Raw genomic sequence first — 56,387 nt, 5'->3', positions numbered from 1 at the left:
GGTTGTGGCAGGTGCATTCGGCACCGGTTTGCCTTCGAGGTCGGTGCCCGGTCCGTAGTCGGCGGTGTAGGTGCCCAAGAATTCGCCACCGCTGGGTGATGCGGACGGCGCGCCGGCATCAGGCTTGTCGCCCTGAGTGAATTCGACGATGGCGATTACACCGGCTACAACGATCAGGGTGGTGATGAACACCAGCGCACCGACCAGAAGCCCACGGTTTCGTCCCCGACGCTTCGGTGGCGCCGCTGTCGGCACCTGCATGTGGGGTGTGCTGACGGGCGGGTACGAAAACATCGGTGCGCTGTGGGGTGGTGGTTGCGCCCAGGGCTGCTGGGCAGGCATTGGTGCGCTTGAGGGTGCGCTGTGGCTCAAGGTGGGAGATGCGGTAGGCGCGGGCACCTGCGGAGGCTTCGGCCGGGTGATGACTTCCCTTGCGGCAGAGGCCATATCGACGGCGCTGGCATAGCGCTCCGAGGGCTGCTTGGCCAGGCCGGTGGCGATGACGACATCCAAAGCGGTCGGGATGGTTCGACTGACCTCGGACGGTCTGGGCGGTGGGGTGAAGATGTGGCCGCTGGCGACCTTCTCAAAGGTGTTGCCGGGGAACGGCTGTTGGCCGGTGAGGCACTCGTACAGGACGCAGGCCAACGCATAGATGTCGGAGCTGGGGTTGATCTGGTCGGCGCTGAAGCGCTCCGGTGCCATGTATGCCCACGTGCCGATCGCGGCACCGGTCTGCGTCACCCCGTCCTCGGCGGTGCGGGCGATCCCGAAATCGATGAGATACGCGAAGTCGTTCTCGTCGATCAGGATGTTCGACGGTTTCACGTCGCGGTGAACGAGGCCTGTCTGGTGTGCGGCATGAAGCGCAGCGGCGATCTGCTCGATGATCGCCACCGCACGTGGCGGTTCGAGCGGCCCGTCATCGAGCAGGCTGTGTAGGTCGGTGCCGGGAATCAGCCGCATCGTCACGAACAGCCGACCGTCGATTTCACCGAAGTCGTAGATCGGTACGACGTGGCGGTCGTCCAACCGGGCGGCGGCACGAACCTCGCGGCGGAATCGCTGCTCGAACTCGGGGTCGTCGCTCAGATTGGGGAGCAGCATCTTGAGAGCTACGACGCGATCGATCTGGCTGTCGTACGCGCGCCAGACCTCGCCCATCCCGCCGCGACCCAGCAACTCGATCAGCCGGTAACGACCGAATGGCGTGCCTTCCACCGGCATACGATAACGGCCACTCGCCTGGATCGTGGCGCATAGGAGGGGAAGCCGATGTCCGACAAGACCGACCACCGCCCTCCGCGGCCCGCCGAAGGGGAGAAGGCGACCTTGGTGGAGTTCCTCAACTACCTGCGCCGCGCGATGATTTCCAACCTGGAGGGAGCGCCGGAGCCGCAGGTGCGCACAGCCGGGGTCCCATCGGGGACAAGCGTGCTGGGCCTGGTGAAACACGTGAGCTTTGTCGAGCGGTTCTACTTTCTCGGGGAGGACGTCAGCGACTGGAGTACGACGTTTGCGCCGACGCCCGAGGACACCGTCGAGAGCGTGCTGAACTCGTACCGGGACGCGGTGTCCCGCGCGAACGAGGTGATCGATGCGTGCGAGGACCTGAAAATGCCGGCGCCACGCTCAGCACGACCGCAGTCGGCACCGACGATGCGATGGATCCTGGTGCACATGATCGAGGAGACGGGCAGGCACGCCGGTCACGCCGACATCCTGCGTGAGCAGATAGACGGCGCTACCGGGCGCTGACTCGTGTCTAGCCTGCGGCGTCGAGGATCTTGATCGCGAAGACGAGCGTGTCGCCCGGCAGGATCCCGGCGGAGGGCTGACCGTCGGCGTAGCCGTCGGCTGACGTCATCGCGACGGCCACCGTGGATCCGACTTTCTGTCCCGCGATGGCCTTCTGGAAGCCAGGGACGACGCCGGTGAGCGGGAACTGCTCGGGCGCGCCGCGCTGGTAGCTGCTGTCGAATACCGACCCGTCACGCCCGTTGACGCCCATGTAGCAGACCGAAACCGTCGCCGTGGGTGAGACCACGGGCCCGTCACCTGCCTGCAACGTCTGCACCTGGGTCTCGGTCACGCTGAACGGCGTGCCCACCTTCACCTCTGGAGCCGTCGTGTCCGTGGAACCGGTGACCGCGACATTGCCGGTAGCACCGTTCACCGTCCATTCGGGAGTGCCGCCGGTGGGGGCCACGGTCGGGCACGTGGTGGCTGCTGCCGAGGGTGCCGGTTGAGCCGGCATGTTGGATTCGACCGAGTACAGGTCCGCGGGGTCAGCGGCAGACGACGTCGCAGATGAAGCTTCGGGTTCGGAGTCCGAGCCGCACGCAGCGAGGGTGGTCACGAGCGCGGCGGCAATGCCTGCGAACGCGAGGGTGGAAGACAGACGAGTGGAATTCACGGTCGTCACGGTACAGAGGTGACGCTCGGCGACGGTCGATTGGGCATTGTGCTGCGTGTTTCAGCAGAACTGGTACTCGACGGACCAGTTTTCGCCGCTCCACGTGGCTTGGAAGTGGCCGCCGAGGTCCGGGTTGGCGTCATGAATCATGCCGGTGCCGCCCTCTGGTGTGAATCCGGGCGAATCCCAGGCGACGGATTCGAAGACAGGGGAGAGGTCGGGAGTGCAGACCGCCTGCATGGTGATGTAACCGTCGGCGATCGCGAACTCCGCGCTGTCCTGGGTCTGAGCCGGGGTGTAGGGGTCCGCGCCCGCTGCGGGCGCATAAGCCGTCAGCGCGACAGCCGCAGCGGACAGCATGGCGACGGCCCCGCAGTGGAATGGCTTGCGCATCACGGCCCCCTGATCTTGAACTTCTGAGAAGTATCCACGGCAATTGTCGTCGACGATGAGTTTGGCCAAACTCGGCGGTCTGCATTCAGGAGATCGACACGGGACGGAAGGTCGAACGATGGGAACGAAGCCGGCACGCGGTGGACAGCTACCGATTAACGGGCTGGATCTCTATTACGAGGTATACGGCGAGCTCGTCGGCTCGAAGCCGCCCCTGTTGTTGATCCCCGGTGCGTTCATGGGCGCCGATTCGATGCCCGCATGGGTTGAGGCGTTCGCGAGGGATCGCACAGTGATCGTGTTCGACCAACAGGGACACGGCCGGACACCGGATACGCCACGTGAGATGTCGTACGAGCAGTTCGCCGATGACGCCGCGGAGTTGTTGCGCGCCTTAGGAGTCCAGCGCGCGGACGTGATGGGTTATTCACAGGGCGGCGGAGTGGCGCTGCAACTGGCGATCCGCCACCCCTCGATCGTGAACAAGTTGGTGTCGCTGTCGGCGACCTTCCGCAAGGAAGGTTGGTATCCGGCGGTGTCCGAATCCATTGCGGAACTGACTGCTGGCGACTTCGCGGGTACACCCGTCGAGACGGCGTTCAAGGCGCACACGCCGGATGCCAAGGCGTTCGAGACCTACCTCGAGAAGATGAAGGTCCTGAACATTGACGACCAGCAGATCACCGAAGACGAGATGCGCGCGATCTCGGCCAAGACGATGGTCATCGTCGGCGACGCGGATGGCGTGATGCTCGAACACGCTCTGGCCATGTTCAAGCTGCGCGGTGGAGGCGACGAGGAGGCCGCGGCAACAGGCGTGTTGCAGAAGGCCCCTGACGCGCGGCTGGTGGTCCTGCCTGCGATGTCGCACATCGGTGTGTCGGGTGAGGCGGAGGTGTTGGTACCCATGATCAGCGCATTTCTCGACGACGTCCCACCGAAGACGCCGGATCTCTTTTAGCGCAAGCCGGGCCGGTTACCGTGATTCGTCATGCACGTGTTGGTGGCTGTCGCGGGTATCGGGCAGTCGGACTGTGAGCGCGTCGCGGACCACGCGTTGGCCCAACCTGTTCTCGCAGTTTCCAGCCTCGCTTACGTAGCGACGGGGGTGGTGGTGCTGTGCTGGGCGATGCGGGGCAGGGGAGCGCTGGCCTCAGCGGCGGGAGTAGTTATCATTGCGGTCGGCCTGGGCAGCTTCGTCTATCACGGGCCGCAGCCGACATGGGCAGGTCCTGCGCACGACTGGCCGATCATCGCCTTCGGAGTGGTGTGCGTTGCGGGTCTCGTGCGAAGCGTCCGCAGTCAGTGGCGACTGTGGATGGTTGCGGCCGGGATTCTCGCGGTCGCCCTGATTGCCTACGCGGCAGGCCGTTCCGGGTCCCCGCTGTGCCGGCCCGAGAGCCTGTGGCAGTTCCACGGCGCCTGGCACGTCCTCACCGCGGCGGCCGCCGGATGTGCCGCCGTTGCGATGGGGCGCCGACGTGAGGACGCTTCGGCGACTCACGTCGGCGCTGGTCCAACGATTGGTCAGTAGTCCCAGGAGGAGGGAACGCAGCGGAAGACGTCGCCGTGGGTCGCCACATGGCAGACGGAAGGGAATGGCGGGTGGGTGGCCACCATCGCCTCTCCCGTCGCGGCCAGCTCCCGCAACAGCTCGATACGGACGCGGGCGGACTCCTCCGGATCGTGTTCGAACCCGTTGTGCCACTGGAGATTATGAACCCCGGCGCGAACACCGAGTCACCGGCGAACGTGAGTGCGTCACCACCGGACGCGAGGCGCACGATGCCGTGTCCTGGAGTGTGACCGCCGTTGCGGGTGACGAGCACTCCCGGCGCCAGTTCGTACTCCGCCTGTATTCATCCATCCGCGGCATAACCGACTAGCAGACGCCTGTGCTTGCCTGGCGGTATCGCACGTTGCCGTCCATCCGGGGATTGCGGACCGATACGCTGTCATCATCCAGTCCGACCGCCTTCCACGATCAACCGTGCTCGTAGCGCCGATATCGATCGCCGCCCGGGTAGCAAGCCATCGCTGGGGGTCGACTTTGGTCGGGGGTGAGCGATGGCCCGATCGGCTGGGCAATGGTTGAAGCAACCGGATCAGTACGACTGGCTCAGCGCTTACCTGAATGAACGCGGGCTTCAGATGCTCTGGCGCCGCGCGACGTTTGGCTTCACCGTGACGACGGCTGCGCTTCCGATCGTGATGATCTGGAGTCCATTCGGTCCGGACAATCCCGTGAGGGTCGCGCTTGCCATCGCTGCGGCTGTGGTCGCCGTGGCCGGTGGTTTCCTCTGGTTGCTTCGTTGGCCCACACGCCGGCAGTCCGTCATCTTTTCGGCGATGGCCACGGTGGCAATCGCGGCAACGTGCTTTGCCTTCTCAAACCCGTACTCGGGGTTGGGAGCGTGTGCGACCTTCGCCGTCATCGGTGGTTTCGCCGCCTACTTCCACACGACTGGCTTCGTGGTCGCGAACCTCGGTGTGGCCACCCTGTGCGCGGCGATCATGGCATCCCGGCTGATCGCCACCACCGGTGACGTCGCGCTGACAATCGCAACGCTGGTCACGTTGGCATCGCTGAATATCGGTGTACCGTTCGGAATCCTGTCGTTGGTGCACACATTGCGAACAGACTTGCAGGGTTCTGACCGTGATTCGCTCACCGGGCTGCTGAATCGGCGCTCGTTCCAGAACTCGGTGTACCAACTCATGATGCTCCACAAGGGCCCCGCTGCCATCTACGTGGTGATGGCGATGCTCGATCTCGATAACTTCAAACAACTCAACGACACCCTCGGTCACGCCGCAGGCGATCAGGCATTGGTCGACGTCAGCACGGCGCTTCGTGAGAACTGCCGCCCCACCGCGGTGATCGGCAGGGTAGGTGGAGAAGAGTTCGTGGTCGCCGACATCGACACCGCTCCGAATCCAGCCAAGATGGCCGAGCGACTACGCCAGGCCATCGACGGAACTCCGTTACCGGTGACGGCGAGTATCGGTACAGCGGGCGCCCCGCTCGAGACCGACTCAGCGAGAGACAATCTCCAGCTCATCAACGATCTGATCCGCACCTCGGACATGGCGATGTACGAGGCGAAGCGCGCGGGCGGCAATCGGGTGTCCCACTATCCGACGCTGCTACCTCCGGCAGGCATGGAGCCCGGCGCCACGGACATTGAGCAGTAGCGAATCGGGGTGATCGCAACGTGTGGGATCGGGCAGTTTTGGGCAGTGTGAAGGTATGAGCAACAACAAGAAGGTCACCGTGGAACGAACCATCGAGGCGCCAGTCGATGCGATCTTCGACGTACTCTCCAATCCGGAGCGGCACCAGGTGCTCGATGGCTCTGGGTTCATCCGCAGTGTGGACCATGCCGATCGGATCAAACAGGTCGGCGAAGTCTTCACGATGAACATGCAGGGTGACCATATGGGTGGCGAGTACAAAACTGATAACCACGTGTCCGGCTACGTGAAAGACAAGCTGCTGGCCTGGAAGACCGCGCCCGCGGGCACCGAGCCTCCCGGGTGGGAGTGGCTGTGGGAGCTGGAACCGCAAGGTCCTAATGAGACGCTGGTTCGCCATACTTACGACTGGTCCAAGGTCACCGACAAAAAGCTGCTCGAGAAGGTGAAGTTCCCGCTCGTGACCGAGGATCAGCTGACCGACACGCTCGGTCGACTCGCCGCCGAGATTTCGTCCTGATCAAATACCGCGTTGGTGTTCGAACGCGAGCCGATGGACAGCGGCACGCCATGAACAATCCGTGCGCCCTCCGACAGGGCCGCCCGTAACCGGGTGACCCGTGATCCATGCCGCGGCGCGGCGGCTCGATCGGAATATGGCCCCGGCGAGACAAGCGCGAGACTTCGCCAGAACTTTGTACAGAGGCGAGTCACCGTGCCGGCGGGTCAATTGGGGTGACCGTCACCAATCGGTCGGGGAGTCGCGCCGCGTATGGGTGGCAAGCCACCTCCTACGAAAGCCCGACCAGCCGCACATTGCGTAGCCGCAAGCCGTCAACAAATGTGTCGATGCAGCTCGCAGAATCAGCGGGGCGCAACATCGCCTCCTACTGGATGCCTTCACCGGGCTCACCCAGAATGTCCATCGCGTAAACGGTGAAATCGTTTGGCAGGCCGGGGACTTGGTCCCGGGCTCAATGCGCGCGCCTGGGTCAACGCGACAATCCGCCGCCGAGGTCACGGTAGGGAAGGAGTCCGCGGCCGGTCAATTGATTCCCAGCGCTCCTTACCGGCCGGATAGGTAAACCTTTCCTTTTGGGCGTGGACTCTGGCTTCGCGGCGATTACAAAAGCACGCCGCCCGTCAGACACTTGCGTCCATCACCTAGAAGCGGCTTCCGCCGGACGCCGCGACACAACCCAAGGAGTCATCACCATGAAACACCCCATCACAGTTTCCTCGCCTTCGCGTTGGATCATGCGTGCCGCCATGTCCGCAGGTGTGCTTGCCCTCGCGGCCGCCCCATTCGGGGCTCTCGCCGTCGCGAATGCCGACTACAAAGAATCCGACTTCGCATCATGTCTGGAGCGGGACATGCCGACGGACTACTGCTGCGAGCACGCCGGCGGCGTCATGCGCAACGGCGCCTGCATCAATCCCGACGACCTCAGGCTGCCAAGCGGAGGAGCCGTTCTGGAGGTTCAGCCGGATCCGCCCGGAAACGTTCCGCCGTACGTAGTTGGAGATCTGTCCTCGGGATCCGTTCTGGAGGTTCAACCGGCGCCGCCGACGAGGGTTCCGCCCCGCGTGGTCGCCGATGCGCCGGTGTTGATCGGCACTCGCTGAATTCTCGCCCCTCGAGGCGTTTCGATGCATCCACGGTTCACCGCTGAGGCGCGGGGCAGGGGCAGAACACGAAAATTCAGCGGATCAACACAGCGTCAGTAAGTTGACATAATGTGGCTTATCGGCACTTTGTCGACCAGGCGATAGTCCCGGTGCGCGTCGCGACGGGGTCGATCGATGTCCGTGTCCGATCCGGAACTAGTTGGGAGTAATCCGGGAAAACCTGGTAGCTGTCCGAATTTTCGCGCCCTCGGCGACGAGATGCGGATGCTGGTCAGTGCGGGCCCGCCTGTCGATTCTTCGGCGGCCCACCCTCCGTCAGTCGGCCGCCCCATCAAAGCGTCACAGTGACGAATTGATATGTCCCGCTGGGTCATTGACCATTCAGTGTGCGACGTTACGAGTGGCACCCACATGGTTAGATCGGCTGTCAGGCGGAGGCGACGATGGCTGCTGAGGAGCTTCCCGGCTTCGTCCCTCGCCTCTGCGTGCCGATGACATTTCTCTTCTCCGCACGTCCCCCGTTCCGGTAAATACAGCGCGCTGACCGTCCGCTGGGCCAAGGGCACGAAGGGGTCGGGGCCACGCCGAAGGACAGTCCTGACATCACCCGGATTTCCCTGGGTGATAGACCTTTTAAGGTACTGATGCTCCGAATACACCGACTGTGGCTGAGCTGTCGCTGGACGTGGCCGAGCGTTGCGTCTGATGACGGATTTGGCGTGACCGGGGGGCACACCACCGCTTTGGCGCTTGTCTGCGCAATCGTCCAGGAAAGGCCGTCCACTGCTGCGGCTCCGCTGAGCCGCAGCAGTGGCCTTACCCCTGTTGAGCCTTTCGCGCCGCCGCCAGCGATTGCCGCAGCGCTTCAGCGAGGCGGTCGACGTCGTTATCCGCTGTCGTCCAGTTGGAGAAGGACACGCGTATCGCCGCTCGACCGTGCCATTCGGTTCCCGCGACCCACGCCTCTCCGCTGCGTCGCACGAGTTCTGCTACAAGCCAAGTGCGCTCGTCGCTGTCGTCAGCACGGATCAGGACCTGGTTGAGCACGACGTCGTTGCACACCACAAAGCCGTGCGTGCCCTGGATCATCTGGGCCAGACGGTCGGCATGGTCGCAGCAGCGTTCGATCAGTTGTCGCAGCCCCTCCCTGCCTAGCGAGGCGAGCGCTGCGTAGACAGGCACCGCCCGTGCACGCCGGGACATCTCGGGCACCAGGACACCGGGTTCGCGCTCGCTACTCGTGGGCAGATAGCTGGTGTTGGCTCCCAGCGCCGAGCGGGCAGCTTGGGGATCGGCAACGATGGCCAGGCCGCAGTCGTAGGGAACGTTGAGCCACTTGTGCGCGTCTGTCGACCATGAATCGGCCAGCTCGACACCTTGAACCAGTGTCGACAGTCGCGGCGATGCGCACGCCCATAGTCCGAACGCACCGTCAACGTGAACCCAGCCGCCGTGCTCATGGGTCGCCGCGACGATCTCTGACATCGGATCGCACGCTCCGGAGTTCACGTTGCCGACTTGTGCGCACACGATGGCAGGGTCGGAGTCAGCGGCGAGCGCGGCGGCGAGCGCGTCCGCTCTCATGGCTCCTTGTGCGTCGACTGCTACGCGCTCGACGCGGCGCGCTCCCAAACCGATCATCTGCAACGCCTGCAGTACCGAGGGATGGACCTCGTCGCCCACCAGCACGCGAACACGGGGTGCCTGCGCGAGCCCATCGGCCTCGACGTCCCAACCTTGCCGCGCTAACAGCACGTGCCGTGCGGAAAGCAACCCGACGACGTTTCCCGCCGTGGCTCCGGTCACGAAACCCACGGATGCGTCCGTGGGCAGCCCAAGAGCGTCAAGAACCCAGCGCTCGGCGACGGCATCGATCGCAGCACCCGCCGGCGACGACATCCGGCTGTACGCCGTCTGGTCCCAGGTCGATACCAGCCAGTCGGCAGCCAACGCCGCGGGTAGCGTTCCCCCGACGACGAGTCCAAAGTAGCGGGGACCGGCGCACGCAATCGTTGCCGGACCGAGAGTGGCGGCTAACTTCTCGACCACCGAGACCGCATTCGTGCCTTGGTCGGGCAGCGGCCCGCTCAGGGCATCGACTACTTCGTCGTAGCTGGTACTCGCCGCGACCGGCCGGTGTGAGAGACCCGTCAGGTATTCCGTCGCCAGTTCCATCGCCCTTGGCAGAGCCGCGTGCATGTCGGTTCGAACCGGGGCAGAATTCTGATCCATTGAAACTATCCTTTTGTCCGGCACTATCGTGTCGTTCTGGATTCTGTCCGACACTCTCTGTTGGTTCTGGACAGACGGCCACGATTCCGTCCAGAACTACTTGAGAGTGCACAGGTATGCGCATTCCCCCTCTCAATTAGTTCCGGATCGGACAATCGACGCCCGGGTGTCACCCAACTCCGCCAGCCGGCCGAGCCTCCTGATCCAGCGATCTGGTGCCGAGTGTCGGCATCTGGCGGGTCGGTCTGCCGAACGAGTATCCATGTCGGTCGTCGGCGCGACTGGTCCACGGGCGCGTCCCGAGTCCGTATTCGCGGCGACGTCGCCCTGGCTCTCCTCTCCCGTTTCGTGCGACCAATACGTCACTGTGACGAAATATTCATGGGGAGCTCGGCCCGAGACTCTCGCGATAATCCAGACCCTGGAGCGCGATATGCGAATCGCATCACCGCCGGATCGCAAAGTTGGAACGTCAAGAGCGGCAACGGCCTTGGTGAGCATCACAACTAGCTCTTGAGGTCGGCGACGCCGATCCTGGGCCGTGCACCGACCGAGATGGTCATCGCTTCTCCGCCCCACCAACCCGCGATCCTGCTAACCAAACGTCACTGTGACGTAATGTCCACTCCCCGGCGTGAGGGTCTGAAGTCCTCTGCAATGATGTCCGGACGCCCTACCGCTGGTTCGGTGGCGACCACGACGATTGGCGCCATGACGATAGCCGATGCCGACCGTCTTCTGATCGAGTCGGCCATGCCGCGCTTCGACACGACGATCGCCGAGCACGTCGTGGTCTGCGCTTCCCCGGCGACCACCTACCGCGTCGCGCGAAGCCTCGACTTCCTCTCGGTTCGTACGCCGGTGCTGACGGCGTCCATGTGGATCCGCGGACTTCCGTCGCGCCTGCTGGGAAAGCCCGCCACGCCGCCGCCGGCTTTGGTCTTCACCGAGGACTCCGCGCCGCTGCCTGGCTGGCTGCTCCTGGGTGACCGACCCGATTGCGAGATCGCCTTCGGTGCCGTCGGAAAATTCTGGCAACCGGCCATCGAGTGGCGCGATGTGCCCCGCGCAGAGTTCCGCGACTTCAAGGATCCCGGGTGGGGAAAGATCGCGGCGAACTTCTCCGTCAGACCGTACGGCCAAAGTACGCTGCTGAGCTACGAATGCCGCACCGTCACCACCGATACCGACTCTCGGCGGAAGTTCCTGCGGTACTGGTGGCTGGTCCGCCCGTTCGTCGGCCACATCATGAGGGCGACATTGGCGAAGATCAAAACCGATGCCGAGGTGGCGGCCGTGACCTAGCGTGCCCCCCGGCGAAATACGTCACTGTGATGAATTACGCTTGGGCGCAAGGCTATTGAGCTACAGACTACGGTCCGCCTCGCGGTCCATCGTCAGCCGGTTGAGCGGGACTGCGGGGTGCCTCGTCATTGGACACTTGGTCGGCCAGCTCCAAACCCGCGCCGGCATAGACATTGAAGGCGATGTCGACGCCGTGCTCTTTGGCCCACTGGACTTCATCGTCGTACCGGGCGACCGCGGCGACCCTGCCGTCGAAACCGGACTCGCGCAGACATGCCAGCGCGGTGACGTTGGCGCCGTGACGCGGCATTGCGAGCACCGCAATGCGCACCGACTCCGAGTGTCGGAGCTGGTGCCAGAAATCAAGATCGGTCGCGTCACCTTCGATGACGTTCAGGCCGTCCTCTGCGAGTCGCTGGACTCGGGGACCGTCGTAATCAACCCGATCACTCGCAACCCGTAATGCTCGGTCATTCGTTGATAGGCCGCGAACCCGACCCGGCCCATGCCGATCACCACCACCTCGGCGTCGCCGGCGTCGGCCGGGCGCTCCTCCGGGACAAGGGTGCTTTCGTCCTGGGCGGGTAGCCGTGCCGCGATTTTCTCCACCATCAGGTGTCCGCGACCATTGACCAGCGCCGCGAGGACGAAGCTCAGTGCTACGGCGATCGACATCTCCACGAGCCAGGCCTCCGCCAGCAGCCCTGCGGAAACACCGACCGATACGACTATCAAACCGAATTCCGAGTAGTTCATCAGCCCGAGCCCGGCGAGCAGCGCAGTGCGATACCGCAACTTCATGCGTGCCAACAGCAGCACGTACCAGCCGGCCTTGAACGGCAGAAGCAGCACCATCAGCAATGCGACGCCGATGGTCGGCAGATCCGGCAGACCGGTCAGGCCAATCGAGACGAAGAACCCGACCAGCAACAGCTCCTTGATGTGGAACAGCGAACGCGACAGCTCGGAGGACGCCGAGTGCGAAGCCAGGAGCACGCCGATGATCAAGGCGCCGAGATCACCCTTGAGGCCCACTGCGGAGAACAGAGCGTACCCGGGCACCAGCGCCATCACGATCCCGAACAGTGACTGCATTTCGCCGTGGCCGAGTCTGCTCCAGATCTTGCGTGCGAATCGGGTCAGTGGCCACAGCAGCACCAATGTGAGCGCCCAGGGGCTGGGCAGATGACCGCTGGTGGCGGTCAGAAACACGACAGCGACGATGTCCTGCATGACCAGGATGCCGATGGCGACGCGGCCGTAGAGCGCGTGCGATTCACCGCGCTCCTCGAGAACCTTGACCACGAACACCGTGCTGGAGAAGGATAGCGCGAAGGCCAACAGGGCGATCGTCTGCACGCTCTGCCCGGACAGCATCACCACCCCGGCGACGGCGCCCAGCCACATGGCGACACCTCCGAACACAACGCTGAACAGCATGTGCACGGACGTGGTCAACCACACCTCGCGGCGCAGCAGAATGCGAACGTCGAGCTTGAGGCCGATCGCGAAAAGCAGCAGCGTGACGCCCAAATCCGCCAGCACATCCAGCTGCGGCACGTCCTCCACATTGAGGGCATTGATGGCGAACCCCGCTGCGAGGAACCCGACCAGGGGCGGCAGACGCACCGCCATCGCCAGACCGCCGAGACCGAACGTGATGACCAGATAGATGGCGACTACTGTCACGCGCGGCCCCTTGTCCTAGGTGTCAAGTTCTCCAAGTATCCCGGCAATCGCCGGATTCCTCTTTGGACGTGCCGCTGACCGCCCCAATTGCGTGGGCTCGAGGCGAGGAACCCTCCGGGTCGTCTCCCCTATTCGCATTGTGCCGCAGGTCAATACGTCACAGTGACGGCATCGGGCCCATCGCAGTGCGGTCACGGGTCCACGGACTCACCCAGAGATATCGGCCGTGTCGATCGACGAAATGACAGACAGTCCCATGAACGTGCGGCACAGTTGACAGATGGCGAGCAAAGTCCCGGGCCCGAAAGACATCTTGGCGGCCGCGCAGGCGGCGGCGGACAATGCGCAGGCCGCCGCGCGGGAGGCCGCGGAGACGGCGCAGTCGGCCGCCGGCGCCGCGCTACGCATCCCGCCCGCGTCGATCCAGCTCGCGGCTCAGTTGCCGGATCTGATCGAGAACTTGGCGGTGGCAACGGAACGGCTCAATCAGGCGATCGACCGTGCCGAACGCTATCTGGCGCTGGCCGACCCGATGATCCGAACGATGGACGCGGTGCTGCCGCAACTGGAAGCCCTCGTCGCCACGGGCAACGAGGTCTATGGCGCCGTATCGTCCCTACCGGGTGTGTCGCACCTGGGACGGCTGGCCAATCGCGGCTCAGCGCCTGCCGCCAAGCAGCCCAGGGGGCGTACGCCTCCGAAGAAACCCGGACGCTGACAGCCCGAGCCTAGGCGTCGGTGTGGTGCTGCCAATCTCGTGACCGTATGCGCCACGTCGCCTTCGCATAGTCCAATTCCGAGTGCGGCCACTGTGTCACGATCCGTCCGGTGGGCGATCGGTAGTAGCTGTCGCACTGCGTCCAGATCGTCTGTTCCAGGTCGGCCGAAATCTGCTCGTTGTACCGCTGTTCGACGTCCGGACGCACGTCGAGATAGCCGCCGCGCCCGGCCAACCGGCAGATCGCGCTGGCCACCAAGCGCCCGCCGGCCTCCAGGACATAGATGATCGAGTTCGCGCCCTGGTTGGTGTTTGGTCCGTACAGCATGAAGAAATTGGGAAAGCCGCTCACGGCGACGCCGAGATACGCCTGGGGATCCAAACCCCAACGGTCATGCAGGCTTTCGCCGCCCAGCCCGACGACCTCGATGCCCGAGAGATAGCTGCTTGTCTCGAAGCCCGTCGCAAAGATGATGGCGTCGACCTCGACGACGCGGCCGGTCTCGGTGACGACGGCTGACTCGGTGACTCGCCGGATCGGATCTGTCACGAGGGCGACATGCGGGTGTTGTAGTGCCAGATAATACTTCTCACCGAGCAGGACACGTTTGCACCGAAACGGATACCGCGGGGTCAGAGCGTCACGCATCGCATCGTCTTCGACGTGGCGGCGCAGAAAGTTCTCCGACAACTCCTGAACCACGGCCATTCGTGGATGATCGGGTGTCAACGCCGTGTTGTCGTGCTGCAGCTTCCACAGTCGCCACCTCTCACGTAGAGCGGCCCACGGGATCCGGCGGAAGCGGGTGAGCTCGTCAGGGTTGTAGGGCCGATCCTCTTTCGGCACCATCCACGGTGGCGTCCGCTGGAAGACCGTCAACTGCTCTGCGATGGCGGCGACTTCCGGGATGACCTGCACGCCGCTGGCGCCGGTGCCGACGACCGCGACCCGCTTTCCGGTCAGGTCGACACCCGCGTCCCATTGCGAGGTGTGCATCAGCTCGCCGCTGAACTCGGCGATGCCCTCGATATCGGGATAGCGTGCGGCCCCGAACAACCCCACCGCGCTGACGACGGCGTCTGCGACGAGGCTCCGGCCGTCGGCGAGCTCAATGTCCCAGTGCTTCTGCCGCTCACTCCAGACCAGCTTCTGCACGCCGGTCCCGAGCATCAGGTGGCGACGCAGGTCAAAGCGATCGGCCACCGACTCGAGGTACGAGAGGATCTCGGGCTGATAGGCGTAGGTGCGGGTCCAGCGGCGATTCGGCGCGAACGAGAACGAGTACAGATGGCTCTGGATGTCGCACGCCGCACCTGGGTAGGTGTTCTGCCGCCACGTGCCCCCGACGCCGTCGGACCGTTCGATGATCACAATGTCGTCGATACCCTTGCGTCGTAACGCAACCGCCGCGGCGATTCCGCCGAATCCGGCCCCGATGATCGCCACCCGGGGAGATCTGCCGCGGCGGGTCAACGCTCGGAGATGACCGATGAGGTATCGCCTCCTCATCGATGGACACTCGTGCGGATCTCGAATCCTTGCGGTGCGCCGTTCACGCGCGACGCGTCGAGGATGTCGGCGTATTCGGTTGGCGTGCCGAAGAAGAAGCTGCCCTGTCGCGTCTTCGCGTTCGCCTGTCCTTCCCGGTTGTAGTAGCCCGGTGTGCAGGATTTCGCGCGGTCGGCGCTCGCCCCCGAACGTGCGACCACGGTGTCCACCCATGCGGATACGGCGTCGGCCGTCGCCTCCAACTCCGCTGCGTCATTGCTCAACGCCCACGAGATGACCTCTGCGGTGTGGCGCGCTTGCACATCAAGGAGGTACGGGAAGTTGACGGTGAACCCGGATTGCGCGATCGACAGGATGAAGCAGTTTGGGAATCCGTTAACGGCGAGGCCGTGCAGTGTCTGCACACCGTCGTGCCATTTGTCGGTGATCGTGACCCCGCCCCGGCCGACGATCTCGAAGCCGGTCCGCCGCGAGTAGTCCGTGCCGACCTCGAAACCCGTTGCGAAGATCAGACAGTCGATGCTGTGCTCCGTGCCGTCGACCACCACACCGTCGCTGGTGATGCGCTCGACGCCCTTACCTTTTGTGTCGACAAGCGTCACGTTGTCCCGGTTGAACGACTGCAGGTAGTCGTCGTGAAAGCAGGGCCGTTTGCAGAAGTAGCCGTACCAGGGTTTGAGCGCCTCTGCTGTCGCGGGATCCGCCACGATCGAATCGACGCGGGCCCGGATCTCTTCCATCTTGGCGAAGTCGGCCAATTCAACTGCGCGTAAACGGTCTTCGTCGGACATTCCCTCGACACGGGTCTGCCGCATGACGAACAGTTTCTTGACGATGCTCGTCCATGCGTCGTCGACGAGATCCTCGTCGGCTTCGCCGCCCGCGGTGAGCAGCTGGAAGTTCTCGATGCGACGGCGCTGCCATCCGTCTTGCAGAGACCCCGACCAGTCCGGATCGGTTGGACGATTGCCGCGCACGTCGACAGTGGAAGGCGTGCGCTGGAAGACGAGCAGTTCCTTGGCGGCCTTGGCGAGGTGCGGTACACACTGGATGGCCGTTGCGCCGGTCCCGATGATCCCGACTTTCTTGTCCGCCAGATTCGCCAGGTCGGCCCCGGTGTAGTCGTAGTCCCACCGGCTGGTGTGGAACGTATGCCCAGCGAAATCAGAGATTCCTTCGATGCCAGGCAATTTCGGCTTCTGCAGATATCCGTTGGCCATCGCGACGAAGCGGGCGCGGATGCTGTCGCCGTGATTGGTCGCGATGATCCAACGCTGCAGGTCGGCGTCCCAGCGGATCTGCTGCACCTCGGTCTGCAGGCAGATGTCGCGGTACAGGTCATAGTGCTCGGCGATGCTGCGGCAGTGCGCGAAGATCTCGGGGCCCTTCGCATACTTTTCGGTCGGAACGTAGCCGAGCTCCTCGAGCAGCGGCATGTACACGTACGACTCGACGTCGCAGGCGATTCCGGGGTACCGGTTCCAGTACCACGTACCTCCGACGTCGGCGGCCTTGTCGATCAACCGGATGCTGTGTACACCGAGTTCGCGCAGGCGGGCCCCGGTGAGCAGCCCGCCGAACCCGGCGCCGATGATCGCGACATCGACCTCATCGGACAGCGGGTCGCGGGTGAAGTCCCGATCGCTCCAAGGATCAGTCGCGAAGTCGGCAAACACGCCTGAGATCTCGACGTACTGCTCGATGCCGTCGGGACGCAGTCGGCGGTCCCGCTCCTGGGCGTATTTCTGCCGCAGCGCCTCTACGTCGAACTCCACGCCCGGCATCTTGCCGCGAATCTCCGTCAGGCGTCGACGTAATCCGCGAGATGTTTGCCGGTCAGCGTGGACCGCGCGGCGACGAGGTCAGCCGGCGTTCCCTCGAAGACGACCGTGCCACCGTCGTGACCGGCGCCGGGACCGAGATCGATGATCCAGTCGGCGTGAGCCATGACCGCCTGGTGGTGCTCGATCACGAGCACGGACCGACCGGCATCGACAAGGCGGTCCAGCAGCCCCAGCAGCTGTTCGATGTCGGCGAGATGCAGGCCCGAGGTCGGTTCATCGAGGACATAGATGTCGCCCTTGTCCCCCATCTGCGACGCGAGCTTGAGCCGCTGCCGCTCACCACCGGACAGCGTGGTCAGGGGCTGGCCGAGCGAGAGGTAGCCCAGGCCGACGTCGGTGAGGCGATCCAGGATCTTGTGCGCGGCCGGGTTGGCGGCATCGCCGTCACCGAAGAACGCGAGCGCGTCGGCCACCGACATCGCCAGCACCTCGGCGATATTGCGACCGCCGAACGTGTACTCCAGCACCGACGCGTGAAACCTCTTGCCCTCACACTCCTCGCACCGTGACTCGACGGTGGCCATGACGCCCAACTCGGTGAAGATCACCCCGGCGCCGTTACAGGTCGGGCATGCGCCCTCGGAGTTGGCGCTGAACAGCGCCGGTTTGACGTCGTTGGCTTTGGCGAACGCCTTGCGGATCGGGTCCAGCAAGCCGGTGTAGGTCGCGGGATTGCTCCGTCGCGACCCTCGGATCGGCGTCTGGTCGATCACCACAACGCCGTCACGGCCCGCGATCGAGCCGCTGATCAGAGAGCTCTTGCCGGAGCCGGCGACGCCGGTGACCACACACAGCACGCCGAGCGGGATGTCGACATCCACCTTCTGCAGATTGTGGGTCGACGCGCCGCGAACCTCCATTGCGCCCGACGACGCGCGCACCGAGTCCTTGAGCGATGCGCGGTCGTTGAGATGACGTCCGGTAACGGTCTTGCTCTTGCGCAGTCCGTCGAGCGTGCCCTCGTAGACGACCTGGCCGCCGTCGCCACCAGCGCCGGGACCGAGGTCGACGATGTGATCGGCAATCGCGATCACCTCGGGTTTGTGCTCCACCACCAGGACGGTGTTGCCTTTGTCGCGCAACTGCAGCAGTAGCTCGTTCATGCGCGCGATGTCGTGTGGATGCAGCCCCACCGTCGGTTCGTCGAAGACGTAGGTGACGTCGGTCAAGGCCGACCCGAGATGGCGAATCATCTTGACACGCTGGGCTTCACCGCCGGAAAGGGTCCCCGCCGGCCGACCGAGCGAAAGATACCCCAGCCCGATCTCGACGAAGGAGTCGATGGTGTGCTGCAACGACTTCACCAGCGGGGCCACCGACTTGTCGGTGATGCCGCCGATCCATTCGGCCAGATCGCTGATCTGCATCTCGTAGACGTCGGCGATGCTGCGGCCCTTGATCTTCGACGACCGCGCGGTGTCGGATAGCCGGGTGCCGCCGCAGTCCGGACACGTCGTGAACGTCACCGCCCGTTCTACGAAGGTGCGAATATGCGGCTGCATCGCCTCGACATCCTTGGCGAGGAAGGATTTCTTGATCTGCGGAATCAGCCCGAGATATGTGAGGTTGACGCCGTCGATCTTGAGCTTGGTCGCCTCCTTGTGCAGCAGGGCGTCCAGTTCCTTCTTGGTGAACTTGTTGATCGGCTTGTTGGGGTCGAAGAAGCCGCAGCCGTTGAAGATTCGACCGTACCAGCCCTCCATGGAGAAGCCAGGGATGGTGAGTGCGCCCTCGTTGAGCGACTTGGTGTCGTCGTAAAGCGCGGTCAGGTCGATGTCGTTGAGTGAACCGCGACCCTCGCAGCGAGGGCACATACCGCCGACGACGCTGAACTCGCGGCGCTCCTTCACGGTCCGACCACCCTTGTCCATTGTGACGGCGCCGGCGCCGCTGATCGAGGCGACGTTGAACGAAAAGGCTTGTGGTGAACCGATGTGTGGCTTACCCAGACGGCTGAACAGAATTCGCAACATCGCGCCCGTATCGGTGGCGGTGCCTACGGTGGAGCGCGGGTCGGCGCCCATCCGTTGCTGATCGACGATGATCGCCGTCGTGAGACCCTCGAGCACGTCGACCTCGGGCCGTGCCAGCGTCGGCATGAAGCCTTGGACGAAGGCGCTGTAGGTCTCGTTGATCAGTCGCTGCGACTCCGCGGCGATCGTGTCGAAGACCAGGGAGCTCTTTCCCGACCCCGAGACACCGGTGAACACGGTGAGCCTGCGCTTGGGAAGTTCGACGTGAACATTCTTGAGGTTGTTCTCTCGGGCGCCGTGCACGCGGATCAGGTCGTGGCTGTCGGCGGCCTCTTGTTTCGGCTTTGACTTCGTCGGAGCCATAGGTCAGGACTGCTCCTGCACACGGACGGTGTTGCCCGCGGGATCGCGGAACGCGCAGTCACGGGCGCCCCAGGGTTGGTCGGTTGGTTCCTGCATGACGTCGGCGCCGCTGGCCTGTACCCGCTCGAACAGCGCGTCGAGGTCGTTGGTGGCCAGCATGATGCTGGCGTAGGTGCCCTTGGCCATCATCTCGGCGATGGTGCGGCGCTCGTCTTCGGTGACGCCGGGATCGGCGGCGGGCGGCGTGAGGACGATGTTCATGTCGGGCCTGCCGGCCGGGCCGATGGTGATCCAGCGCATGTCCTCGTATCCGACGTCCTTGCGGACCTCGAAGCCGAGTGCGTCGCGATAGAAAGCCAAGGACTGCTCTGGGTCGGTGTGCGGGAGGAAGCTCGCGTTGATCGTGATGTCCATGACGGTCACGCTAGCTGCGGCGCGGAATGCGGCGCTTCTCGATTCCTGATCGGTCTGGTCACCTGCTTGGCGACGCACGACGGAATTCCGGCAGCCTCGTCGGCGGCGTCGCGCCGGTAGGTGCTGGGCGGAACGCCGACCAATTCGGTGAACCGGGTGCTGAAGGTGCCTAGCGACGAACAGCCGACGGCGAAGCAGACCTCGGTGACGGACATGTCGCCGCGTCGCAACAGGGCCATCGCCCGCTCGATGCGCCTGGTCATCAGGTAGGAGTATGGCGATTCGCCGTATGCGCTCTTGAACTGGCGCGACAGGTGCCCGGCCGACATGTTCACCCCACGGGCGAGCGCCTCGACGTCCAGCGGCTGGGCGTATTCGCGGTCCATGCGGTCGCGGACTGTGCGCAGCAGTCTGAGGTCGCGCAGACGCTGTTCGTCGACCGGCCCGCTGCTCATGCACGGTATGTTACGTGGCACCCGACGCCGTCACGCGGATTGTCCGGCGTGCTCATTTGAATGTCGTTGTTGTAAACAGGTTTTCAGCCTGCCCGGCCCGATTTCGGCTGACCGCAGCTGGACGGTAAAGTCGCAGGATGGCCGAGCGTATCGCCCTGTGGGGAAGGGATATCGACGACGATTCGTCGCCCGACCCCGACAGCGGGTTCGCAGGCTACGGTCATCACGACCCGATCACCGAGCCCATTCCGGTGGTCGAGGACGAATCTTGCGGTTACGGCAACGGCTACACCGATTCCAACGCTTACACCGCCGCCGAGCCTCAATACGTCGATGACCTGACGGAGAACGCCGACACCCAAGAGACCGCCGGGGCCTTCTCCTATGCCAAGCCGTTCCTCGACCGTCGCCCGGGCTCCCCTGCAGACTCGCTGACGTTCAAGCCCGCCCGCACGCCGTGGTATCGCACCAGACGCGGCCCGATCGTGCTGCTGGCCGTCGTCGCCGTTGTGGTGCTGTTGGCACTCATCCCCCTGCTGCTACGCAGCCCGGGCCCGCAGGCGCCGACGAACACACCGTCGACGGAACCGACGCCCAGCAGCGTGCAACCGACGTCCACCAGCGATGCACCCGAATTGACCAGTCAGCCCGCCCCGCCACCGCCGCCGCCTCCCCCGCCGCCACCGGCACCGGACGCGCCGGTGTACCGGCCCCAATACCCGTCCTCGGGTGGCGGCTCGGGGTCGCAAGCGCCGAAACCGGAAATCGGCGTCACCCGGGCACCGATCAGCGTCGCGCCCAAACCCGTAACACCGCCGACCTCAGCGGAAGTCGGTAAGCACGGCAGCACCAGCCGCTGGTAGCCACTCGCAGTTGCTACTCGTAGTTGATGCCGGTCGGCGGAAAGGGCTTGTTTGCGAAGTCGATCTGCGCCGCCGGGTTCGCGACGGCGGTGGTCATCCCCGATCCGAACGCACCCTCGTGGTCGAACAGCGTGGCTGTTCCAACGGCGACCCCGTCTGACGCACAGTGCGAATCACCCCTGATGCAGATCCAGTCGTCGACCGGCAGCCGGGACAACGCGACGGTCAGATCGCCGTTTATGTAGCCGACACCCTTCGTGCCCAAGTTGGTCACGAGGCTGGTCGACTCGGCGACAATTGAGGCCCGTACGAACGGCGAGAGCGGCTCCCCCGCAACGGCATTGATGCCTCCGTAGAAGAAGCTCTTGCGTGAGTCGTTCTGATGCGCCGCCGGGCTGCGCGTCCAGCCGGCATCGCTGCCGATGAAGGGCGACATCTGATCATCGGGAGGTGGTGGCGACGGAGGAGCGATCGGCGCGGTCCACAAAACACCGGGTGGCGCCGTCGAGCGTCGGTACTGGATCAACGTCGCGCGCGCGACCGCCCGACCGTCCTGGACCACATCGCATTCCGCACTGCGCACCCGGCGCCCGTCACGCACCACCCGCACGTCCACCTTCGTCAACACTGAGCCGGCCGCCCGGAAGAGGTCGACCGTGAGGCGAGCGGGCGTGAAGTCCGGCGATCCGCAGCGGCTTTCGAGCACCTGCGCCGACAGCCCCACAACTGCGGGCCCGTTCAGATGGTCATCGCCCCAGTGGCTCAGCGCAAAGCGGGTCGGCATGAACCCGCCATCCTCGGTTTGCGTGAAATGCGCCGGTTCCGTTGCCATTCGCGAATCCTCGCACAGGCACTTCGCGGCCCCTCAGCCAGAAGCGGCCTTTTCCTCGTCGCGCGCATCATCTTCGGCCGGGTCGCTGTTGTCACGTCGACGCTCACGCAACACGAAGGCAGCCACCGCCAATACCAGTACCGCGACACCGAGCACCGCGACCTCGACGATCGCACGCGAGAACTGTGGCCCATCCTTCAGTAGCGTTGCCGCCTCCACGGACAGCACCACGATCTCCTTGATACAGGCCAGAATTCCGACGATGATGAACGGCTCCGCGACGATTTCACGGGACCGGAGACATGAGCGGACCGCGTACAACAGTTCGACGAAGATGAAGATCAGCAGCAGGCCGTCGAGCACCTCGAGCATGACTGTTTTGGCCGGTGCGCTTCGCAAGCTCAGCATCGTGTTGAACTGTGCCACGAGTAGGGCGACGGACCCGATGATGAGCACGACAGCGATCGCCCAGTACACGACGTCTTCCAGGAACCCGAGCGCGCGATCGGCGAACCGCTGACGTTCTTCCTCGTCGCCGTCGCCGCTCTTCGCCTTGGCCATGCGCACCTCCGAAAGGGCCCCGGATTTACCTGATCGTCAGTTACTACCCCGAGGTGGTCTTGCCCAATCTCTCATGGCCGGACGGCGATCACGGTCCAAACGCTGCGACGGCCATGCCCGTGTTGGCCGACCGTCACGTCGGTGAAGCCCGATGTGCGGCACTGGGCGGCAAATGATTCCGCTTGCTGTTCTGTCCATCCGTGGCTTGCCAGACCTGTGGCACCACGCTGCACCCGGCGTTCGACGGCGAGCAGACGGCCCTTCGGCGCCAGTAGCCGTCGTGCCTCACCGAGGCCCATGCCGACGTTTTGCCAGTGATGCACGGTCGCCAACGACCACAGGACCGTCGCCGAACCGTCCGGCAGCGGCACGCTCTCTGCGGTGCCCTCGGCCCACGCGATACTCGCGTCCCGGGTGAAGGTACGGGCCAACCGCAACATGACTGGAGCGGGATCGACACCGGTCGCCCTCGCACCGCGGCGTGCGGCCTCCCGCACCGCACCACCGGGACCGCACCCGATGTCGACGACACGGTCACCGGCCGACACTCCGGTGACCTCGACGGCCAGTCGCGCGTTGGCCCGTCCCATCCACAGCAGCATCAGCCCGACAATCGCCCCGGTCACACCAGAAAAGCCCGGGTGATCGGCGTGATGGTTGACCGGGAGTGTTTCTGGAGTGGTCATCCCACGAGCTTGCAGGTTCAAGTCGGCTTGAAGTCAAATGAGAAGCGATGGACCTCGTTCCGATCGGCGAGGCGGCGGCCCGGCTGGGGTTGTCGACCTCCGCGCTGCGCTATTACGACGAACGCGGGTTGGTCCGTCCGCAGCAGCGACGGGCGGGCCGGCGCATGTACGGTGCCGATGACCTTCGCCGCCTCGCGTTCATCAAGATCTTTCATCAGCTCGGTGTCTCGCTCGACACGGCCGCAGCCGTCCTCGATGCGCCCGCTCCCCAATGGCGAGAAGTCGTCCGCGAACAGATCGATCAACTCGACGAGGTGATCAGGCAGGCGCAGGGTGCGCAACAGTTCCTGACGCATGCCCTGCAGTGTCCGACGGAGCACCCCGCCCGCGAATGCCCCACGATGACGAGCGCGCTGGACAAGCTCGTCGACGGTATGACTGTGGCTCAAGTCGCCGAGGAGCACTCCGAGGGATCGGCCTGACTTCGCCGCCGCCGTTCCCACGGCCACGTCATTGCCGCCCAGATCGCCGCTACGAGCACGGCTCCAACCAGCACATACCAGGGCCACGGCCCCATCACATCGAGCAATGACGCGGTGCTGGGCTTCGCGTTGAGGAAGCCGTAGTTGCTGCCCGCGATGCTGTTGAACGTCATCGTGACCGCGAGCCACGTCAACGTCACCGCCACCACGAACCGATAGCTGCGCCATCCGGGCCGCATACCCCTGCCCCAGGTGAGATAGATCGCCGCCCAGACGACCAGCAGATGAATCGCCCAGAACCCCAGGAACTGGTAGTGCGGAAAGTCGGGACCGGTCAGCACCGGCGAGATCAACGCCTGCACGCTGAGTACCAGGCCCCAGTAATAGGTCAACGTGTAGGCCCACTGCCGCTGCGACCACATGGCGTAGGCGGTCACCATCGTCGCCAGATCGGTGAGATGCAGGGGCACCGACCACCGCACGTCGGGTGGGGACAATGCGTGGACGAACGCGGCGGCATAGATCGCCGCGGTGAGCGCACCGACGATCCGGCCGAACACCCGCGCCTGGCGCTCGGTCTGCCTGCGGCCGAGCCACACGACGGCGACTGCCCCCGCGACGAAGACCGCCAGCGCGGCCCAATGTGACGGGCCGTACACCGAGAACTCGCCGTGTGCGTTGATCTCACAATTCTGACCCAGCTTCACCTGCCCCGCTTTCGGGTAGATAGTGGCGGGACGTCAGAAGGGGCCATTTCGAATGAGTGAGATGAAGTTTCTCGAGCTGCATGGCGATCGCGTGGCGTACCAGGATGAGGGCACTGGCCCCGAAACGTTGGTCCTGATTCACGGAATGGCCGGCAGTTGCGGGACATGGCGCGCGGTGATCCCCCAGTTGTCCCGGAGATATCGCGTCGTCGCGCCCGACCTGCTGGGGCACGGGCAATCCGCGAAGCCGCGGGGCGACTACTCGCTGGGCGCGTTCGCTGTGTGGCTGCGGGACCTGCTCGACGAGTTGGAGGTCAAGCGGGCGACGATCATCGGCCAGTCGTTGGGCGGCGGCGTGGCCATGCAGTTCGTCTACCAGCATCCCGACTTCTGCGAGCGGCTCATCCTCATCAGCAGCGGCGGCCTCGGACCCGATGTCGGCTGGACGCTGCGCATGCTGTCCGCGCCGGGAGCCGAGCTGATACTGCCGGTCATCGCGCCGCGCCCGGTGCTGACGGTAGGCAACAAACTGCGCTCGTTGTTGTCGACAGCCGGGATTCAGTCTCCCCGCGGCGCCGAGATGTGGAGCGCCTACTCATCGCTATCGGATGGCGAGACGCGGCAGGCCTTCCTGCGGACGCTGCGCTCGGTGGTGGACCACCGGGGCCAGGCGGTCAGCGCATTGAACCGGCTGCATGTGACCGCCGATCTGCCCACGATGGTGATCTGGGGCGACCACGACCGCATCATCCCCGTCGAACATGGCTATGCCCTCCACGAAGCGCGCCCGGGAAGCCGGCTGGAGGTGCTCGACGGCGTCGGACACTTCCCCCATGTCGAACGGCCCAGCGAGGTGGTGGACCTGATCGACGACTTCATCAACACCACTGGTCAGCCCGATTCGCCGCGCCTGCGCACCAAGCGGTAGCCACCGTAAAGGACAGCAGCGACCAACAGATTGACGTAGTAGGCGATGTCGGCGCCGTGCCACGCGACCGCGACGGGCCCTTTGAGCAACGACGTGTTCATGAACGGGATGGCCGCCGCATACGCCACGACGAACACCACCAACGCGACCGCGGCATCGCGTCTGTCCGTCGGCTCCTGGGCCGGGTTGAGGCTTGCCCTGCCGCGGATCCGCAGCGTCCAGTCGATCACGACGACGGCGACGAACGCCGGGACCCAGTAACTGACGAGCAGCAGGATGTCCAGAAAACGTGTCGCGGTGTCGGCGGCGTTCAGCCAGAGGATCAGCGCGAACGCCAAGGCAGTGACGATCACCGCAGACACCGGCCTGCGCACTCTGACCCCGATGGTCTGCAATGCGAGTGATCCGCTGTAGTCGTTCATGACACCTGACCCGATCGATGCGACCGCAATGATCACCAGTGCCAGTGCTCCCAGCAGGCCACCACCCATCACCGCGCGCATGCCTTCTGCGGTGTGCTCGCCGATCACATCGGCAGCAGCGATCCCGATGCCCTGAATGAACGTGTAGGACAACACGAGTCCGGCGACCGTGAAGCCGAAGACTTTGATGCGCGACGATTCCACCGGCAGGTAACGGCTGAAATCCGCGGCATAGCTCGCCCACGAGACGGCGAGGCTGAAAGCGATGGTCACCTCGAGGACGAAGGCGCCGGCAAGGTCAGCTCCTGATACCGCGGGCGGAGTGATGATCTGGTGTCCGCCGACGAGTTTCACTGCAAAGACCACGAACGTCACGAACAGCACGACGCTGAGCACCGCCTGTACGCGGTGTATCAGTTCGTAGCCGAAAAAGCCGACGACGCCCTGGACCCCGAGCACAATCAGCACCGCCGTCCAGAACGGGATGCCCAGCAGCGCTTGTAGCGCCTCCCCGCCGAAGAGTCCGACCAGTCCCGTCCATGCGATCGACGAGAGCCATTGCAGGACACCGGGAATCACGACCGCCCCGCCGAACGCCATTCGGGCGTTCGGTAGCTGCCCCGTTCCCGTGCGCGGCCCCCACGTGGACAGGTAGCCCACGATCATCGAGCCGAGGACGGTCCCGATCACCATCGCCAGCAGTCCCAGCCAGAAGCCGAGCCCGAGCACGATCGCGAGCGTGCCGCTGAACAAGCTCGCCACGTTCACCTGCGGGGCGAACCACACCGTGAACAGCCGTCCCGGCGTTCCGTATCGCTGATCCTCGCCGATCGGCGCGATCCCGTGTGTCTCGACCGACAGATCCCCTGCCTTTGCGGGGCGGTGACCGCTGAACGTCGATTCGGTCAGCGCGCTCCTGGCGCCCTCGTCCGGCATGAGGTCATTCGATCATGACGGGCGGTCATGAGCCGGCAGAGGTCGAGGAACATAATCGAAAGCGAAACCGAAGATCAGCTAACGATCGGAGCGCCACGTGGTCGAGGCCGACGCGAACCGGTCGACCACGTCCGGCGACAACAGCACGCGGTCGAGGCTGTTGGTCGCGGGCTTGAGCGTCGTGGTGCTGACGGTCGCGGTGCTGCAGACCGCCGTGGTCCCGGTGCTCGGAATCATTGCCGACCAACTCCGCGCCTCCGACGTGGGTGTCAGCTGGGCGGTGACCGCCAATCTCCTGGCCGCCATCGCCGCAACGCCATTGATCGGCCGCGTCGCGGATCTGCACTGCAAGAAAACCGTCCTGCTGAGCGTCCTCGGGGTCGTACTCGTCGGATCCCTGCTGGCGGCCACGACGACGTCGCTGCCCCTGCTGATCGTCGGCCGCGTACTGCAGGCCGCCTCGTATGCGCTCTATCCGATCGGCATCGCGATCCTGCGCGAGGAATTGCCCGAGGGCCGGCTGATGTCGGCGATGGCGGTGCTGTCGGGCACGCTGGGCTTCGGCGGCGGCAGCGGTCTCGTCGTCGTTGGCCTGTTGATGAGCGGAGACGCGGGTTATCACCGGGTGTTCTGGCTGACCACCGGATTCACCGCCGTCGTCATGCTGATCGCGATGTTCGTCGTCCCCCGGCGGCCGCGCAGCGTCACCGGGACGATCGACTGGATCGGCGCGCTCGGTCTGGCGGCTGGTCTGTCGGCCGTCCTGCTGGCGCTGACGCAGGGCCAGTCATGGGGCTGGGCGTCGCCGGCGACGCTCGCGTGCGCCGTCGGCGGTGTCCTCGTGCTCGTCGGCTGGTGGAAGTGGGAGCGGCGAGCCAAACAACCCCTCGTCTCGACCGAGATGTTGAAGCGGCGTCCGATCTTGTTGACCAACCTCGCCACCGTCTTCGTGGGAGTGGGGCTGTACTTCGCGTTTCTCGGCTTGACGCAGTTCGTCCAAATACCCAGGGAGGCGGCGGGTTACGGCTTCGGAGCGACGGTTTTGGAGGCCAGCGTGGTCTTCTTGTTGCCCGGGGTGTTCGTGGGGTTCCTCATCGCCTTGTTCAGCGGCAGGTTCATCGACCGATACGGCGCCCGCCCGGTGCTCGTGGTGGCGGCGGTCGCGGGGATCGTTGGTTTCGTGTTCATCGCGTTCGCTCATTCGCAGACGTGGCAGGTCATCGTCGCGGGCATCCTCACCAACGCCTACATCAGCCTCGGCTACGGCGCGCTGCCGGCGTTGGTCGTCAGCGAGGTCGACGCCAACGAGACCGGCGTCGCGACGAGCATGAACGCGATCGCACGCACCATCGGGAGTTCCACGGCGGCGGCGCTGGTCGCGGTGCTGCTCAGCAGGGTGGCCGCCGGCACGGATGTGCCACTGGAGAGCAGCTTCTTCGTCATCTTCATCGGCGGTGCCGTGACGGCCGGACTGGCCATGGTGCTCATCGCCGTTTCGCGGGCGGGAGCCCCTGAACCGGAATCCGTCGAGGCGCGCTACGAATCCCGTGCCATGAACCACGAATGGGGCTGAGAACTACCTCAGTGCCGCGAGGTTCGTCACGGATCTGCGAACGTCGGACTCGAGAACCTTGGCGACCAGATTGCCGATCTTGGTGTTGAGCAGACCGCCGGTGAGGTCGGCGATCACCTGGAATACGGAGCCGGAGGCGACATCCTCGGAGGGGCCGGGTACCTCCTTCACGCACAGGCGCAGGGCGATGCACACGGCGGGCTTTCCTCTGCCGACCAACTCGATGGCCTTCGGTTCGTCGTACCGGGTGACGCGCCAGTGGATGACGTTACGAAAACCTTTGACCTTGATCGTCGACGACACCGTGGTGCCGACCTCGACCTCCGTCGGCACCGCGCTCTTCCAGCCGCCGAAGATGGTCAGCCACTCGTCGAACCGGCTCAGATCCGACGCCAGCTCCCACGCCTTCTCCGGGCTGAGATCAGACGAAACCGAGACATCCACCGTTGCCATGCCTCACCACTACCCGGGCAAGCCACCGGGATAAACGAGTCATCAGATTTCCCCGACCCCGCGGCCGACGGCTGCGAAACTGATCATGAGTGCATCCTCGCGACCTCCACAGCCGGCTGCTCAGACCGCCCGGCCGCGGGTCCGCACGCGCGTTTCAGCGGATTCTTTTGGTTCCGGGCCGAGTTGACGAAGGATTCCATTGTCGGAATGTAAATTCGTTGCGGAATCGCTTGCGAAGGTCAGCATGATCGGCGATTGTTTATCCACAGCTTCGGGGGTTTTTGAGGAGGATCCGCTCTGACCGGCTCACGCACCACCGCCGTAGATCAATCGACGGGACAACACGCAGCCGACCGCACCAAGGGCGGTCCGGTCATCGAGATCGACCATGTCACCAAGCGCTTCTCGGACTACGTAGCGGTCGCCGAGGCGGACTTCTCCATCGCCTCGGGCGAGTTCTTCTCGCTGCTCGGTCCATCGGGCTGCGGAAAGACGACGACGCTGCGGATGATCGCGGGTTTCGAGAGCCCAACCGAGGGAGCCATTCGGCTCGAGGGGGTCGACGTCTCGCGGGTGCCACCGCACAAACGGAACGTCAATACGGTTTTTCAGCACTACGCGCTCTTTCCGCACATGTCCGTGTGGGACAACGTTGCGTACGGACCGCGCAGCCGCAAGAAGGACAAGGCCGAGGTGCGCAAGCGGGTCGACGAATTGCTCGAGGTCGTTCGCCTGACCGACTTCGCCGAGCGCAGGCCCGCCCAGCTGTCGGGCGGTCAGCAGCAGCGTGTCGCGCTGGCTCGTGCGCTGGTGAACTACCCGAGCGCACTGCTGCTCGACGAACCGCTCGGCGCGCTTGACCTCAAGCTGCGCCACGCCATGCAGTTCGAGCTCAAGCGCATCCAGCGCGAGGTCGGGATCACGTTCATCTACGTGACCCACGACCAGGAAGAGGCGCTGACGATGAGTGACCGCATCGCGGTCATGAACGCAGGCAACGTCGACCAGATCGGCACGCCGACCGAGATCTACGACCGCCCCTCGACGGTGTTCGTCGCCAGCTTCATCGGACAGGCGAACTTGTGGGCGGGCCGCCAGACCGGCCGCACCAACCGCGACTTCGTCGAAGTCGAAGTGCTCGGGACGACGCTGAAGGCCCGCCCCGGTGACACGGCGATCGAACCAGGCGGTCACGCGACGCTGATGGTGCGGCCGGAACGAGTCCGGGTTTCGGTCGACGCGCCGACCGGAGATGTCGCGACCGTGGCCGCGACGGTCAAGGATCTGACGTTCCAGGGTCCGGTGGTGCGGCTGATGCTGGTGGCGCCCGACGATTCGACGATCATCGCCCACGTCGGTCCCGAACAGGACCTGCCGATGCTGCGGCCCGGTGACGGCGTCCACGTGTCATGGGCACCGGACGCCTCGCTGGTATTGCCTGCGGCGGACATCCCCACGGCCGAAGATCTCGAAGAGATGCTCGACGACTCCTGATCGACCGTTTCCGTTCGCCCGTCCCCTCTTTCACATCGACGAAAGGCACAGTCGCCATGCCATCCACGAACATTGACCTCGAACTGGCCGCCCGGCTCGCCGCCAACCGGACCTCACGTCGGCGGTTCATCGGCGGCGGTGCCGCGGCCGCCGCGGCGCTGGCTCTCGGTCCGTCCTTCCTCGCCGCCTGTAGCTCGGAGAGCGGCGAATCGGGCGAGACATCAGCGCAGAACGGTGGTCCAGCCAGCGGCACGCTGCGGGTTTCGAACTGGCCGCTGTACATGGCCGACGGTTTCGTCGCCGCCTTCCAGACCGCGTCCGGCATCACGGTGGACTACAAGGAAGACTTCAACGACAACGAGCAGTGGTTCGCCAAGAACAAGGAACCGTTGTCGCGCAAGCAGGACATCGGTGCCGACCTCGCGGTGCCGACCACGTTCATGGCGGTGCGCCTGCACCAGCTCGGTTGGCTGAACGACATCAGCGATGCCGGCTGGTCCAACAAGAAGAACCTGCGTCCGGATCTGCTCGAGGCGAGCGTCGACCCGGAGCGAAAGTTCAGCGCGCCCTATATGTCCGGCCTCGTCGGTCTGGCCTACAACCGTGCGGCGACCGGTCGAGACATCTCCAAGATCGACGATCTGTGGGATCCGGCGTTCAAGGGCCGTGTCAGCCTGTTCTCGGACGCTCAGGACGGCCTCGGCATGCTGATGCTGTCGCAAGGCAATTCCCCCGAGGACCCCAGCACCGAGACGGTGCAGAAGGCCGTAGACCTCGTCCGTGAGCAGAAGGACAAGGGACAGATCCGGCGCTTCACGGGCAACGACTACGCCGATGACCTCGCGGCGGGCAACATCGCTGTCGCACAGGCCTATTCGGGCGACGTCGTCCAGCTGCAGGCGGACAATCCCGATCTGCAATTCGTGGTTCCGGAGTCGGGTGCGACGACGTTCGTCGACACCATGGTGATTCCGTACACCACGAAGAACCAAAGTGCTGCCGAGGCGTGGATCAACTACATCTACGACCGGGCGAACTACGCCAAACTGGTGTCTTTCGTGCAGTACGTCCCCGTCCTGTCGGATATGACCGAGGAACTCGAGAAGGTCGATCCTGCCGCGGCCAGCAACCCGCTGATCAACCCCTCGAAGGAGACCCTGGACAAGTCGAAGGGCTGGGCACCGCTGACCGACGAGCAGACCCTCGAGTACAACACCCTGTACGCAGCAGTCACCGGCGGCTGATCGGATGGCGGGTGTAGCCACCAGCGGGCGGCAGCGGAGCAAGATCGCTCCGTATCTGATGGTCCTGCCGGCGCTCGTGTACCTCGGAATCTTCTTCGTGGTGCCGTTCTTCACGCTGGCGAAGACGTCTTTGTCGTCGTCGGGCGGTTCGGTGTACATGCCCACGCTCGAATTCGCGTGGGGCTTCAACAACTACTTCGAAGCATTCAGCCAGTACCGCGATCAGATTCTGCGGTCGTTCGGTTATGCCTTGGCGGCTACCCTGCTGTGTCTGGTGCTGGCGTTTCCGCTGGCATACGTCATCGCGTTCAAGGCGGGACGGTTCAAAAACCTGATCCTCGGTCTGGTGATCCTGCCGTTCTTCGTCACGTTCCTGATCCGCACCATCGCCTGGAAGACGATCCTGGCTGACGAGGGCTGGCTGGTCCAGACGCTCGGCACCATCGGACTGCTGCCCGAGGAGGGCCGGCTGCTGTCCACCAGCTGGGCGGTGATCGGCGGGCTCACCTACAACTGGATCATCTTCATGATCCTGCCGCTCTACGTCAGCCTCGAGAAGATCGATCCACGGCTGATCGAGGCGTCCAAGGATCTGTACTCGTCGAACGTCCGTAGCTTCACGAAAGTCATCCTGCCGCTGTCGATGCCGGGCGTGCTGGCGGGAAGCATGCTGGTCTTCATCCCGTCGGTCGGCGACTTCATCAACGCCGACTACCTGGGGAGTACACAGACCACGATGATCGGCAACGTTATCCAGAAGCAGTTCCTGGTCGTCAAGGACTACCCGGCCGCGGCGGCGCTGAGCCTGGTGTTGATGCTCATCATTCTGGGTGGAGTGCTGATGTACACGCGGGCGATGGGTACGGAGGATCTGGTTTGACGCCCTCCTCGGACTGATGTCCGGGAATTTCAACCCCATCCCATCCACCTATGCGGCAGGAGTAGCGAGTTGAGGTTCACGGTTCGCAGACCGCCTTCTGGCGAGGTCTCCCCGTGCTGTCACCGCCCGTCCGGCGGCGATGTTGCGTGCAGCATTGACGTCGGCGTTGCACTGTCCAGCGTTGCAGGCTTGGCACTCGAAGACCGCTTGGCTCTTGCGGTTCTCGGGTGCGACGTGCCCGCATTCGGAACAGCGTTGCGACGTGTATGCGGCCAGGATCTGCTCGACCCGGCCAAAAGCCTTGTGCTGCAAACGTGTGGCGAGGAGCCCCCAACCGTTTTGGCTGATCGCGCGGTTAAGTCCACGCTTTTGGGCGACTCGCGCGCCAGGTTGTTCGACGGTGCCGCGCGCGGAGCGCGTCATCGCCCGCACGTCAAGGGCTTCGATTCTGATCACGTCGAAGCACCGCGCGAGGTCAGTCGTCGTTTTCTCGACCCAGTCCTTACGTCGGTCCCTCTCACGGGCTCTCAGCTTGGCGATCGCCCGTTTCGTCTTTCCGCGACGGTTGGAGCATGGCTTGGCCCGGGCGAGCCGCCGCTGCAATACCTTCAACCGCTTCGCTTCGCCCGACGTCAGATTCGGGGCACGCAGCAGTTCGCCGGTGGACAGGGCGGCCGACACAGCAACGCCGCGGTCAATTCCGACCACACTCCCGTCGCGCGGCCCGGCGACCGGGTCTGGAATGTGTGCGAACGCGATATGCCAGCGGCCGGCCCGATCTCGCGTTACCCGGTAGGACTTGACACCGACTGGCACCGGGCGCGACAGCCGAAACCGCACCCACCCCACCTTGGGAATCCAGACCCGACCGAAACGACGGTTCAGCTTCTCGACGTGATGCGGTCTCAAGCCGACCTGTCGAAACCCCTCGTGCACACCGGCTTTACGCCATGTCGGGCGACGATGCGTGCCGTTAAAGAAGTACTTCATCGCTTGTGTGAAATCTCGCAGCGCCTGCTGCTGCGCCGTCTGACTCCCAGCACGAAGCCACGAATACTCGGCCCGTGCCTCGGTCAACTGCGCAGCCTGTTCCAGATAGCCGGGAGCCTTGCGCCCCGGCTGCCAATGCCGCTGCTGCTCCACCGCCAAATTCCAGACGTACCGCGCATCCCGGCAATGAGCCAACAGCTCCTGCTCCTGCTCCGGAGTCGGCACCAATCGGAACCGCGACATAGCCGCACCATAACCACCGACACCGACAGCCCCCGACGTTGCACACCAGCGCACCTAGTCACCGGTTCCCTTACCGCACCGAAGTCCGGTGCGTTCAGTGCAAGGAGGCTTCGATGACCGTTGCCGCCATCCAGTCGGCCACCAGCCCGAAACCGGCGAAGACCGTCAAGGGCAATCCGCGGTGGGGCGATCTCCTGCTGCGGGTGGTCGCCGGCTTGGTGCTGCTCTACTTGTTCCTGCCGATCTTCGTGATCATCCTGTTCTCGTTCAACAAACCCGCAGGCAAGTTCAACTACACCTGGCAGGGTTTCACGCTGGAAAACTGGGCCGACCCGTTCAAGTTTCCACCGCTGACCGAAGCGCTGATTTTGAGTCTCGAGGTCGCGGCCATTTCGACCGCGGTCGCGTTGGTGCTCGGAACCTTGGTGGCGATCGCGCTGGTTCGGCAACGGTGGCGGGGGCAGAAGGCCGTCGACACCTTCCTGATCCTTCCGCTGACCGCTCCGGAAGTCGTGATGGGTGCCGCGCTGCTGACGCTGTTCCTCGACTTCGGTTGGGCCGCGGGATACACGACGATCCTTATTGCACACATCGCCTTCGAGGTCAGCTTCATCGCGATGACCGTGCGGGCGCGGGTCCGTGGCTTTGATTGGACCCTGGAGGATGCCTCGATGGATCTCGGCGCCAGCCCCTTGCGTACGTTCTTCAAAGTGACGTTGCCGCTGATCATTCCGGGCATCGTTGCCGCGGCGATGTTGTCGTTCGCGCTGTCGCTGGACGACTTCATCATCACGTATTTCGTCAGCGGATCCACGGTGACGTATCCGTTGTATGTGAACGCGGCAGTCAAGGCCGCGGTGCCGCCTCAGATCAACGTGCTCGCGACCGCGATCCTGGTGATCAGCCTCATTCTGCTGGCAGCAGGAACACTGCTGCGACGCAAGAGGTTCGAGGGCTGACTAGAGCTTGACGGCGACCGACACGCGCCCGTTGGCGTCGCGGCTGGCGACGGCGTGACCGGTACGGTCATTGCCGTCGAACTTCAGCAGGGTGATGGGGCCGCCGTCGCCGAGGAAGTTGCGCCACCACGTCTTGTTGTCCGGTGACATCACGTTGATGACGATTCCGTCGTCGGTGCGCCGGTAGCCGATCGGGGTCTCGATGGTCTTGCCGGAACGTCGTCCGACATAGCGGATGTTGATCATGCCGCGCCGCACCACCGGTCCGACGAGGGGCGCATCGATGAGCGCGACGAACATCTTGTTCATGAGGCCGACGATCGGTGAACCGTAAAATCCGCTTGCCATACGACGAGCGTAGCTAGGAGTTCACCTCGGCGGGCACGGGCGACGGCGTGCGCGCCCCACTACGGGCGGCGCCGATCCCGGCCGCCACCACGACGGTGATCCCGACCGCCCCCGCGATACCGGGCATCTGATGCAGCACGATGAGGCCGACGATCATCGCGAACGCGGGCTCGAGCGCCATCAGCGTGCCGAACGCGGCCGTCGTCAAGCGGCGTAGCGCCAACAGTTCCAGCGCGAACGGCACCACCGGCAGCAGGATCGCGAGACCGATGCCGATCAGGAGGATTTCGAGCGTCATCCGCTCGAACACCGCGGGTCCGACCGTCGCGGTGGCCACCAGGCCGGCGACGGGCATCGACACCGCGAGTCCGCTGATGCCCGCGACCTGATCGCCGACGCGCTGGGTCAGCAGGATGTAGGTGGCCCAGCACACCGCCGCGCTGAGCGCGAACAGGACACCGACGGGGTCAATGACGCCCGCCCAGGGCTGGGTCAGCAACACCACGCCGACCGCGGCGAGGCCCGGCCACACGAAGCGGTGCCTGCCCTTGCCATGAGCCACCGCGACGCACAGCGGGCCGAGGAACTCGATGGCGCTGGCCGTGCCCAGCGGAATCCGGTCCAGGGCCGCCATGAACAGCAGCGTGATGGCCGCAGTGACCACGCCGAGCACGACGCACATCAGAAAGCTCGACCGGGTGAACGCCGAACGCTTCGGCCGCACAATGAGCAGCAGCAGGATGCCGGCCCACGCCAGCCGCAGCCACGCCGCGCCTTCGACTCCGATGTCGTCGATCAGCGTCACCGCGATCGCAAGACCCAACTGGACGCAGAGCATCGAACCCAACGCCATGAAGGCCCCGGTGCGCGCCTGGTTTGTGGTCACACATGCATTGAACGGGACCGGAACCGTTCACGTCCACGTGATTTTCATGGACATACCGTTCGCGAATCGTGAATAATCGCCGGAACTGTTACCGAGACCGAAGGTCGTCCGGTAGACCAGCGCACGCACGCCTGAACTGCGACCGTAGAAAGCGTGCGAATGAAATGGCCACGGCTACCGGAACTCTGTTCCAGTAGCCGTGGCCGTTTCGCATAACACGAGTTGTGTGCTGTGCTCAGCCCAGCACTGTCACAGCGGAATCCATTGTCCGAGAGCCCAAAAGCACCATCCCTGACCGTTCCCGGCCGGGATCGGTGTCACCTGCTGGCCATTCCAGTTGAATGGCTGGTGATCCTGACGACCCTGGTCGATGCCCCGCGCCTGCCAATTGGGCCCTCCGGGTTGGCTGGGCCTTCCAGGTTGATTGGGCCCACAGGCCGGTGAGTTCGGTGCCCCGCAGCCAGCGGGTTGCGCGGTCGCGGAGCCGAGTCCGACACCCAGCACTCCAGCGATGGCGACGCCTCCAGCCAGTATCGACGCCCCGACGGTTCGTTTGAAATTCATTCCCTCAGCTCCCTTTTCGTGCGGCGTGGTTTGCCAACCCGAATGCTAGGAGCGAAGTATTGGACTTCTCGATGGATACCCTAGGTGCTAGCTGTGTCCTGTTGGGGCCGGGATCTTGCATGCGCTGACGCAAACAGTCCGTCGCGCGACATCCGCGCGACGGACTGCATGGCAAGGTGATCCAGGATCAGTGCGGGTTCGAAAAGCTCTGACTTCCTGTCATCTCGGTGGGCACGGAACAAAGGGTGGACACGGCTGAGGCGGCGGCGGCGGCAGGCCCGGGCCTGGTCCGATCGGCCCCATACCAGGTCCCGGCGGTGGCAAACCCGGAGCGCCAAGCCCGGGACCGCCGGGACCGAAGCCGCCCGGACCTGGGCCGCCCGGACCTGGGCCGCCGACGCATGGGGCCCCTGGGGGGCACGGCGGCGGTTGCGCAGTCGCAGTTGCCATTCCGAAGCCGGCGAGCACGCCGGTCGCTGCGGCCACGGCTGCCACCCGTCCGATGATGCGGCGCGCCGGAGAACTATTTGTCGACATTTGACACTCCCATGTGAATTTGCCTCGACGACAGGAGCAATCGCCCAAGTCATCGTCGACAGTGATCAATATTTCTTGGTACTCGGATGTTGCACTAGTTTCCTATGGGCGCCTCCTGCGTGAGCGTGGGCAGAGCGGTGGGTCATGAATAGTGTTGCTGAACAGAACATTACGATCGCGTACGACTTCGTTGGGATGCTACTTCTGAGAACGATCTCCACGCGCAGCATCGCGCCATCTAGGGCACGGGTGGAATGCGGCTCAAAGATCTTCGGCAATCCGGAGGATCCGCTTGCTCAACACTCGCCACCGAACCTCCGTATAGCCGCTACTACTTCCAGACCGTGCTGATGCGTGTACGTTGCCTCATGGACATTGGCGTGACCTGTGTGTGGCATTGGCGCTCTGTATGACCTTCGCCGCGACGTTGTACGCGGGCTGGTTTCAAGGAGTTTGAACTCAGCGGGAGTCAAGTCGAAGTCAATTGCGTTGCACTGCAGTATTGTTGGGATCCAGATAGTATCGGCTCCTGACCGACGAACCGTCACGGCGGCATCTCAGAATCTCGACGCAGGCCTGTACACAGGAACTTCCTAGCCGGTCGACAGGTTCTTCTTATCGGCCTGGCTTACTTTCAGAGTGCTGTGACCAGTACCCCGAAGAGTCACGCCCCCGATGGCTTGCAGGGCGGCGGTCGCAGCCGCGGAGATGGTCGCAGCTGAACCACTCAGTGAGGCGGCACGCGAGCGGTCCCCCCGTCGCTCGCGTGCCGCGCTTTCTTTTCCGGACCACTTCCCTACCGACGGCGGCCTCCCCGCAACCAGGCCTAAATGGTCACGATTGTTCACGAATCGTGAACAATCGTGCGGTGGACACCCGGCGGCTCCAACTCCTCCTGTCGCTCTCCCGTCTGGGCTCGATGCGGGCGGTGGCCGATGCGCACCACCTGACGACATCGACGGTGTCGCAGCAGATCGCCGCGCTCGCCAGGGAGACGGGAGCACAGCTGATCGAGCCCGACGGCCGTCGGGTGCGGCTGACTCCCGCCGGGCTGCGACTGGCTGACCACGCCGTCACGATCCTCGCAGCGATCGACAGCGCCCGACTGGATCTCGATCCCGACGCCGAGCCGTCGGGCACGGTGCGCGTGGGCGGATTTGCCACCGGCATCCGGGTGTCGCTGCTGCCGATCGTGGCCGACCTCGCCGCACAGTACCCGGACGTGAACTTGGTGATCAGCGAGTACGAACCCATCGAAGCCTTCGCATTGCTGACCGACGACGATCTGGATCTGGCACTCACCTACGACTACAACCTGGCTCCTGCCTCGCCAAACCAGGTGCTTCAGACCGAGGCGCTCTGGTCGATCACGTGGGGGCTGGCTGTCCCCTCGACGTATCCCGACGGACCCGCGGATATCGCGGCCTTCGCGGACCAGACGTGGATTGTCAACTCCCGCAACACAGCTGACGAGACCGCTGTTCGCACCTTGGCGTCGCTCGCCGGTTTCGCGCCGCGCATCGCGCACGAGATCGACAGCTTGGACCTTGTCGAAGACCTGATCGTGGCGGGGTTCGGGGTCGGTCTGTTGCCCATGGGGCGACCGACCAGTCGAGGTGTGAAGGTGCTGCCGCTGCCTACGCCCGAAGCAGTGCTGACCGCGTACGCGGTGACACGCCGTGGCCGCGCCGATTGGCCACCGCTGCGAGCCGTGCTGGACCGGATGCGGCCACCGCCGGGACAGGCGCTGCCTCGGCCGCGCTGGCCTCGCCCCGAAGCGGGCGGCTAGCGGTCAGGCCGCGCGACGTCGCCGCGCTCGATTCCGCGTATCGGTCGACCACAGGTAGCCGCAGTCAGAGCACTGCAGGTGGACCACCGTGCCCTTATTGCTCAGCAGGTACTGCCAATGGACGGCGCAATTCTTGCGCTTATGGCACTCCACGCATGTGGTGGCGTGGTCGCAACACGGGCAGGGCAGCCAGGCACGTCGTGACCGGTCGGCGGTGGGATCAATCGGCAGCATGGATCACTTTCCGATCAGGCAGGACGCCAGCGCGAACAAGATCGTCGTAGATCCGTTGCTGTTCGTCGTCGAGATCGGAATACAACATTTCTTCCGCCCGCTGTTCCTCGGTCATGACAGCTACGGGATCCCACTCGTCACCGATCGCCTCGAGGACTGTGGCGCGGCGTCGCGCCTCGTCGAGCGTCAGGTCATACGCGAATTCGAGGTCGGCCCTCATGGCACCTCCAGCCATTCGTAAGCAAGACGAACGGTAAGGGTCACCTAATTAGGGCTGGTCAAGCAATGACCTACATCACAGTCTCGGATCTGACTTCGTCACACGGTTCGCGAGCCACCGCTGTTGGCAGCGCACGAAACCGGCATCCACCGTCGCGCCGTGACCGGGTATGTAGACGGCGTGCTGGCCGCCGGCTTCGAGCAGTCGTTCTAGAGTGCCCGGCCATGCCGCGGTATCGGAGCCACCGTCGATCGCAGGATCGTCGGACTCTTCGATGAGATCGCCGCAGAAGACAACGCGGCGTTCGGCGCCCTCGACGACCGCGACCAGGTCGTGGTCGGTGTGGCCGCGGCCCAGATGACTGATGGAAAGCACACGGTCGCCGAGATCGATGACGTCCGATTCCACCTCGTGCTGTGGTCGCCGCAACGCACCGACAGCCTCGTCGACCTCGCGCGGTTTCGCGCCGTACTGCAGGGCCTCTGAGCGCAAGCGCTCCGAGTGGTCGGTCATGCTCGTCGCGGCCGCGGGCGCGCAATACACGGCGGCACCGTCGAAGGCCGAAGATCCCAGGACATGGTCGAAATGGTGGTGAGTCAACACGACGTGGCTCACCTCGCGGCCCGTCATCTGCTCGACATCGGCGCGGATCGCCCGAGCTTCGGTCAAGGTGGATCCGGAGTCGATCAGCGCGGCGCCCAGCCGTCCCCAGATCACCCCGACCGTCACGTCAAGGAACGGCAGGCGACATCGGACCACGTTGTCCGCCAGCTGTTCCCACGTGTAGTTCACTGCCCAAGCGTCAACGGTTGCGCGGCGCGGTACTGATCGAGGACGTGCGGTGTCGGGGCTGCCGTGTAGGTTTTCGTGATCCCCAACGACCATGCCGGCGGCGAGTCGTCTTGCGCGAGTGTCCATGCCGCCTGGCGAGCGGCGCCCAGCGCGACGTACTCCGCGGGTGTGGGCACATGTACAGGTGCCCCCAACAGTGCGGACGCGATGTGACGCACCGCCCCCGACCGCGCTCCCCCGCCTACCAGGATGATGCGATTGACGTCGACGCCGTGTTCGGTGATTCTGTCGATGCAGTAGGCCATCGAGCTGAGCAGGCCTTCCACGGCGGCGCGGGCAATATTGGCGGCGTTGAGGTTTCGGGTGGTCATCCCGTGCATCGCCCCCGCGGCCGACGGCAGGTTCGGTGACCGTTCACCCTCGAAATACGGCACCAGCGTCAACCCACCGGCACCGGGCTCCGCCGACATCGCCAACCGGTCCAACTCGTCGAAGTCCACGCCGAGCATGGTGGCTACCGCGGCAAGTACCGGGGCGCCGTTGAGCGTGCAGACAAGCGGCAACTGGCGCCCGGTTGCATCGGCGAAGCCCGCCACGATCCCGTCGGGATCGTGCGGCGCCACGTCACCCACCGCGCTCACGACACCCGACGTGCCCAGTGAGACCACGCAATCACCGGGCTCGGCGCCCAGTCCAAGGGCCGCCCCCGCGTTGTCCCCGGCACCGGGCCCGAGCACCGCGCCGGTCGACGTCCGCCCCGCCTCCTGGGCAGGGCCGAGCACCGTCGGGACGTGGGGTCGTCGACCTCGCATCGCCGTTTCGAGCAGGTCGAGCTGATAGGTGCCGGCCTCCGATGAGTAGTAGCCGGTTCCGCTCGCGTCGCTTCGATCGGTGCGCAGATCGGCGATGTCAGTCGAACCGCTCAGCCGCCAGGTCAGCCAGTCGTGCGGCAAGCACACCGCGGCCGTCGCATCGGCATGCGCGGGTTCGTGATCGGCGAGCCAACGCAGTTTGGCCACGGTGATCGCGGCGACGGGGACCACGCCGATGCGCTTTGCCCACTCTTGAGCGCCCAGCTCGGCCACCAGCTCGTCGGCGGCGGCACTCGATCGGGTGTCGTTCCACAGCAGGGCATTTCGTACGACGGCGCCCGCACCGTCGAGACACACCATGCCGTGCTGCTGGGCACCGACCGAGACCGCCGACACGTCATCGAGGCCTCCCGCGGCCGTGATCGTCTCCTGCAGAGCCGACCACCACCACCGCGGATCGACTTCGGTGCCGTCCGGGTGCGGCGAGCTGGCCGAGCGGACGACCGCACCGCTGTCGGCGTCGCAGATGACGACCTTGCAGGACTGGGTGGATGAGTCGATGCCAGCGACGAGGGCCACGACGCCGACGCTACGCCGATGAGTTCGTGGTGCGCACCGACCGGTGGTTGTCACCCCGTGGCATGGTGCCAACCGGTCGTAGATCCCGGGTTGCGGTGGGACAATGCAGTCGTGACCAGCGAACATCCCGGCACCGACGAGGGGCGTGGGGAGCGCGACGAAACGGAAGCCGAACGGCTGGATCGCAACTGGTCGAGTCTGTTGCAGGAATTGCGAGTGGCCCAGACCGGCGTTCAGTTGCTCACCGGGTTCCTGCTCATCCTGCCGTTTCAGCCGCGCTTCGCCGACCTGGATGTCGTGATGCGCATCGTCTATTTGGTGACGGTCGGTTGTTCGCTCGGCGCGACAGTGCTGCTGGTCGCGCCCGTCAGCATGCATCGCGTGCTCTTCCGTCGGCACCGACTCGAGACGTTGGTCGCGGTCTCCCATAGATACGCCGAAGTCGGCATCATGCTGCTGGGCATAGCGCTGTCCGGAGTCGCTGTGGTGATCTTCGACAGCGTGGTCGGCAGAACCGGCGCCTGGATCGCCGGTGGTTGCACACTGGTGGCGCTGATCGTGTTCTGGTACGCGCTGCCTCTGCGGGACAGGGACCTGCGGAACGCCACCTATTGACGTTTGTGACGACCCTGCCCGGGGAACACGGTGGCCATGTTGATCCGACGTGTTGCCCGTCCCATGCTTTCTGCGGCTTTCATCGCCCGCGGCGTCGATGCCCTGCGTAGCCCCAAGCCCGCCGCCGATGCGGCCCGTCCCACGCTCGAGGGGCTGAGCAAGCTGCCCGACCCTGTCGGTACCAATGTCCCGTCGAACGCCGAGACCGTCGCCCGGGTCAACGCCGCGGTTCAGATCGGCGGTGGCCTACTGCTCGCCAGCGGCAAGTTGCCCCGGCTGGCATCGGCCGCGCTTGCGGCCAGCGTGGTGCCGGGAAGCCTTGGCGGACACACCTTCTGGAATGAGACGGATCCCCAGCGCAAGGCCGACGAGCGTCGCGCCTTCCTCACCGACATCAGCCTCATCGGCGGGCTGATCATCGCCGCAGTCGACACCGAGGGCAAACCCTCACTCGGATGGCGCGGCCGCCGCGCCGCCCACAAGGTCTCCGACGCCGTCAGCGCCGCGTTGCCCGTCGGTGCGGCGACCGGTGGAGCGCTCGCCGACAGCCCACTCGCCGAGAAGGTCGGTCACGGCCTGCAGATCGGTGCGGAACGCGGCCGCGAGTTCGCTCACGTCGCTCGCGAGCGTGCACCCGAGTTCGCCGAGCTGGCGCGCAAGCGCGGCGCCGAGTTCGCTGACGTCGCTCGCGAGCGTGCACCCGAGTTCGCCGAGCTGGCGCGCAGGCGCAGCGCCGAGATCGCCGACGTTGCCCGCGAGCGGGGACCTGAGTTCGCGGACCTGGCGCGCAGGCGCAGCGCTGAGATTGCCGATGTCGCGCGTGATCGCGGCTGGGAATTGGCAGAGGTCGCCCGCGACCGTGCGCCGGAATTGGCTGAAACCGCACGCGATCGCGCAACGGGTCTCGCCGACACGGCACGCAAGCAGGGCCGCAAACAGGTCAAGCAGGCGCGGAAGCAGATCAAGCAGGAACGCAAGCGTCTGAATTCATGATCATCGTGCGCTGAACAGGCGCGTTCGCGCGACATTCAGTTGTAGATTGACTCCACCATCCCCGCGGTTGGATTCGCCTTCCGCGCAGCGGACGCGAGGAGTGCGAGATGACATCACCTGACTACAACCCTCAGCCGGGCCAATTCGGTCAGCAAGGCGCCTACCCACCCGTCGGGGGTCAGCAGCCCGGTGGATTGCTATGGCGCTGGCTCGCCCGAGTCATCGACGGCATCCTGGTCGCCATCGTCAGCTATGCGCTGATTTTCCTCACCGACACCTTGTCGAATTTCTGGGCGACGGGGCTGTTCACCGGCGTGCTCACCTTCGTGTACTTCGTCGCGTTCGAGGTCTCCATCGGAGCGACACCCGGCAAGAAGCTGCTCGGCCTCAGCGTCCACGGTCCGGGGGGCGCACCCAAGCCGACGCCCGCGCAGTCGGCGATCCGCAACTCGTGGACGCTGCTGCCGATCATTCCTTTCGTCGGCGGTCTGCTGGGAGTCGTCGCGATCATCATCATCGCGGTGACCATCAACGGCAGCCCGACCAAGCAGGGCAAGCACGACGAGCTCGCTGGCGGAACTCAGGTCCTCAAGGCCTGACGTCGCTTCGGGTCAGGTGAGGACCCACAGCGCCAGGGCAATCACAAAGGCGGTGACGCCGAGCGTCGTCTCCATCACCGTCCACGTTTTCAGCGTCGTCTTCACGTCCATCCCGAAGAAGCGACTCACCAGCCAGAAACCCGAATCGTTGACGTGCGAGAGGACGGTGGCTCCCGCAGCGATGGCGACCACCAAGAGCGTGAGATGAAAGCTGCCTAAGCTCGCCTCAGCTGCCGCGGCGCCAAGAAGGCCTGCCGTCGTCGTGATCGCGACGGTCGCCGAGCCCTGGGCGACGCGAAGCAACGTGGCGATGATGAACGCCTGGAATATCAGGGACATCCCCAGATTCGAGAGTGAGCTGCTCAGCGCATCTCCGATGCCGCTCAGCCGCAGCACGCCACCGAACATGCCGCCGGCGCCGGTGATCAGGATGACGGTGCAGATCGGACCGAGGGCGTTGTCGAAAATATCGCTCACCGCGGCCATCGACCGGCCGCGCAAGCCCAGCACCAACGTGGCCACGAGCACCGTGATGAGCAATGCGACAGGCGTGTTCCCGAGCAGCATCAGGTACTCGGCCCAAGCCGTACCTTCCTCGATCACTCCTGCGGTTGTCAGGGTCTTGAGCACGGTGTTGAACGAGATCAAGAAGAACGGCAGGAGCAATATGCCGAGCACTGTCCCGAAGGCCGGCGCCTTACGGGCGGGTGCCTGAGTTACCGTCTGACCTGTACCCGCACCAACGCTGACGCCGTCGCTGTCCCCGTCGGCATCGGTATCCGTGGCGATTTCGCGGCCGCCGTTCATCGGACCGAACAGTGCCTCGGGGATGTCGACATGTACACGGCGTCCGATGAATTGGGAGACTAGATAGGCGCCGATATACCAGGATGCGATGGCGATGGGCGTTCCGACGAGCAACGTCAGCCCGATGTTGGCTTCGAGGGCTTCCGCCGCGGCGACCGGTCCTGGATGGGGCGGAACTATCGCGTGCATGGCGGCGAAGGCGCCGGCGGCGGGGAAGGCATACAGCAGCAGCGAGCCGCCGAAGCGCCGCGCGACCGTCATGATGATCGGCAGGAAGACCACGAGACCGGCATCGAAGAATATCGGGAAGCCGAAGATCAGCGCGGCGATGCCGAGTGCGAACGGTGCACGCTTCTCACCGAACCTGCCGATCAGTGTGTCGGCGAGAACCTGTGCGCCGCCGGTGACTTCGAGGAGCCGGCCGATCATGACGCCGAAGCCGACCAGAAGGGCCACCGAGCCAAGGGTGTTGGAGAAGCCGAACGACAGCGCGTCGGGCACGTCGCCGACGGGGATACCGGCAGCCAGTGCGGTCAGCACACTCACCAACACGAGCGACACAAACGCGTGCAGCTTCACCTTCATGATCAGGAACAGCAGGACGGCGACTGCCACCGCGGCAATGATTAAGAGCGTGGCGGTGCCGTATGCCGGTTCGATCGCTTCCACTAGAACTCCTGTTCGGTTGTGCGCGTTGCGGTTTGAGAGACGTAGGTGTCGACGATGGTGTCGATGCTCTGGTCGACGTCGATGGCTAGGCCGCGTTCGTCATCGCCGAGAGGCTCGAGCGTTTCGAACTGCGAGGCCAGCAGCGAAGCAGGCATGAAGTGGCCGGGCCGGCTGGCCTGGCGCTTGGCGATGACCTCGGGTGTGCCGCTCAGATGGAGAAACTCGACATTAGGGCAGTGGCGGCGGAGCTGGTCGCGGTATTTGTGCTTGAGGGCTGAACAGCTCATCACACCGCCGGAGTCGCAGCGCTCGGCCAGCCACTCCCCGATGGCTTCCAGCCAGGGAAACCGGTCGTCGTCATTCAGCGCTTCACCGGCGGTCATCTTTGCGATGTTGGCCGGCGGATGGAAGTCGTCGGCATCGGCGAACGGCACCCGAAGGCGCTGCGCCAGCGCCGCTCCAACAGTTGATTTACCCGAACCCGAGACGCCCATTGCGACGATTGGTGACGCCATCTTCTCCACCTACCCCGTTGTGCTTGACGTCACACAGCATGCCTCAATGATCATACGATTGCAAGTATCTTTCGCAATCGTATGTTTTTAATAACGTCAGCAAAGTCTATGACAAGATGTATAGGTGGTGTCTCAACCAATCGTCGGCGCTCTGCACGGGGGTTTGCTCTCCGCTCTGGGCACCGCGATCGTGTCTGGTGAATATTCGGCCGGTCAGGTCATCACGCTGGACGGCTTGAGCGCGCAGCACGGTGTCTCCCGCAGCGTCGTGCGCGAAGCGGTTCGGGTACTCGAGTCCATGGGCATGGTGGAGTCCCGCCGCCGGGTGGGCATCACGATTCAGCCCGCGAGCAAATGGAACGTCTTCGACCCCATCGTGATTCGGTGGCGGCTCGAGTCGGGCGACCAGGCCGCACAGCTGCTGTCACTCTCGGAGTTGAGGCGAGGCTTCGAACCCGCGGCGGCGGCGCTCGCCGCGCGGCGAGCCGACCCTCATCAGTGCCGCATCATGGCGGCCGCAGTCTCGGACATGGTGGTGCATGGACGGTCTGGGGACCTCGACGCATACCTGTTGGCCGACAAGATCTTCCACCAGACGATGCTCGAGGCCAGTGGCAACGAGATGTTCCGCGCCCTGAACGGTGTGGTCGCTGAGGTGCTCACCGGCCGGACCCACCACGGCATGATGCCCGACATCCCGAACCCCGCCGCCATCGCGCTGCACGACGAGGTCGCGCGTGCCATCAGGCTACGTGACGAGGCCGCCGCCGAACGTGCCATGCGGGCGATCATCGACGAGGCGGCATCCGCTGTGACCGAAGAGTTTTCGCCCCCGGGCCAGACAGAGGCCTAATGGTTAACTGGGGTCATGGACAGGGACCCCAGGCTCGCGCGGCGCTTCTTCGACCGAATCGAACCGGTACACGCCGTGACGTACTTCGCGCCGGAAGCTCGCGCCGCCCTCGATGGGCTCGGATATCGGGGCTTCTGGATGGGGTACTTCGCCGCTCGCTCGGCGCCGCTCGGTGTGGTGCCCGCCGACGTGGTGACGGCGATCTTCTACAACTTCGCTCCGCAACGCGTGGCGAAGGCGTTGCCCGCGGGGTGGGAGGTCGCTCCGCCGGCCGACGCCCTGCGGGCGCGCGAACAATCGGCGGTCGACGCGCTGCGCCGCTACGGCGTCGGCGCCGACGACGATCTGGCCATGGTCGCCGACCTCGCCGCCAAGGCTGCGCGCAGCGCTCCCCTTGACGGCCGTCCGCTGTTCGCGGCCAACCTGGCACTCGACTGGCCCGACGAACCGCTGGCCAAGTTGTGGCATGCCGCGACGCTGCTACGCGAACAGCGCGGCGACGGGCATGTTGCGGTGTTGACGTCGCTCGGCGTCTCCGGCCGCGACTGCAACGTCCTGCACGCGATGGCCGGCCGGGTACCGAAGGACATGATCATGCGTAGCCGCGACTACGACGACGATCAATGGGCCCATCATCGCGACAGATTGTTGCGGCGCGGGCTCCTCGACGACCACGACGAGCTCACCGCGCAGGGTCGCCAACTCAAACAGCGCATCGAGGACAACACCGACACACTGGCGCTCACCGCACTCGACGCGCTCACCGACGACGAGGTCGAGGCACTGTTCCGCGGCCTGACGCCCATCACCCGGAAAGTGGTCGCCGCCGGCGATGTGCCCGCGGCAACGCCGATGGGCCTGAACCGTGACGACCTCGACGACGACAGCGCCCACCTGGTTTGACAAGGCTGCTACCCACCGCGTGGGCCCACACGCAGTCGGGAGGACCGTGTTTGTACATCGACGCGCCGTGTCCTGCGTACATTTTGCGGTCAATCGCGACAGGCTGAGAGTCGTGATGGTGCTGAGATCGATCCCGTTGTTCCTCCTCGCCGCAGTCCTGGAAATCGGTGGAGCGTGGCTGGTCTGGCAGGGCGTCCGTGAGCATCGCGGCCTGGCGTGGATCGGTGCCGGTGTCATCGCATTAGGCGCATACGGGTTCGTCGCGGCGTTTCAACCCGACCCGCATTTCGGACGAGTGCTCGCCGCATACGGCGGCGTATTCATCGCCGGCTCGCTGTTGTGGGGCATGGTCGCCGACGGCTTCCGCCCCGACCGCTGGGACGTCACGGGTGCCGTGGTGGCGCTGGCCGGCGTCGGCATCATCATGTACGCGCCGCGCTAGGGTGCTCCCGCTCAGCGAGCGACCTCAAAATGCACGCATTGCACGGCGTGTCGCCGCACAAACACGGTCGCTCGCGGGATTAAGCGCTGGGCAGGTTGCGGTTCCATTCCACCCAGCCGACACCCCTACGACCGTCGGCGGTTGTGACCGTTGCCCATGCACGCGGGAAGTGGCTGATCCGCCCGTCGGGTGACGTCAGCAGAACCGGCGCGTGTCCACGGATGTCGATGGTCGCGACGAGGTCACCCGGCGTGTACGTGATCGTGGTCGTGGCAGGCAGATCGTTGTCCGCAAACGTCGCCTCCGCACTGACGCCCTGCAGTTCGATCAGCGGCTCGCCCTGCCGTTGGGTGTAGCCGATGCCGATCGGCGGGGCACCCGGTATCCGCAGATCGACGCCGTGGGCGTGGGTGCCGTCGTCGAAATGCAGTGCGCTCCAGACCCAGTCCATGGACCACCAGTCGCGCACTCCCCAGGAGTGATCGCGTTGGCCCGGAACGGCGTTCAGCGCGTACTCGCGGCCGTCGACGGTCACCGTGCCCGACACTGCGCACGGGATCTCGTATCGCGGGGTGATCCGGTACTGGTACGGCACGCCGACCGTCGTCCAGATCAACTCCATCGTGGCCTCGACCGGCCTGCCCGGCTGACCATGTAGGAGCGCGGACGGATCGTCGTACGCCTGTGCGCTCCCCCGCACCGTCACCGTGTAGGTCTGCAGCGGCTCGGTCGCCTCCAGGGCCAGGTCGATGGCTCCGGTGTTCTCGAAATCCAGCAGGGCGACGGTCGGCATGTCCGGACCGCACAACAGCGCGTTCACCCAGGTGGTGTTCTCGTTGGGCATCAGCCCCAGCCGCACCCAGCCGCCGATGCCCTGCTGTGGGTCGGCGAAGTCGAAGTACCAGCTCTCGCTCCACAGCGGCTCGGCGCCCGCGGCGTGGGCCTGCTCATCGGCGGGATCAGGCGTGAGCGGTTGCGCCGCAGTGCCTTCGGAGGGGTCCGGCAGCATATCCAGCGCGCCGGTGTCGCGCACGTGGTCGCCGTGCCGCGACAGCATTGTCATGAACATTTCGTCGCCACGTTCCGTCTGCGCGACGAGCATCGAGCTCACTATCGCCATCATCACGCCGAAGAAGCTCTGCCGCCGCACGCCGTCACGTACGTCGGCGAGGCTGACTCGGGTGTCGGGACCCAGCGCGTCGTGGTACGCCCGCAGCAGCGCGTCATAGTGCTCGCGGCGGACATCGCTGGGAAGCGCGCACCCGAGGAAGTAGGCGACGTCCGTCATGGCCGGGCCCCAGGTGACGGTCTGCCAGTCCACGACCGTCAGCGGCCGGTCTGCCTCCGGCTGGCCGAAGAGCATGTTGTCCAAACGGTAGTCGCCGTGCACGAGGCCCATCAGCCGGTCGGCGGCGCTCTCAGCCTCCAGGTACGCGTCGAAGCTGCCGACGAGGCGCTCGCACACCTCACGATGCTCGGGCGCGATCCGATCGCCGTACCGGTCGAGGAATCCGGCATACAGCGTGGCGATCAACCCCTGGTTCATCGGCGCATCGCGGTTGAGCCAGTCGGCCTGCGCCATCGATGCGTCGCCGAACGCCGGTGCGTGTAGCCGGGCCAGCTCGGCTAGCGCCAGCATCGCCTGTTCGATTGTCGCGCCGCGCAGTTCGTCGCCGACGACGGCGGGCGCGGCATCACTGAGCAACAGGTGGAAGGCGCCGGTACCAGGATCGAAGCCGGCGGAATAGCAAATCGCTACCGGCCCGCCGCCGAGGTTGGGCGCGATGTCGGTGTAGAAGCGCACCTCGCGCTCGTAGAGCCCGAGTGCCAGTCCGGTCTGCCTGCTCGCGGGGTCGGTTGCCGCCACCTTCAACACGACCGACGACGGCCCGTCGTTCCCGGACGCGCAGGTCAACTCGACTCGATAGCACTCGCTCATCTGCCCGGTGCCGATGCGCTCGAACGTGAAATCCGTGACCGGGATGTCGAGCGCGTCGCTCAGCCACGCGGCCGTCAGATCCGACGGCCGCTCCATGACGTCAGTGGTGCGCACTGGTCGACGAGGTGTGGCACATGTCGGGCGCGGTCCCCACGACATCGAGGGATGGATTGCGGTCGAAGAATCCGAACGGCTTGAGCCAGAAGGACACGATGTCGACGGGCATCACCGGCCAATCCTCCGGCCGGGTGATGTGATGGATACCGAACACGTACCACATCACGACGTCGGTGTTGTCGATCGAACGGTTGGCCAGCGTCCATTTGGCCAGGCCGGTGTCCGTCGACGACTGATTCACGAATTCGCCAGCAGGCCAACGTTCGTCGGGATGATTCGGGGTCACCCACAGAGTATGGCCGATGACACTGGCACGCTCGATCACCGGGGAGTCGGGGTCGAACATCGGTGGGATCGCCCCGCTGGGTACGAGCTTGTATGACGGATGCGTGCCGATGCCGTTGACGACGTTGGGATTGACGATCTTCCACGTGCGCTGGGTCGCGTAGTTGACGTCCTGCTTGCCCTGGCTCTCGGTGCGCAACGGGATACTGCGCGTCACGAGTGAGAGTCCGTAGGGGTTGTCGGGTCCCATCGGTTCGGCGTGAGACTCCGTCATGACGACGGTGTTGTCGGTGCCGTCGATGTCCATGTCGAGCCGGGCGACCAGGAAGTGCTGGTGATATGGCGCGTAGGTGCGCTCGTCGACCAGCGTGCCGTTGGGGTGCTGCTGACCGGGGGCCACCGGCGTGGTGACCATGATTCCGGTGGCCCGGATCTCGCACTCGATGTTGCCGTCCTGATAGAGCCGCCAGTAGATCAGGTATTCATAGTTGGCGACGGTCACATGCGACGACACCGTGAGCCTGCGCATCCGGCGCACCTCGGCGCCGATGCTGTGGTCAACGTGCTTCCACAGCACCGCGTTGTCTTCTTCGTGGATGCAGATGGCGTTGGTGATCGTGTATGGCTCGCCCCTGCTGTTGTGCAGCACCGCGTCCAGGTAGCGGATCTCGCCGAGGCAGTCGCAGCCCAGCTCGAGCGATGTGGTCATGAACCCGAGGCCCCACTCGCCTATGTCGAAGGCGGTCCGCCGGTAGTGGTCCACCGACGAATCGCGGTAGGGCACGATCATCTCGGCAAGCGATATCCGGTGTGCCACAGAGCGTTCCCGGTCGCCGTCGCGGTAACGGACGGTGTGTAGCGTCATCCCCTCTCGGTGATTGAAGCCGACACGAAGCGACCAGTTCTGCCACTGCAGCAGGTTGCCGTCAAGGGTGAACGACGGGCCCTCGGGTTGCTCGATGTGCAGTGGCTTGAGCGGCTCCCTGCGCGACGCCGAACGCACCGCCTCAGGAATCATGCTCGGCACGTATTCGCCCATCACGTCGGGCTTCTCGACCCCACCGGTGTCCTCCACGCGGAGCAGTTCCATCGCGTTGAGGTCGATGACGCAATGCAGCCCGCTGACGAGATTCGCATAGGGGCTGCCGCCTGCCGAATCTCTCAGCCAGGTGTCCGACCAGCCGATCCGCCGGTCGCGGTACTCCGGGGGCGCGACCGCATTGCCGTAGGTCCAGGTATCGAAGAAGACGAGGTCCATGTCGGTGATACCGCGCTTCTTCAATGCGGCCGCGACGTCGGGGTGCGTGCGCAGCAGCCGGTCGCACTCGGCGAATTCGTCGACAGTGAAGTTGGCCTGCACCCCGGGAATGTGTTCGAACGACTCCACCCGGTCGTCGGTCAGCGACACCGTGCTCTTGTAGGTCGCGTTGGCCGCTCGTTCGAAACAGGTCACCCGCGCGCGGCGGGGCGGGGACGCTCCCCCGTTGTCGAACTCGCGCAGGGCGGCCTTGCTGGGTTCGATCAATTCGATGGACGCGTACCGCCAGCCCGGGCCGGACGTCGCCGACCCTTCGGCTCCGGCGCCGACACCGTGCTCGCGTTGCAAGATCGACGCGACCGCCGTGAATTCGTCGCCGCTGAGCGGATCCAGGGGATGAGCCACGGGATTCACGCAACCACATTCTCGGTTGGATGCGCAGCGATTTCAGCCACTGCTACGGATTCAGCGGCCCGCCAGCGTGAAGCCCTCCCACGCCTGGCGACGATCGGCATGTGGATCGAATTCGACGCGCGGCCGGCTGTCGAAAACCCGCACCGCCCGATCCGGCTCCGCGTAGGTAGGCCATTCGGTACCGGGTACCCCGGTCTGGGCGAACGCGCGCCAGCGCTTCTGTATGTCGTCGCTGACGCGCAGTGCCGTCTTGCGATCCGCAGCGGCGGTGAGCAGCTTCCCGAAAGTCGTTCGGTACACATCGAACACCGCGAGCAACTCTGTCGCATGCGTGGCGCCAAGACCCGACCATCGCAACGTCCGGGGCGCATAGTCGTAGCGATACAGGTAGGTCGGCGCGTGTCTGCTGTGCGCCTCCGCGATCTGCCACGCCGCCGACCCGAACGCGAAATCCCCGCCGAACTGGATGCACGCCGCCGAGTCCGGATATCCGGGGTAGGCGGATGTAATGCGTTCACGTTCAGCGGGTTCAGTTCCGGAGAGCAGTCGCTCGATCATGGGCTCCGTCATCGGCAACAGCTTGAGAAACCGCCCGAACAGCCGGGCCTCGTCGGCGTTGGTGCCGACGATGAGCGGCACGCGGTGGGCGTGCCCTTCGCGCATCGCCTCGACCGGGTCCAGCGGTAGGTACTCGCTGCCGCTGGTGGGGCCGGCCGCGAACGCGCCGAGCATCTCGCGCTGGCCCGCGACGATGAGCCGTTCGAATGCGGCCACGAGCTCCGTCGGCCGGGCCGACATCACGGCTGCCGCGCCGTCGGGCTCGTTCGGGTCGACCAGCTCGGCGAACTTGGCCGCGTAGTCCGCCGCGATGTCCGGAGTGCGCACCATTCCGGCGGCCGGACTTTCGGAAATCGCCTGGGCGAAAAGGCCTTTAGCGGCGGGGACGGCCAGGAGCGTGGCCACTGCGTGGGCACCGGCACTCTCGCCGAAGATCGTGACCTTCTCCGGGTCGCCGCCGAAGACCGCGATGTTCTCGCGCACCCACTGCAGCGCCATCACGAGGTCGCGCAGGTAGAGGTTGTCGTCGAAGGTGTGGCTGCCGTTGGACAGCGTCGACAGGTCAAGACATCCCAGCGGGCCCAGCCGGTAGTTGACCGATACGTAGATACAACCCTGGCGTGCCAACGCCGCACCGTCGTAGATCGGCGTCGCCGAGCTGCCCATGAAATAACCGCCGCCGTGGATGAACACCATGACGGGCAACGGATCATCCGGCAGCGTCTTCGGCGCCACCACGTTGAGCGTCAGACAGTCCTCGCTCATCGGCTGGTACTTACCCGGCGCGAGAAGGGTGTACATGCGCTGCTGTGGTGCGCAGTAGCCGATCCCGTGGCAGTACCGCACGCCCGGCCAGGCCTGGACGGGTTGCGGCGCGCGCAGGCGCAACCGACCGACCGGCGGGCTGGCGTACGGGATCGCACGCCAGCGATTAACGCCGTCGCGGGTGAACCCCTCGACAACGCCGGAGGCGATGGTCGCGCGGACCGTGTGTTCGTGCATCACCCGACGTTAGCGAATGCCGCCCGCCGCCGCGCCTGGACGGTATCGGCGAGTCGGCCCGCTAGCCTGGCCGGTATGCGACTCGCTGGGCTGATCGCGATCTTGATACTGGTGGCGGGGTGCTCATCCTCGACAGACGGCGGGGCCGAACGAATCACCCCGATACCGCCCAACACCAGCAGGCAGTCGTCGCCCACCACCACGACGAGCACGGTACCCACCACACCGCCGGACCCCGGCGCGCCGGTGGCCGAGGTCGTCGCCTGGATCGAGGCGGGTGACACGGCCGACGCCGCCGAGTACCACACCGCGGTGCGCGACGGGGTGACCACCGATCTCGGCGCGGACGTCGCGTTCGTCACACCATCGGGCAAGACCAACTGCATGACCGACTCGAAATATGCCGGTGGCGCCTTGGCGTGTCTGGTCGACCTCGTCAACCCACCGCCGCGGCCGGAGGACGCATACGGCGAGTGGAAGGGCGGCTGGGTCGACTTCGACGGGCAGAGTGTCGAGGTCGGGTCGGTGCGCGGCGATCCGGGCAGGTTCACCGCGGGAACAGGGCCCGAACTGCCCTACGGTCGGGCTCTGGGATTTGGCGACTACCAGTGCCGCGTCGACACCGTCGGTCTGTACTGCGCCAACCGCGCGCACGACACGGCGGTCCGGTTCAGCGACGCCGGTATCGAACCGTTCGGTTGCCTGCAGCCAGCCACTGCTCCCCCGCAGATCGGCGAGAGGTTCAGCTGCTGACCGGCTCGTGAGCCGGATAGGCGTGTACGACCACCGAGCCGAGCTTCGGAATGGCATGTGCCAGTTCATGTTCCGCGGCATGGGCAACTGCGTGCGCGTCGGCCAGGCTCAGTGACGGGTCGACGTCGAGCTCGGTGTCGGCTTCCAGTCGATGCCCGATCCACCGCATCCTGACGCGCCGCACTCCCCGCACGCCCGGCTGCCGCGACAGCACGGTGCGCGCGGTGTCCAGATATTCAGGATCGATGCGGTCCAACAACCGGCCGAATACATCCCGGGTCGCGATGACCAGCACGACCCCGATCGCGCCGGCGATGACCAAACCGACGATCGGGTCCGCAAGGGGAAAGCCCAGCCACACGCCCACCGCGCCGGCCACGACCGCCAGTGAGGTCAAACCGTCTGCGCGGGCGTGCATTCCGTCCGCACGCATCGCCGCCGATCCGATCCGGCGGCCCACTCTGATGCGATACACCGCCACGACCTCGTTGCCGATGAACCCAATGATCCCCGCGGCGACCACCCAGCTCAGATGGTTCAGCGGCACCGGGTCCACGAGCCGACGAACGGCTTGGACGGCGGCAACGAGCGCGGACACGGCGATGGCCGTCACCACGAACAGGCCCGCCAGATCCTCCACGCGTCCGAATCCGTAGGTGTACCGGCGCGTCGCCGGGCGTCGGCTCATCGCGAACGCGATCCACAACGGCACGGCGGTCAGCGCATCGGAGAAGTTGTGAACGGTGTCGGCGAACAGGGCGACTGAACCCGATACCGCGACGACGATCAGCTGCGCCGCCGCGGTGGTGCCGAGGAGCACCAGACTGATCTTGACCGCGCGGATGCCCGCGGCGCTGTCACGCAGCGCATCGTCGACGCGATCGGTGTGGTCGTGGGAATGTCCGACCCCCACTACCCCGCACCTTTCTCGTGCAGGACGCGCAGCTTGCCCTCGTCCAGGTGGTGTGCGGGGACCCCGCCCGTAGCGTGCTCCGCGTTGTGCACCGCATCGGTGACGAGTTGCCGGACGTGATCGTTTTCGAGCCGGTAGAACACCTGGGTGCCCTCGCGGCGAGTGCGCACCAAATGCGCCATCCGGAGTTTGGCCAGGTGCTGAGACACCGACGGCGCCGGTTTGGCGACCCTCGACGCGAGGTCGTTGACCGACATCTCACGATCGGCCAACGCCCACAGCAGCTGAACACGAGTGGCATCGGCCAGCATCCTGAACACCTCGACGACGAGGTCGGCCTGGTCATCGGCAAGCCGTCGTCCGCAGACCTGCTTATCTGCATTCATACGCAGATAGTAGCGCGAAGTTTCAGGTGAGTGGTTCGGCTCTGGCCCGCGCCCGGTCTGGATAGATCTGGGTCATGCCGATGGCACCGACGATCACGACCACCGGGATGACGGCCTTGGTCCAGCTGACCGTGGCCGGTGCCGCGACGGCGACGTATCCCAGGACCGCGATGAGCGCGAACACGAGAGCCCACATCAGCGTCAGCACCTGGTTGGTCCTGCGGAACGCCGCTTTCTCCCAGTCATGTCGCGGCGCTGACGGCGGTGCGTACTGCTGGGTGAAAGGGACGAACGCCAGTGATGCAAGGGCCATCAACGCGAGAACTCCGCCGGACAACGTGGTCGCGTAGGTGTCCATCCAGTCGCGGTCCTCGGCGCCGACGGCCATGCCGGCGACGGTGACCCCGACGAAGAACACCACCGTCACCACATCGAGCATGCGCGCCCCTCCCCGCCCTGCGGAGATGCCCAGGAACAGCGCCGAGATCACCGCGCAGATCGCCCCGAACATCCACGTGCTCGGGCCGTCGGCGACGACCCAATAGACAATCCACGGTGCGAAGCCGACGAATGGGCTGCGCTCGAACCACTCGTCCACGAGTCAGGTTTACCTAACTACCGACGCGGAGGCAAAAGCTGGGCTCCAGTCGGCGACCCTTACGCGACTCCCTTGTGTTTCAACAGCGGAAGCACGCCCTCGGCGAACCAGTAGGCCTCCTCGAGATGCGGATAGCCGGACAGGATGAACTCATCGAACCCGACCGAGTGGTACTCGTAAATCAGGTTCGCGACCTCTTCATGGCTGCCGACCAGCGCCGTGCCCGCCCCGCCGCGAACCAGGCCGACACCGGCCCACAGGTTGGGGTAGATCTCCAGGTTGTCCACCCGGCCACCATGCAGAGCGGTCATCCGGCGTTGACCTTCGGATTCCGACTTGGCATGCAGCTCAGTCTGTTTGGCGATCTGCTCAGGACTCAGTTCGGCGAGCAGCTCGTCAGCAACCCCCCACGCCGCCGCAGCGGTGTCGCGGCTGATGGTGTGCAAGCGGATGCCGAAGCGCACCTTGCGTCCTCGCGCCTCGGCGAGCTTGCGCACCTGCTCGATCTTGGCCGCCGCAGCCTGTGGCGGCTCACCCCACGTGAGGTACACGTCGACGTACTCGGCGGCGATCGGCAGTGCCGCGGCCGACGATCCGCCAAAGTAAATCTGCGGCAAC

54 protein-coding genes and 3 pseudogenes (2 of these 57 cut by a window edge) are annotated in these 56,387 nt (G+C 65.1%); 25 read left to right on the top strand and 32 right to left on the bottom strand.

Annotated elements, in window-relative coordinates; all coding sequences use genetic code 11:
* Positions 1-1,227 carry the 5' portion of a serine/threonine-protein kinase gene (locus G6N42_RS07650; RefSeq protein WP_163728088.1) on the bottom strand. The gene continues 732 nt to the left of window position 1, outside the view, so 1,227 of the gene's 1,959 nt are visible here — the first part of the coding sequence; it begins with the start codon at positions 1,225-1,227; its stop codon lies off the left edge, out of view.
* Between the two features lie 48 nt (positions 1,228-1,275).
* On the opposite strand from G6N42_RS07650, the gene G6N42_RS07645 reads away from it, so the two are divergent.
* Positions 1,276-1,758, top strand: a complete 483-nt coding sequence (locus G6N42_RS07645; RefSeq protein ID WP_163728085.1) for a DinB family protein — start codon at positions 1,276-1,278, stop codon at positions 1,756-1,758.
* A gap of 7 nt (positions 1,759-1,765) precedes the next feature.
* Here G6N42_RS07645 and G6N42_RS07640 read toward each other — a convergent pair whose 3' ends face one another.
* Together G6N42_RS07640 and G6N42_RS07635 are read right to left on the bottom strand one after the other, a co-directional pair.
* The gene (locus tag G6N42_RS07640) at positions 1,766-2,425 is read right to left on the bottom strand and encodes an FKBP-type peptidyl-prolyl cis-trans isomerase (RefSeq protein WP_232076102.1); all 660 of its coding nucleotides are present in this window, start codon (positions 2,423-2,425) and stop codon (positions 1,766-1,768) included.
* A gap of 51 nt (positions 2,426-2,476) precedes the next feature.
* Positions 2,477-2,809 carry a hypothetical protein gene (locus G6N42_RS07635; RefSeq protein WP_163728083.1) on the bottom strand — a complete coding sequence of 111 codons (333 nt, stop codon included), beginning with the start codon at positions 2,807-2,809 and terminating at the stop codon, positions 2,477-2,479.
* A 118-nt stretch (positions 2,810-2,927) separates the two neighbouring features.
* Here G6N42_RS07635 and G6N42_RS07630 point away from each other — a divergent pair, with 118 nt between their 5' ends.
* Positions 2,928-3,770, top strand: a complete 843-nt coding sequence (locus G6N42_RS07630) for an alpha/beta fold hydrolase (RefSeq protein WP_163728080.1) — start codon at positions 2,928-2,930, stop codon at positions 3,768-3,770.
* A 30-nt stretch (positions 3,771-3,800) separates the two neighbouring features.
* Positions 3,801-4,343, top strand: a complete 543-nt coding sequence (locus G6N42_RS07625) for a hypothetical protein (RefSeq protein ID WP_163728077.1) — start codon at positions 3,801-3,803, stop codon at positions 4,341-4,343.
* Here the strand turns inward: G6N42_RS07625 and G6N42_RS31150 are convergent.
* Positions 4,337-4,665 (bottom strand): annotated as a pseudogene (locus tag G6N42_RS31150) (MBL fold metallo-hydrolase); the annotation flags it as partial. The gene G6N42_RS07625 and the pseudogene G6N42_RS31150 overlap by 7 nt on opposite strands.
* A gap of 211 nt (positions 4,666-4,876) precedes the next feature.
* On the opposite strand from G6N42_RS31150, the gene G6N42_RS07615 reads away from it, so the two are divergent.
* From G6N42_RS07615 to G6N42_RS31705, 4 genes and pseudogenes are all read left to right on the top strand, one after another.
* Positions 4,877-6,004, top strand: a complete 1,128-nt coding sequence (locus G6N42_RS07615) for a GGDEF domain-containing protein (protein ID WP_163728074.1) — start codon at positions 4,877-4,879, stop codon at positions 6,002-6,004.
* Positions 6,005-6,059: 55 nt separating this feature from the next.
* Positions 6,060-6,524 (top strand): SRPBCC family protein, encoded by a 465-nt coding sequence (locus G6N42_RS07610; RefSeq protein WP_163728071.1) that lies wholly within the window; start codon positions 6,060-6,062, stop codon positions 6,522-6,524.
* A gap of 695 nt (positions 6,525-7,219) precedes the next feature.
* Positions 7,220-7,630, top strand: a complete 411-nt coding sequence (locus tag G6N42_RS07605) for a hypothetical protein (protein WP_163728067.1) — start codon at positions 7,220-7,222, stop codon at positions 7,628-7,630.
* A 507-nt stretch (positions 7,631-8,137) separates the two neighbouring features.
* Positions 8,138-8,275 (top strand): annotated as a pseudogene (locus G6N42_RS31705) (tyrosine-type recombinase/integrase); the annotation flags it as partial.
* Positions 8,276-8,449: 174 nt separating this feature from the next.
* Here the strand turns inward: G6N42_RS31705 and G6N42_RS07600 are convergent.
* Positions 8,450-9,865, bottom strand: a complete 1,416-nt coding sequence (locus tag G6N42_RS07600) for a pyridoxal phosphate-dependent decarboxylase family protein (RefSeq protein WP_232076101.1) — start codon at positions 9,863-9,865, stop codon at positions 8,450-8,452.
* Between the two features lie 711 nt (positions 9,866-10,576).
* On the opposite strand from G6N42_RS07600, the gene G6N42_RS07595 reads away from it, so the two are divergent.
* Positions 10,577-11,170 (top strand): hypothetical protein, encoded by a 594-nt coding sequence (locus tag G6N42_RS07595; protein ID WP_163728065.1) that lies wholly within the window; start codon positions 10,577-10,579, stop codon positions 11,168-11,170.
* 67 nt (positions 11,171-11,237) lie between these two features.
* On the opposite strand, the pseudogene G6N42_RS07590 reads toward G6N42_RS07595, so the two are convergent.
* Positions 11,238-12,859, bottom strand: a pseudogene (locus G6N42_RS07590) (cation:proton antiporter domain-containing protein).
* Between the two features lie 280 nt (positions 12,860-13,139).
* On the opposite strand from G6N42_RS07590, the gene G6N42_RS07585 reads away from it, so the two are divergent.
* On the top strand, positions 13,140-13,577 hold the full coding sequence (locus G6N42_RS07585; RefSeq protein WP_174262031.1) for a hypothetical protein: 438 nt from the start codon (positions 13,140-13,142) through the stop codon (positions 13,575-13,577).
* A gap of 10 nt (positions 13,578-13,587) precedes the next feature.
* Here the strand turns inward: G6N42_RS07585 and G6N42_RS07580 are convergent, their stop codons facing one another.
* From G6N42_RS07580 to G6N42_RS07560, 5 genes are read right to left on the bottom strand one after another with little or no spacing between them, the layout of a single operon-like run.
* The gene (locus G6N42_RS07580) at positions 13,588-15,087 is read right to left on the bottom strand and encodes a flavin-containing monooxygenase (RefSeq protein WP_163728062.1); all 1,500 of its coding nucleotides are present in this window, start codon (positions 15,085-15,087) and stop codon (positions 13,588-13,590) included.
* A complete protein-coding gene (locus G6N42_RS07575) occupies positions 15,084-16,871 on the bottom strand; it encodes a flavin-containing monooxygenase (protein ID WP_163728059.1) in 1,788 nt (595 codons plus the stop codon). Before G6N42_RS07575 ends, G6N42_RS07580 begins: the two co-directional genes overlap by 4 nt.
* A 17-nt stretch (positions 16,872-16,888) precedes the next feature.
* Positions 16,889-19,267, bottom strand: a complete 2,379-nt coding sequence (locus tag G6N42_RS07570; RefSeq protein ID WP_163728056.1) for an ATP-binding cassette domain-containing protein — start codon at positions 19,265-19,267, stop codon at positions 16,889-16,891.
* Positions 19,268-19,270: 3 nt separating this feature from the next.
* Positions 19,271-19,681, bottom strand: coding sequence for a VOC family protein (locus G6N42_RS07565; RefSeq protein ID WP_163728054.1), 411 nt, complete (start codon positions 19,679-19,681; stop codon positions 19,271-19,273).
* Between the two features lie 5 nt (positions 19,682-19,686).
* Positions 19,687-20,136, bottom strand: a complete 450-nt coding sequence (locus G6N42_RS07560; RefSeq protein ID WP_163728051.1) for a helix-turn-helix transcriptional regulator — start codon at positions 20,134-20,136, stop codon at positions 19,687-19,689.
* 137 nt (positions 20,137-20,273) lie between these two features.
* Here G6N42_RS07560 and G6N42_RS07555 point away from each other — a divergent pair, with 137 nt between their 5' ends.
* On the top strand, positions 20,274-20,999 hold the full coding sequence (locus tag G6N42_RS07555; protein ID WP_163728048.1) for a hypothetical protein: 726 nt from the start codon (positions 20,274-20,276) through the stop codon (positions 20,997-20,999).
* A gap of 13 nt (positions 21,000-21,012) precedes the next feature.
* On the opposite strand, the gene G6N42_RS07550 is transcribed toward G6N42_RS07555, so the two are convergent.
* From G6N42_RS07550 to G6N42_RS07540, 3 genes are all read right to left on the bottom strand, one after another.
* On the bottom strand, positions 21,013-21,831 hold the full coding sequence (locus G6N42_RS07550; protein WP_163728046.1) for an acyl-CoA thioesterase domain-containing protein: 819 nt from the start codon (positions 21,829-21,831) through the stop codon (positions 21,013-21,015).
* Positions 21,832-21,864: 33 nt separating this feature from the next.
* Positions 21,865-22,392 (bottom strand): phosphate-starvation-inducible PsiE family protein, encoded by a 528-nt coding sequence (locus G6N42_RS07545; protein ID WP_163728043.1) that lies wholly within the window; start codon positions 22,390-22,392, stop codon positions 21,865-21,867.
* Between the two features lie 71 nt (positions 22,393-22,463).
* Positions 22,464-23,078 (bottom strand): class I SAM-dependent methyltransferase, encoded by a 615-nt coding sequence (locus G6N42_RS07540; RefSeq protein ID WP_163728040.1) that lies wholly within the window; start codon positions 23,076-23,078, stop codon positions 22,464-22,466.
* Between the two features lie 47 nt (positions 23,079-23,125).
* Between G6N42_RS07540 and G6N42_RS07535 the strand changes: the two genes are divergently transcribed.
* Positions 23,126-23,560, top strand: coding sequence for a MerR family transcriptional regulator (locus G6N42_RS07535; RefSeq protein WP_163728037.1), 435 nt, complete (start codon positions 23,126-23,128; stop codon positions 23,558-23,560).
* Here the strand turns inward: G6N42_RS07535 and G6N42_RS07530 are convergent.
* Positions 23,524-24,243, bottom strand: a complete 720-nt coding sequence (locus tag G6N42_RS07530) for a YwaF family protein (RefSeq protein WP_174262227.1) — start codon at positions 24,241-24,243, stop codon at positions 23,524-23,526. The genes G6N42_RS07535 and G6N42_RS07530 overlap by 37 nt on opposite strands.
* A 76-nt stretch (positions 24,244-24,319) precedes the next feature.
* On the opposite strand from G6N42_RS07530, the gene G6N42_RS07525 reads away from it, so the two are divergent.
* Positions 24,320-25,195 carry an alpha/beta fold hydrolase gene (locus tag G6N42_RS07525; RefSeq protein WP_163728034.1) on the top strand — a complete coding sequence of 292 codons (876 nt, stop codon included), beginning with the start codon at positions 24,320-24,322 and terminating at the stop codon, positions 25,193-25,195.
* Here G6N42_RS07525 and G6N42_RS07520 read toward each other — a convergent pair.
* Positions 25,159-26,553, bottom strand: a complete 1,395-nt coding sequence (locus G6N42_RS07520) for a purine-cytosine permease family protein (RefSeq protein WP_163728032.1) — start codon at positions 26,551-26,553, stop codon at positions 25,159-25,161. The two genes, G6N42_RS07525 and G6N42_RS07520, sit on opposite strands and share 37 nt — an antisense overlap.
* Positions 26,554-26,650: 97 nt before the next feature.
* On the opposite strand from G6N42_RS07520, the gene G6N42_RS07515 reads away from it, so the two are divergent.
* The gene (locus G6N42_RS07515; protein WP_163728029.1) at positions 26,651-28,126 is read left to right on the top strand and encodes an MFS transporter; all 1,476 of its coding nucleotides are present in this window, start codon (positions 26,651-26,653) and stop codon (positions 28,124-28,126) included.
* Between the two features lie 3 nt (positions 28,127-28,129).
* Here the strand turns inward: G6N42_RS07515 and G6N42_RS07510 are convergent, their stop codons facing one another.
* Positions 28,130-28,579, bottom strand: a complete 450-nt coding sequence (locus G6N42_RS07510; protein WP_163728026.1) for a type II toxin-antitoxin system Rv0910 family toxin — start codon at positions 28,577-28,579, stop codon at positions 28,130-28,132.
* Positions 28,580-28,954: 375 nt separating this feature from the next.
* Here G6N42_RS07510 and G6N42_RS07505 point away from each other — a divergent pair, with 375 nt between their 5' ends.
* Genes G6N42_RS07505 through G6N42_RS07495 form a run of 3 tightly spaced genes read left to right on the top strand, consistent with a single transcriptional unit; the run spans position 28,955 to position 32,197 of the window.
* On the top strand, positions 28,955-30,073 hold the full coding sequence (locus G6N42_RS07505; RefSeq protein WP_163737121.1) for an ABC transporter ATP-binding protein: 1,119 nt from the start codon (positions 28,955-28,957) through the stop codon (positions 30,071-30,073).
* 56 nt (positions 30,074-30,129) lie between these two features.
* Complete coding sequence (locus G6N42_RS07500; RefSeq protein ID WP_163728021.1) at positions 30,130-31,317, top strand: polyamine ABC transporter substrate-binding protein; 1,188 nt, start codon at positions 30,130-30,132, stop codon at positions 31,315-31,317.
* 4 nt (positions 31,318-31,321) lie between these two features.
* A complete protein-coding gene (locus tag G6N42_RS07495) occupies positions 31,322-32,197 on the top strand; it encodes an ABC transporter permease (RefSeq protein WP_163728018.1) in 876 nt (291 codons plus the stop codon).
* Between the two features lie 48 nt (positions 32,198-32,245).
* Here the strand turns inward: G6N42_RS07495 and G6N42_RS07490 are convergent, their stop codons facing one another.
* Positions 32,246-33,430 (bottom strand): RNA-guided endonuclease InsQ/TnpB family protein, encoded by a 1,185-nt coding sequence (locus tag G6N42_RS07490; protein ID WP_163728015.1) that lies wholly within the window; start codon positions 33,428-33,430, stop codon positions 32,246-32,248.
* A 113-nt stretch (positions 33,431-33,543) separates the two neighbouring features.
* Between G6N42_RS07490 and G6N42_RS07485 the strand changes: the two genes are divergently transcribed.
* Positions 33,544-34,389 (top strand): ABC transporter permease, encoded by an 846-nt coding sequence (locus G6N42_RS07485; RefSeq protein ID WP_163728013.1) that lies wholly within the window; start codon positions 33,544-33,546, stop codon positions 34,387-34,389.
* Here G6N42_RS07485 and G6N42_RS07480 read toward each other — a convergent pair whose 3' ends face one another.
* Together G6N42_RS07480 and G6N42_RS07475 are read right to left on the bottom strand one after the other, a co-directional pair.
* Positions 34,390-34,737 carry a hypothetical protein gene (locus G6N42_RS07480; RefSeq protein ID WP_163728010.1) on the bottom strand — a complete coding sequence of 116 codons (348 nt, stop codon included), beginning with the start codon at positions 34,735-34,737 and terminating at the stop codon, positions 34,390-34,392. It lies immediately after the preceding gene.
* Between the two features lie 13 nt (positions 34,738-34,750).
* Positions 34,751-35,623, bottom strand: a complete 873-nt coding sequence (locus G6N42_RS07475; RefSeq protein WP_163728007.1) for an EamA family transporter — start codon at positions 35,621-35,623, stop codon at positions 34,751-34,753.
* A gap of 1,969 nt (positions 35,624-37,592) precedes the next feature.
* Between G6N42_RS07475 and G6N42_RS07470 the strand changes: the two genes are divergently transcribed.
* Positions 37,593-38,513 (top strand): LysR family transcriptional regulator, encoded by a 921-nt coding sequence (locus tag G6N42_RS07470; protein ID WP_163728004.1) that lies wholly within the window; start codon positions 37,593-37,595, stop codon positions 38,511-38,513.
* 220 nt (positions 38,514-38,733) lie between these two features.
* On the opposite strand, the gene G6N42_RS07465 is transcribed toward G6N42_RS07470, so the two are convergent.
* From G6N42_RS07465 to xylB, 3 genes are all read right to left on the bottom strand, one after another.
* A complete protein-coding gene (locus G6N42_RS07465; protein ID WP_163728001.1) occupies positions 38,734-38,967 on the bottom strand; it encodes a DUF6400 family protein in 234 nt (77 codons plus the stop codon).
* 75 nt (positions 38,968-39,042) lie between these two features.
* A complete protein-coding gene (locus G6N42_RS07460) occupies positions 39,043-39,759 on the bottom strand; it encodes an MBL fold metallo-hydrolase (protein ID WP_163727997.1) in 717 nt (238 codons plus the stop codon).
* Positions 39,756-41,150, bottom strand: coding sequence for a xylulokinase (gene xylB / locus G6N42_RS07455; RefSeq protein ID WP_163727994.1), 1,395 nt, complete (start codon positions 41,148-41,150; stop codon positions 39,756-39,758). Before xylB ends, G6N42_RS07460 begins: the two co-directional genes overlap by 4 nt.
* Positions 41,151-41,261: 111 nt before the next feature.
* Between xylB and G6N42_RS07450 the strand changes: the two genes are divergently transcribed.
* From G6N42_RS07450 to G6N42_RS07440, 3 genes are all read left to right on the top strand, one after another.
* Complete coding sequence (locus G6N42_RS07450) at positions 41,262-41,765, top strand: DUF6328 family protein (RefSeq protein WP_163727991.1); 504 nt, start codon at positions 41,262-41,264, stop codon at positions 41,763-41,765.
* A 36-nt stretch (positions 41,766-41,801) separates the two neighbouring features.
* Positions 41,802-42,758 carry a DoxX family protein gene (locus G6N42_RS07445; protein ID WP_163727988.1) on the top strand — a complete coding sequence of 319 codons (957 nt, stop codon included), beginning with the start codon at positions 41,802-41,804 and terminating at the stop codon, positions 42,756-42,758.
* A gap of 107 nt (positions 42,759-42,865) precedes the next feature.
* Positions 42,866-43,357: an RDD family protein gene (locus G6N42_RS07440; protein ID WP_163727986.1), complete on the top strand. Its 492-nt coding sequence runs from the start codon at positions 42,866-42,868 to the stop codon at positions 43,355-43,357.
* A 12-nt stretch (positions 43,358-43,369) separates the two neighbouring features.
* Here G6N42_RS07440 and G6N42_RS07435 read toward each other — a convergent pair whose 3' ends face one another.
* Both G6N42_RS07435 and G6N42_RS07430 read right to left on the bottom strand, forming a co-directional pair.
* Positions 43,370-44,833, bottom strand: coding sequence for a GntP family permease (locus G6N42_RS07435; RefSeq protein WP_163727984.1), 1,464 nt, complete (start codon positions 44,831-44,833; stop codon positions 43,370-43,372).
* On the bottom strand, positions 44,833-45,348 hold the full coding sequence (locus G6N42_RS07430) for a gluconokinase (protein WP_163727982.1): 516 nt from the start codon (positions 45,346-45,348) through the stop codon (positions 44,833-44,835). Before G6N42_RS07430 ends, G6N42_RS07435 begins: the two co-directional genes overlap by 1 nt.
* Before the next feature lie 124 nt (positions 45,349-45,472).
* Between G6N42_RS07430 and G6N42_RS07425 the strand changes: the two genes are divergently transcribed.
* From G6N42_RS07425 to G6N42_RS07415, 3 genes are all read left to right on the top strand, one after another.
* Positions 45,473-46,201 (top strand): FadR/GntR family transcriptional regulator, encoded by a 729-nt coding sequence (locus G6N42_RS07425; RefSeq protein WP_163727980.1) that lies wholly within the window; start codon positions 45,473-45,475, stop codon positions 46,199-46,201.
* A 15-nt stretch (positions 46,202-46,216) separates the two neighbouring features.
* Complete coding sequence (locus G6N42_RS07420; RefSeq protein ID WP_163727978.1) at positions 46,217-47,104, top strand: SCO6745 family protein; 888 nt, start codon at positions 46,217-46,219, stop codon at positions 47,102-47,104.
* Between the two features lie 115 nt (positions 47,105-47,219).
* A complete protein-coding gene (locus tag G6N42_RS07415; RefSeq protein WP_163737118.1) occupies positions 47,220-47,546 on the top strand; it encodes a YnfA family protein in 327 nt (108 codons plus the stop codon).
* A 79-nt stretch (positions 47,547-47,625) separates the two neighbouring features.
* Here G6N42_RS07415 and G6N42_RS07410 read toward each other — a convergent pair whose 3' ends face one another.
* The 3 genes from G6N42_RS07410 to G6N42_RS07400 are packed head-to-tail and all read right to left on the bottom strand — an operon-like array spanning position 47,626 to position 53,119.
* Positions 47,626-49,581, bottom strand: coding sequence for an ecdysteroid 22-kinase family protein (locus G6N42_RS07410; RefSeq protein WP_232076501.1), 1,956 nt, complete (start codon positions 49,579-49,581; stop codon positions 47,626-47,628).
* Between the two features lie 4 nt (positions 49,582-49,585).
* On the bottom strand, positions 49,586-51,550 hold the full coding sequence (locus G6N42_RS07405; protein WP_163737115.1) for a primary-amine oxidase: 1,965 nt from the start codon (positions 51,548-51,550) through the stop codon (positions 49,586-49,588).
* Positions 51,551-51,610: 60 nt separating this feature from the next.
* Positions 51,611-53,119 (bottom strand): carboxylesterase/lipase family protein, encoded by a 1,509-nt coding sequence (locus tag G6N42_RS07400; protein WP_163727973.1) that lies wholly within the window; start codon positions 53,117-53,119, stop codon positions 51,611-51,613.
* Positions 53,120-53,194: 75 nt separating this feature from the next.
* Between G6N42_RS07400 and G6N42_RS07395 the strand changes: the two genes are divergently transcribed.
* Positions 53,195-53,872 carry a hypothetical protein gene (locus tag G6N42_RS07395; RefSeq protein ID WP_163727970.1) on the top strand — a complete coding sequence of 226 codons (678 nt, stop codon included), beginning with the start codon at positions 53,195-53,197 and terminating at the stop codon, positions 53,870-53,872.
* Here the strand turns inward: G6N42_RS07395 and G6N42_RS07390 are convergent.
* The 4 genes in view from G6N42_RS07390 to G6N42_RS07375 are tightly spaced (at most 59 nt apart) and all read right to left on the bottom strand, a layout consistent with a single transcriptional unit that may run on beyond the window.
* Positions 53,862-54,785 carry a cation diffusion facilitator family transporter gene (locus tag G6N42_RS07390; RefSeq protein ID WP_163727965.1) on the bottom strand — a complete coding sequence of 308 codons (924 nt, stop codon included), beginning with the start codon at positions 54,783-54,785 and terminating at the stop codon, positions 53,862-53,864. The two genes, G6N42_RS07395 and G6N42_RS07390, sit on opposite strands and share 11 nt — an antisense overlap.
* Complete coding sequence (locus tag G6N42_RS07385; RefSeq protein ID WP_163727961.1) at positions 54,785-55,171, bottom strand: ArsR/SmtB family transcription factor; 387 nt, start codon at positions 55,169-55,171, stop codon at positions 54,785-54,787. Before G6N42_RS07385 ends, G6N42_RS07390 begins: the two co-directional genes overlap by 1 nt.
* Positions 55,172-55,193: 22 nt before the next feature.
* Complete coding sequence (locus G6N42_RS07380) at positions 55,194-55,769, bottom strand: hypothetical protein (RefSeq protein WP_163727958.1); 576 nt, start codon at positions 55,767-55,769, stop codon at positions 55,194-55,196.
* 59 nt (positions 55,770-55,828) lie between these two features.
* Positions 55,829-56,387 carry the end of an LLM class flavin-dependent oxidoreductase gene (locus G6N42_RS07375; RefSeq protein WP_232076098.1) on the bottom strand. 659 nt of this gene lie beyond the right edge of the window, so the window shows 559 of its 1,218 coding nt (coding positions 660-1,218); the start codon falls outside the window, past its right edge; the stop codon is at positions 55,829-55,831.

Source organism: Mycobacterium gallinarum (genome assembly GCF_010726765.1).
GTDB classification, from domain to species: Bacteria; Actinomycetota; Actinomycetes; order Mycobacteriales; family Mycobacteriaceae; genus Mycobacterium; species Mycobacterium gallinarum.
The sequence above is the reverse complement of the archived record's forward strand: the minus strand, read 5'-3'. Positions and strand labels throughout refer to the sequence as shown.

Excerpts from the sequence above, each read along its gene's own strand:
- G6N42_RS07465 (WP_163728001.1), bottom strand. The coding sequence starts at position 38,967 with ATGAGGGCCGACCTCGAATTCGCGTATGACCTGACGCTCGACGAGGCG.
- G6N42_RS07485 (WP_163728013.1), top strand. The coding sequence starts at position 33,544 with ATGACCGTTGCCGCCATCCAGTCGGCCACCAGCCCGAAACCGGCGAAG.
- G6N42_RS07520 (WP_163728032.1), bottom strand. The coding sequence starts at position 26,553 with ATGCCGGACGAGGGCGCCAGGAGCGCGCTGACCGAATCGACGTTCAGC.
- G6N42_RS07585 (WP_174262031.1), top strand. The coding sequence starts at position 13,140 with ATGGCGAGCAAAGTCCCGGGCCCGAAAGACATCTTGGCGGCCGCGCAG.
- G6N42_RS07525 (WP_163728034.1), top strand. The coding sequence starts at position 24,320 with ATGAGTGAGATGAAGTTTCTCGAGCTGCATGGCGATCGCGTGGCGTAC.
- G6N42_RS07495 (WP_163728018.1), top strand. The coding sequence starts at position 31,322 with ATGGCGGGTGTAGCCACCAGCGGGCGGCAGCGGAGCAAGATCGCTCCG.
- G6N42_RS07615 (WP_163728074.1), top strand. The coding sequence starts at position 4,877 with ATGGCCCGATCGGCTGGGCAATGGTTGAAGCAACCGGATCAGTACGAC.
- G6N42_RS07445 (WP_163727988.1), top strand. The coding sequence starts at position 41,802 with ATGTTGATCCGACGTGTTGCCCGTCCCATGCTTTCTGCGGCTTTCATC.
- G6N42_RS07430 (WP_163727982.1), bottom strand. The coding sequence starts at position 45,348 with ATGGCGTCACCAATCGTCGCAATGGGCGTCTCGGGTTCGGGTAAATCA.
- G6N42_RS07555 (WP_163728048.1), top strand. The coding sequence starts at position 20,274 with ATGGCCGAGCGTATCGCCCTGTGGGGAAGGGATATCGACGACGATTCG.
- G6N42_RS07415 (WP_163737118.1), top strand. The coding sequence starts at position 47,220 with ATGGTGCTGAGATCGATCCCGTTGTTCCTCCTCGCCGCAGTCCTGGAA.
- G6N42_RS07395 (WP_163727970.1), top strand. The coding sequence starts at position 53,195 with ATGCGACTCGCTGGGCTGATCGCGATCTTGATACTGGTGGCGGGGTGC.
- G6N42_RS07500 (WP_163728021.1), top strand. The coding sequence starts at position 30,130 with ATGCCATCCACGAACATTGACCTCGAACTGGCCGCCCGGCTCGCCGCC.
- G6N42_RS07605 (WP_163728067.1), top strand. The coding sequence starts at position 7,220 with ATGAAACACCCCATCACAGTTTCCTCGCCTTCGCGTTGGATCATGCGT.
- G6N42_RS07490 (WP_163728015.1), bottom strand. The coding sequence starts at position 33,430 with ATGTCGCGGTTCCGATTGGTGCCGACTCCGGAGCAGGAGCAGGAGCTG.
- G6N42_RS07595 (WP_163728065.1), top strand. The coding sequence starts at position 10,577 with ATGACGATAGCCGATGCCGACCGTCTTCTGATCGAGTCGGCCATGCCG.
- G6N42_RS07645 (WP_163728085.1), top strand. The coding sequence starts at position 1,276 with ATGTCCGACAAGACCGACCACCGCCCTCCGCGGCCCGCCGAAGGGGAG.
- G6N42_RS07580 (WP_163728062.1), bottom strand. The coding sequence starts at position 15,087 with ATGAGGAGGCGATACCTCATCGGTCATCTCCGAGCGTTGACCCGCCGC.
- G6N42_RS07570 (WP_163728056.1), bottom strand. The coding sequence starts at position 19,267 with ATGGCTCCGACGAAGTCAAAGCCGAAACAAGAGGCCGCCGACAGCCAC.
- G6N42_RS07575 (WP_163728059.1), bottom strand. The coding sequence starts at position 16,871 with ATGCCGGGCGTGGAGTTCGACGTAGAGGCGCTGCGGCAGAAATACGCC.
- G6N42_RS07600 (WP_232076101.1), bottom strand. The coding sequence starts at position 9,865 with ATGGATCAGAATTCTGCCCCGGTTCGAACCGACATGCACGCGGCTCTG.
- G6N42_RS07545 (WP_163728043.1), bottom strand. The coding sequence starts at position 22,392 with ATGGCCAAGGCGAAGAGCGGCGACGGCGACGAGGAAGAACGTCAGCGG.
- G6N42_RS07410 (WP_232076501.1), bottom strand. The coding sequence starts at position 49,581 with ATGGAGCGGCCGTCGGATCTGACGGCCGCGTGGCTGAGCGACGCGCTC.
- G6N42_RS07385 (WP_163727961.1), bottom strand. The coding sequence starts at position 55,171 with ATGAATGCAGATAAGCAGGTCTGCGGACGACGGCTTGCCGATGACCAG.
- G6N42_RS07440 (WP_163727986.1), top strand. The coding sequence starts at position 42,866 with ATGACATCACCTGACTACAACCCTCAGCCGGGCCAATTCGGTCAGCAA.
- G6N42_RS07625 (WP_163728077.1), top strand. The coding sequence starts at position 3,801 with ATGCACGTGTTGGTGGCTGTCGCGGGTATCGGGCAGTCGGACTGTGAG.
- G6N42_RS07540 (WP_163728040.1), bottom strand. The coding sequence starts at position 23,078 with ATGACCACTCCAGAAACACTCCCGGTCAACCATCACGCCGATCACCCG.
- G6N42_RS07635 (WP_163728083.1), bottom strand. The coding sequence starts at position 2,809 with ATGCGCAAGCCATTCCACTGCGGGGCCGTCGCCATGCTGTCCGCTGCG.
- G6N42_RS07535 (WP_163728037.1), top strand. The coding sequence starts at position 23,126 with ATGGACCTCGTTCCGATCGGCGAGGCGGCGGCCCGGCTGGGGTTGTCG.
- G6N42_RS07610 (WP_163728071.1), top strand. The coding sequence starts at position 6,060 with ATGAGCAACAACAAGAAGGTCACCGTGGAACGAACCATCGAGGCGCCA.
- G6N42_RS07420 (WP_163727978.1), top strand. The coding sequence starts at position 46,217 with ATGGACAGGGACCCCAGGCTCGCGCGGCGCTTCTTCGACCGAATCGAA.
- G6N42_RS07550 (WP_163728046.1), bottom strand. The coding sequence starts at position 21,831 with ATGGCAACGGAACCGGCGCATTTCACGCAAACCGAGGATGGCGGGTTC.
- G6N42_RS07630 (WP_163728080.1), top strand. The coding sequence starts at position 2,928 with ATGGGAACGAAGCCGGCACGCGGTGGACAGCTACCGATTAACGGGCTG.
- G6N42_RS07560 (WP_163728051.1), bottom strand. The coding sequence starts at position 20,136 with ATGAGCAGCGGGCCGGTCGACGAACAGCGTCTGCGCGACCTCAGACTG.
- G6N42_RS07510 (WP_163728026.1), bottom strand. The coding sequence starts at position 28,579 with ATGGCAACGGTGGATGTCTCGGTTTCGTCTGATCTCAGCCCGGAGAAG.
- G6N42_RS07480 (WP_163728010.1), bottom strand. The coding sequence starts at position 34,737 with ATGGCAAGCGGATTTTACGGTTCACCGATCGTCGGCCTCATGAACAAG.
- G6N42_RS07400 (WP_163727973.1), bottom strand. The coding sequence starts at position 53,119 with ATGCACGAACACACGGTCCGCGCGACCATCGCCTCCGGCGTTGTCGAG.
- G6N42_RS07565 (WP_163728054.1), bottom strand. The coding sequence starts at position 19,681 with ATGGACATCACGATCAACGCGAGCTTCCTCCCGCACACCGACCCAGAG.